At 37.7% G+C, this 41146-nt stretch carries 32 protein-coding genes; 12 read left to right on the top strand and 20 right to left on the bottom strand.

The features are described 5' to 3' along the window. Positions 1-256 precede the first annotated feature (256 nt). Positions 257-1180: a PDZ domain-containing protein gene (locus KKC46_15600; GenBank protein MBU1055227.1), complete on the top strand. Its 924-nt coding sequence runs from the start codon at positions 257-259 to the stop codon at positions 1178-1180. A gap of 101 nt (positions 1181-1281) precedes the next feature. Here the strand turns inward: KKC46_15600 and typA are convergent, their stop codons facing one another. From typA to KKC46_15555, 9 genes are all read right to left on the bottom strand, one after another. Then, positions 1282-3123, bottom strand: coding sequence for a translational GTPase TypA (typA, locus tag KKC46_15595; protein ID MBU1055226.1), 1842 nt, complete (start codon positions 3121-3123; stop codon positions 1282-1284). Between the two features lie 11 nt (positions 3124-3134). After that, positions 3135-5543: a PBP1A family penicillin-binding protein gene (locus KKC46_15590; protein MBU1055225.1), complete on the bottom strand. Its 2409-nt coding sequence runs from the start codon at positions 5541-5543 to the stop codon at positions 3135-3137. Between the two features lie 24 nt (positions 5544-5567). Further along, positions 5568-6281, bottom strand: a complete 714-nt coding sequence (locus tag KKC46_15585; GenBank protein ID MBU1055224.1) for a cytoplasmic protein — start codon at positions 6279-6281, stop codon at positions 5568-5570. A gap of 60 nt (positions 6282-6341) precedes the next feature. Then, the gene (gene fusA, locus KKC46_15580; protein MBU1055223.1) at positions 6342-8435 is read right to left on the bottom strand and encodes an elongation factor G; all 2094 of its coding nucleotides are present in this window, start codon (positions 8433-8435) and stop codon (positions 6342-6344) included. 17 nt (positions 8436-8452) lie between these two features. Then, complete coding sequence (locus KKC46_15575) at positions 8453-9382, bottom strand: universal stress protein (protein ID MBU1055222.1); 930 nt, start codon at positions 9380-9382, stop codon at positions 8453-8455. A gap of 159 nt (positions 9383-9541) precedes the next feature. Next, on the bottom strand, positions 9542-10561 hold the full coding sequence (gene moaA, locus KKC46_15570) for a GTP 3',8-cyclase MoaA (GenBank protein MBU1055221.1): 1020 nt from the start codon (positions 10559-10561) through the stop codon (positions 9542-9544). Positions 10562-10674: 113 nt separating this feature from the next. After that, entirely contained in the window at positions 10675-12207 is a 1533-nt protein-coding gene (gene cobA / locus KKC46_15565) for a uroporphyrinogen-III C-methyltransferase (GenBank protein ID MBU1055220.1), read from the bottom strand. Between the two features lie 8 nt (positions 12208-12215). Beyond that, positions 12216-13250, bottom strand: coding sequence for a hydroxymethylbilane synthase (gene hemC / locus KKC46_15560; GenBank protein ID MBU1055219.1), 1035 nt, complete (start codon positions 13248-13250; stop codon positions 12216-12218). Beyond that, positions 13142-13372 (bottom strand): zinc ribbon domain-containing protein, encoded by a 231-nt coding sequence (locus KKC46_15555; protein ID MBU1055218.1) that lies wholly within the window; start codon positions 13370-13372, stop codon positions 13142-13144. Before KKC46_15555 ends, hemC begins: the two co-directional genes overlap by 109 nt. 311 nt (positions 13373-13683) lie before the next feature. Here KKC46_15555 and KKC46_15550 point away from each other — a divergent pair, with 311 nt between their 5' ends. The 5 genes from KKC46_15550 to KKC46_15530 all read left to right on the top strand — a co-directional run bounded on the left by KKC46_15550 (position 13684) and on the right by KKC46_15530 (position 17801). After that, positions 13684-14628: a radical SAM protein gene (locus KKC46_15550; GenBank protein MBU1055217.1), complete on the top strand. Its 945-nt coding sequence runs from the start codon at positions 13684-13686 to the stop codon at positions 14626-14628. Positions 14629-14725: 97 nt separating this feature from the next. Continuing rightward, a complete protein-coding gene (locus tag KKC46_15545; protein MBU1055216.1) occupies positions 14726-15937 on the top strand; it encodes a type II secretion system F family protein in 1212 nt (403 codons plus the stop codon). A gap of 9 nt (positions 15938-15946) precedes the next feature. Next, on the top strand, positions 15947-16870 hold the full coding sequence (locus KKC46_15540) for a dihydroorotate dehydrogenase (GenBank protein MBU1055215.1): 924 nt from the start codon (positions 15947-15949) through the stop codon (positions 16868-16870). A 15-nt stretch (positions 16871-16885) separates the two neighbouring features. Next, complete coding sequence (locus KKC46_15535) at positions 16886-17371, top strand: hypothetical protein (GenBank protein ID MBU1055214.1); 486 nt, start codon at positions 16886-16888, stop codon at positions 17369-17371. Between the two features lie 157 nt (positions 17372-17528). Further along, the gene (locus KKC46_15530; GenBank protein ID MBU1055213.1) at positions 17529-17801 is read left to right on the top strand and encodes an HU family DNA-binding protein; all 273 of its coding nucleotides are present in this window, start codon (positions 17529-17531) and stop codon (positions 17799-17801) included. A gap of 41 nt (positions 17802-17842) precedes the next feature. Here KKC46_15530 and KKC46_15525 read toward each other — a convergent pair whose 3' ends face one another. The 7 genes from KKC46_15525 to proC all read right to left on the bottom strand — a co-directional run bounded on the left by KKC46_15525 (position 17843) and on the right by proC (position 27480). Then, positions 17843-19390 (bottom strand): 2-isopropylmalate synthase, encoded by a 1548-nt coding sequence (locus KKC46_15525; GenBank protein ID MBU1055212.1) that lies wholly within the window; start codon positions 19388-19390, stop codon positions 17843-17845. Between the two features lie 199 nt (positions 19391-19589). After that, on the bottom strand, positions 19590-21176 hold the full coding sequence (gene cimA, locus KKC46_15520) for a citramalate synthase (protein MBU1055211.1): 1587 nt from the start codon (positions 21174-21176) through the stop codon (positions 19590-19592). Positions 21177-21242: 66 nt separating this feature from the next. Then, positions 21243-22292, bottom strand: coding sequence for a ketol-acid reductoisomerase (gene ilvC / locus KKC46_15515; protein MBU1055210.1), 1050 nt, complete (start codon positions 22290-22292; stop codon positions 21243-21245). A 39-nt stretch (positions 22293-22331) separates the two neighbouring features. After that, positions 22332-22811 carry an acetolactate synthase small subunit gene (ilvN, locus tag KKC46_15510; GenBank protein MBU1055209.1) on the bottom strand — a complete coding sequence of 160 codons (480 nt, stop codon included), beginning with the start codon at positions 22809-22811 and terminating at the stop codon, positions 22332-22334. Positions 22812-22843: 32 nt separating this feature from the next. Beyond that, positions 22844-24526, bottom strand: coding sequence for a biosynthetic-type acetolactate synthase large subunit (ilvB, locus tag KKC46_15505; protein ID MBU1055208.1), 1683 nt, complete (start codon positions 24524-24526; stop codon positions 22844-22846). A 48-nt stretch (positions 24527-24574) separates the two neighbouring features. Further along, entirely contained in the window at positions 24575-26245 is a 1671-nt protein-coding gene (gene ilvD / locus KKC46_15500) for a dihydroxy-acid dehydratase (protein ID MBU1055207.1), read from the bottom strand. Between the two features lie 383 nt (positions 26246-26628). After that, a complete protein-coding gene (gene proC / locus KKC46_15495) occupies positions 26629-27480 on the bottom strand; it encodes a pyrroline-5-carboxylate reductase (protein MBU1055206.1) in 852 nt (283 codons plus the stop codon). A gap of 188 nt (positions 27481-27668) precedes the next feature. On the opposite strand from proC, the gene KKC46_15490 reads away from it, so the two are divergent. The 6 genes from KKC46_15490 to KKC46_15465 all read left to right on the top strand — a co-directional run bounded on the left by KKC46_15490 (position 27669) and on the right by KKC46_15465 (position 31979). Continuing rightward, positions 27669-27965, top strand: coding sequence for a YggT family protein (locus KKC46_15490; protein MBU1055205.1), 297 nt, complete (start codon positions 27669-27671; stop codon positions 27963-27965). 28 nt (positions 27966-27993) lie between these two features. Beyond that, a complete protein-coding gene (locus tag KKC46_15485; GenBank protein MBU1055204.1) occupies positions 27994-28497 on the top strand; it encodes a DivIVA domain-containing protein in 504 nt (167 codons plus the stop codon). A gap of 59 nt (positions 28498-28556) precedes the next feature. Next, on the top strand, positions 28557-29639 hold the full coding sequence (locus tag KKC46_15480; GenBank protein MBU1055203.1) for a type IV pilus twitching motility protein PilT: 1083 nt from the start codon (positions 28557-28559) through the stop codon (positions 29637-29639). 17 nt (positions 29640-29656) lie between these two features. Then, complete coding sequence (locus KKC46_15475) at positions 29657-30832, top strand: PilT/PilU family type 4a pilus ATPase (protein ID MBU1055202.1); 1176 nt, start codon at positions 29657-29659, stop codon at positions 30830-30832. A 176-nt stretch (positions 30833-31008) separates the two neighbouring features. Further along, positions 31009-31758: a zinc-ribbon domain-containing protein gene (locus tag KKC46_15470; protein MBU1055201.1), complete on the top strand. Its 750-nt coding sequence runs from the start codon at positions 31009-31011 to the stop codon at positions 31756-31758. Between the two features lie 56 nt (positions 31759-31814). After that, positions 31815-31979 (top strand): hypothetical protein, encoded by a 165-nt coding sequence (locus KKC46_15465; protein ID MBU1055200.1) that lies wholly within the window; start codon positions 31815-31817, stop codon positions 31977-31979. A gap of 1 nt (position 31980) precedes the next feature. Here KKC46_15465 and KKC46_15460 read toward each other — a convergent pair whose 3' ends face one another. The 4 genes from KKC46_15460 to KKC46_15445 are packed head-to-tail and all read right to left on the bottom strand — an operon-like array spanning position 31981 to position 40603. After that, a complete protein-coding gene (locus KKC46_15460) occupies positions 31981-35406 on the bottom strand; it encodes an AsmA-like C-terminal region-containing protein (GenBank protein ID MBU1055199.1) in 3426 nt (1141 codons plus the stop codon). Between the two features lie 47 nt (positions 35407-35453). Then, positions 35454-37478, bottom strand: a complete 2025-nt coding sequence (locus tag KKC46_15455) for a hypothetical protein (protein ID MBU1055198.1) — start codon at positions 37476-37478, stop codon at positions 35454-35456. 24 nt (positions 37479-37502) lie between these two features. Continuing rightward, complete coding sequence (locus KKC46_15450; GenBank protein ID MBU1055197.1) at positions 37503-39500, bottom strand: hypothetical protein; 1998 nt, start codon at positions 39498-39500, stop codon at positions 37503-37505. A 20-nt stretch (positions 39501-39520) separates the two neighbouring features. Next, positions 39521-40603: a hypothetical protein gene (locus KKC46_15445; protein ID MBU1055196.1), complete on the bottom strand. Its 1083-nt coding sequence runs from the start codon at positions 40601-40603 to the stop codon at positions 39521-39523. Positions 40604-41146: the final 543 nt, after the last annotated feature.

Genomic DNA, 41146 nt, shown 5'->3' with positions numbered 1-41146 from the left:
TTTTGTTAATTATCAATATGTTATAGTTTTTTGTGAAAATACCCGGATTTTAAATATTCCATTACTGATTGCGAAAAATAAATTCAAGATTTGTTCTGGGTGGTAATATTATGCATCTTCTTAACTTCACCGAGAATTGCTAAAGGGTATATTATTTATTCTCAGTGTGGAAGAAGAATTGGTTCGATTTGAGATTGGCTATGATCTTGAATGGATCTTTCCGGATAGCTTTGCAGGTTATATAGAAAGAGAACAAATGGCACCCTTTTTTAAAGCAGGCCGGGTTCAGGATGGAATTGCAGCAACGCTGGAAATGATCATTGCCAGGACAAATGAAAAAATCGATGAACAGGCATATGATCCTAATGTGAATAAAAATAATTTACCTACCAATTACTATTCCGGCGGTGGGGGAGCCAACCAAAAAGTTCAGATAAAAGAAATTACGATCCCCGACAAAGCCAATTACCCTGACGATATTAAATCTCTTTTTATTCCTCAGACAACACCCGAAGAAGCTTATTTGTTAGATATTGAAAAATGCAAACGGCACATCAGAGGATATGACTTTGATTTGTACACTGATGAAACTCGTGCAATAAGCAAAAAGTGGATGTTCACAAATGCACAGATGGACAATGAAGTAAGAGATACCCAGGGCAAGACATTTAAGGTTTTCACCAGGGGTGAATTAGCCATTATTGTTTTTGAACCAAAACACAAAAATTGTCCTCCTATTTATCTGGAAAGAAATAATAATGGATGGCAATTGGATATTGCAACTATGTCCAAGACAATCCATTTTGACATGCGAAACCGCGCACATATGGGAAAAAGCAAATATCTGCCACTTTTTAAGGAAAATGGATATACCTTTGGTGTAAATGGTTTTTTGTATTACAAGCAGCAGGCGCCGGCTTACCTTGGTATAAATTCGTGGTCCGGTTCGACAAAGACAGCGACAATAAATTCCCTTGTAGATGATGGCCCTGGCGATAAAGCCGGCTTAAAACCCGGTGATACTATTATCAAGGTAGGCGATACTGATATTATAAGCACTCGCGGGATTGTAAAAGCTGAAAACAAATATAAGATTGGCGATACGGTAGTCGTAAAAGTAAAACGTGGGGCCTGGACAAAAAAAATTAATGTCGTACTTGAAGCTTATGATCCATATTGAAAAACTCTTATGTAGTTTGACTGCCAGTTAGCCATAATACTTTTGAATGACAAATCCCCCTGAAGCAATAAAACACAATTACTTCAGGGGAGTTAATAAAATTATTGCCCGGCCTTAAGCTTTGCCGATCTCATAGAATGTCTTTTATGGGCGGAAAGCACTGCTTTTCTGATGCGGATTGAGATAGGGGTTACTTCCACCATTTCATCTTCGCGTATGAAATTTATTGCACCTTCAAGTGTCAGTGGTTTAACCGGAGCAAGAAGAATATGATCATCTTTTCCGGAAGCTCTCATGTTTGTTAATTTTTTCTCCTTGCATGCATTTACGTTGATATCGCCTTCCTTGTTATGCTCTCCCACAACCATTCCTTCGTATACCGGAGTAACTGGAACAATCAAAAGCCTGCCTCTTGGCTCAAGGTTAAACAGGGCGTATGCAACCGAATTGCCGGATCTGTCTGAAACTATAGAACCTGTGAATCTTACCGGAAAGTCACCTCTGTATTTTTCATAACCGGAAAAATATGAATTCATAATACCGGTTCCCTTCGTATCCGTTAAAAACTCATCCCTGTAACCGATAAGTGCTCTTGACGGAATGGAAAATTCGATTCTGACTCTTCCTCTTTCATTGTTTACAAGATTTAACATCCTTCCTTTTTTCGAAGAAAGCTTCTCGGAAACAATCCCAAGAAAATTTTCATTGCAATCGATAAAAAGATGCTCGATTGGTTCGAGTTTTTCACCGTCTTTGTATTTTAGAATTACTTCGGGACGGCCTACACACAACTCAAATCCCTCCCTGCGCATAGTTTCTATAAGTATGGCCAGTTGGAATTCCCCTCTTCCCTTTACAATAAAAGAATCCATCTCCTGCTCATCGCTTATCTGGATTGCAACATTTCTTAATGTCTCTTTGTAAAGCCGTTCGCGTATTTTACTGGATTGAACATATTTTCCTTCTTTTCCTGAAAAAGGCGAATTATTTATGGTAAATTTCATAGAAACAGTCGGCTCATCAACAGTAATTCTTTTTAAAGCTTTAGGGAAATTACTGGTGCAGATAGTATCTCCGATTTTAACATCTTCAATTCCTGAAAGTACTACTATATCACCCGGTTCGGCATTTTTGATTTCAATAATTTTCAAACCGGTATAAGTTTGCAGCTTGGAAACCTTAAGCGGAATGTAAGCGTTTTCGCTGTTAATGCATATAAGATTATCATGCTGCCCCATTTTTCCGTTAAATACTTTTCCTATTGCAAGCCTTCCAAGGTAGTCGGAATATCCAAGGTCCGAAACAAGCATTTGAAAAGGTTCTTCGGGATCATAAGATGGAGGAGGAATTTCTTTTAAAATGGTATCAATCAATAAATGAAGGTTTTCTCCTTTTTCATTCAGACTCTTTTGTGCTATTCCATCACGACCGATTGCATAAATAAGCGGAAAATCAAGCTGCTCATCATTTGCTCCAAGGTCTATGAGAAGATCGTATATCTCGTCTAACACCTCACCCGGCCTGGCATCTTTACGATCTATTTTGTTTATCACAACTATAATCTTCAAACCTGCGGCAAGCGCTTTTTTAAGCACAAAACGTGTCTGTGGAAGAGGCCCCTCGGATGCATCAACAAGTAAAATAGCACCATCAGACATTGAAATAGCTCTTTCAACTTCTCCGCCGAAATCCGCATGTCCCGGAGTGTCAATTATATTTATTTTAACATCCTTCCAGACCACGGAACAATTCTTGGCTGCAATAGTAATACCTCGTTCACGTTCCAGATCCATGGAATCCATTATTCTTTCATCGACCCGCTGGCCTGTTCTGAATAAACCACTTTGTTTAAACATTCCGTCAACAAGGGTTGTTTTACCATGATCAACATGGGCAATAATTGCAATATTTCTTATTTTTTCATTCTTAATTAATTCTGTCATATCATCTTTCTTTAAAAACCTGATTTAAAAAAGTCTTCCGTATCCGTAATATCACCCGGCTTAGGAGTAAATTCTGCTGGAGCTGTCCCTTCCTTAAAGCATTCAAGAATTGTTTTTTTGGATTCCGGTATCGCCAAAAGACCGGTTTCGGTATCAATTTCCGCAAATTCAATACCTTCTTCTGTTTCCGGAAAATCTACCACAGGTTTATCCGCAAGAATTTGCTGCATAAAATCAAGCCAGATCGGACCCGCAGCTCTGGAACCTGTTTCGGATTTGCCTAAAGTGGCCAATTCATCAGAGCCAACCCACACACCTGTAATATACTCCGGAGAGTATCCTATAAACCATGCATCATATAAATCATTTGTCGTACCTGTTTTCCCGACTACCGGCCTTTTAAGTTCAAGCATTCTTCTGCCGGTTCCGTTTTCTACAACACTTCTTAAAAGGCTTGTCATTATAAAGGCAGTATTTTTTTCAATTACCTGGTTTACTGATGGCATTGCTTCTTCAAGAATGTTTCCATCCCGGTCAACAATCTTTTCTATGAATACCGGTTCAATAAGACACCCCTGGTTTGCAAAAACCGAATAAGCCCCAACAAGTTCAATTAATGAAACACCTGAAGAACCTAATGCAAGTGACAGATTTCTGCTCAACGGGGAAGTAATCCCGAGTTTTTTCGCATATTCTATTGCATAATCTACACCAATGGCTCTTAATATCTTAACTGTAACAATGTTGCGTGAATGTGTCAGGGCATCGCGCAAAGATGTTCGTCCGTAGAATGTATCACTATAGTTTTTTGGTTTCCAGACAAAATTGCTTTCACTGTCTTCATAGGTAATGGGAGAATCGATTAACACACTTGCAGGAGTAAAATCATTGTCAATAGCTGCGGCATAAATTATCGGTTTAAAAGCTGAACCCGGTTGCCGTTTTGCCTGAATAGCCCGGTTGAACTGGTTTCTGGCAAAAGCATAACCTCCAACCATTGCTTTTACATGACCGTTTTTTGCTTCTACACAAAGCAGGGCCGATTCATTCTCCGGTTCCTGTTCAAGTGACACAGACCATAATTCTTTATCTAGTTTATCCTTTATTTGGTTTTTAATCTTAACAAGTATTAAATCATCGGGGTGAAAAATTATTTTTAAAGTTCCCGCAGGTGAATAACCTGGCGAATCGGCATATTGCTTCAAAGCCCAATTCATGTCTTCGAGTTGTATTATACCATAATTATCTCCGATATTTACAATGATATTATCATCATTTACAGATGTTACTATTGCTTTTACAGTCATTTCTTCTTTTAAAGGAGTTTCTGCCAGCATATTCTTTGTTTTATCAGAAACAATCTTTATTTCATCCGGATCAAGGTGTTTTATCGGACCTCTGTATTCATGCCTTTTGTCAAGAGCTTTCAATCCTTTTCTTATTGCTTCCTGAGCCGCTATCTGCATATCATAATTACAAGTGGTATATATCTTAAGCCCCTTCTCATAGAATACTTCCTGTCCGTATTTTTGCTGAACATACTGTCTGACATATTCGGAAAAATAGGGCGCGCTTTCAGCAAATAAGTTTTGTTTCTGCTTAAGCTCTATTTTTGTGTCAATAGCTTGCTTATACTGAGCTTCAAGTATATAACCTTCTTCCAGCATACGGTCTAAAACATATATCTGACGTTGCCTTGATTTCTCCCAGTTTCTGTAAGGCGAATATCTGCTTGGAGCCTGAGGAAGACCTGCAAGCAGAGCACACTCAGCCAAATCCAAATCAATTGCTGATTTACCAAAATATTTCTCTGACGCAGCTTCAACTCCATAGGCCCCATGACCAAAATAAATTTGATTTAAATACAGAAATAAAATTTCTTCCTTGGAGAAAGTTTTGTCTATTTTGTATGCAAGTATTGCTTCGGTTATTTTTCTTCTGTAACTTTTTTCAGGTGTCAGTAAAAATGATTTGGTAACCTGCTGAGTAATAGTGCTTCCACCCTGAACAATTGTTCCTGCTTTGATATTCTTCAAAAAAGCTCTTACAATACTTTGAAAATCTATCCCCTTGTGTTTATAAAATCTCGAATCCTCAGCAGCAATGAAGGCATCCTTTAACATGGGAGGAATCTTTTCCATAGGAAGTATTATTCTGTATTCCTTATAGAATTGAGCTATTTCCTGATTATTGTCAGAGTACACCGTTGTAATAGTGGGCGGACTATAATCGTTAAGTGCGGATATTTTAGGAATTTCCTGTGTAATATGCAAATAAAAGCTTATCAATATAATCAAAACGACAGAAACAGATATAAGAGATGTCCATAATCCCCATCTTAATACTTTCCTTGCTGTTGTTTCAACTTTTTGGTTTGAGCGTTCTTTAATGATTTTTGCAACTTTTTTACTTCTTCGCATATTGAACATTTCCTGATTGTTGCATCATCTTATGTGCTGTATCCAGTTGTTTTCTTTAATAAGCATAGTTGTCGGATCGATAAAAAGTTCGGATTCATCCGAATCAGGTTTTCCTCCTTTAAGAGCCTTAAGTTGAATATCTTTTCCTTCAGGCTGAATTAGTATTGTTTTTTCAAAAAGATACTCAATATCATTAAAATGTGCCGGAATTCCATGGGGTTTATCATCTCTGCTGATGCGAACCGTAAACCAGAGCTTAAGAGAGTGTTGTTGAGCAAAGCGTTGAAGCTCTATAAGAGATTCTTTCTGCGAAACATCAAAGGGAAGACCATCAATTAGAATAACACGCGGACGGAAAATATTTTGTTCCATAAGGTCGGTAAGCCTTTCTTCCAGTTTTGGAACACTAAAGCCCTCCACTTCAAATGTCATTATAAATCTGTGCGGCAGCAGGTTTTCAAATATCTGTTCCTGGTCGGCAATGCTGTGCTGAAATGCAATGTTGCGGTACACTTCCTTATACCACAGGCCGACTTTTTTTACCGGATCATTCAAGCTTATGTGTAGTACATTTCTCTCATTAAGCAGATTATATATTGCCAGTTGAATAAGAAGAGCCGTTTTACCTACACCCGCATATGCCAGGATAGCGCCAAAACCGCCATCCTGAATTATTTCCGTTTCGTTTTCTACCAGTCTTCCCAATGGATGGGTAAGATTAAAACTATTTTTTACCATTTCATATACTCCTTAAGCTTATATGCAAATAGGTTTGTTTTACAGGCAAACTGTAATAATTTATACCGTTTTTTGTAAATTCTTTTTTTCTTCCGCTGCTTTTTTTACTAAGTCTTCGGCAACTGATTGAGGCGCCTGCTTATAGGTTGCAAACTCCATTGTAAACTGAGCTTTGCCCTGAGTCGTTGACCTTAGCACCGTTGAATACCCAAACATTTCAGCAAGAGGAACCTGCGCTTCAACAACACATGAAGTTACTTCATCCTGAGTGCCGAAAATTATTCCACGACGCTGGTTCAATGATCCTAAAACAGCACCCTGAAATTCGGTTGGGGTTTCGACAACTACTTTCATTATCGGTTCGATAATCACAGACTTTGCTTTCGAATAACCTTCAAGAAAAGCACCACGGGCAGCTGACTGAAAAGCCATCTCAGAAGAATCGACTGCGTGCGAGGCACCGTCATTTATAACAATTTTTACCCCTGTAACAGGATATTCAAGTTTCGGGCCTTTTAGCAGGCAATTCTTAAAACCTTTTTCACATGCAGCAATATACTGAGTCGGAATAGCTCCGCCTTTAATCTGATTATCAAAGACAAATTCTTCATCAGCAGGCTCCATATAACCTGCCACACGTCCGTATTGCCCAGCACCTCCTGTTTGCTTTTTATGTGTATAATTGAATTCAGCTTTTCTTGTAATTGTTTCTCTGTATGCCACTTTAGGTACACCCGATATAACATGGGCATTATATTCTCTCCGCATCCTTTCCAGATAAACTTCAAGATGAAGCTCCCCCATTCCTGAAATTATCGTATCTCCTGTTTCATCACTGGTAAAAGTTTTAAAAGTAGGATCTTCTTTTGAAAACCTGTTTAATGCCTTGGACATATTTACTTCAGATTTATTATCCTTAGGTTTAATTGCAAGAGAGATAACAGGCTCCGGGACATACATTGATGTCATTGTATAACTAAGACCTTGTGATACGAAGGTATCTCCGGAGGCACAGTCAACACCGAACAAAGCGCCAATATAACCTGCCGGTATGGATTCTATCTCTTCCATCTGGCTGGCATGCATGCGGACAACTCTTCCGACTTTTACCTTTTTGCCGGTACGCACATTGTAAATATTATCACCTTTAGCAAGCAAGCCCTGATACACCCTGACATATGTCAGCTGGCCGTATTGTCCTTCTTCCAGTTTAAATGCTAGTGCTACAAGAGGTTTACTAATATCTGCCTTCAAAATGACAGGTTCTTCATTATTATCCATATCTAAAGCTATATTTTCAGTATCAAATGGGCACGGAAGAAATTTAATGACAGCATCAAGCAGAGGTTGAATACCTTTGTTTTTATAGGCGGACCCCAGCAAAACAGGTGTCAGTTTTCTTGACAAGGCCCCCTCCCGAAGTGCAGTAACTATCATTGCTTCACTTATCTCTTTTTCTTCAAGAATTGCATCTGTAAGCTCATCTGAAAAACTTGAAGCAGCATCGATTAGTTCTTCTCTCTTTTTATTCGCTTGATCCAAAAGATTGGCCGGAATATCATCTATGCGAATTACTTCCCCGTTATTTCCATCAAAATATATCGACTTCATTGACAGCAAATCAACAACACCGCTAAAATCTGCTTCAAGACCTATGGGCATTTGAATGGCAACTGCATTATGCCCCAGTTTTTCTCTAAGCTGTTTTACTACTTTATCAGGATTGGCGCCGCTTCTGTCACATTTATTTATGAAAGCAAGGCAGGGTACTTTATAACGTTTCATCTGCTGATCAACTGTAATTGACTGCGATTGAACGCCCCCAACAGAACAAAGGACAAGCACAGCTCCATCCAATACTCTTAAAGATCGTTCAACTTCTATTGTAAAGTCAACATGTCCCGGAGTATCTATAATGTTGATTTCATGACCGAGCCATTCACAGAAGGTAGCAGCGGAAGCAATTGTTATGCCCCTTTCCTTTTCAAGCTCCATTGAATCCATGGTAGCTCCCACACCATCTTTTCCTTTTACATCGTGGATTGCATGGATACGCTTTGTATAAAAAAGTATTCTTTCTGTAAGCGTGGTTTTACCGGAGTCTATATGTGCGCTTATTCCGATATTTCGAAATTTAGTGATATCTTGATTCATTCTATATTCCTTATAACTCAGGATACTATCCAAAGAGCGCGATTTGAGATATGATTTATTACATATCTTGATACGCTCCCAATAAAAATGGATTTACTGACACCGCTTCTTCCCACAATAACGGTTCCGTAATTCCCTTTTTCCGATTCATCAATTATGGCCTTGCCTGGATTTGAAAATCTTGACGATGCTTTAAAATGGATTTGATTTTCTTTTAATCCGGCTTTTTCAAACAGGATCTTCGCATTAGAAAAAACCTTTTCAACACTTTGTTTGCTTGACTCCGCAAGGATTTTATCAAGATCTTTTTTGTCTTTATCGCTATTTTTTGCCCCCATTAATTTAATTTTAGGAATAACATTAAACAGAGTGATATCTGCGGTTTTACTTTCTCCAATCATAAAACAAACATGATCAATAGCTCTCATTGAGCTTGCAGACCCATCTACTGTAACCATGATTTTTGAAGAATTAACAGTTCCATCTATTAACCAAAGCGGGATAGCCGTACTATGTTCTAAAATATTAGATGTAACACTGCCCATAAAGGTTTTTTGTAAGCGGGAAATCCCTCTTCTTCCAACAGCAATAGCATCATAAGGCAATTTTTGTCCAAAGTCTAAAATGTCCTTTGCCACAAATAACAATTTTGGCTTTGTGGCTATCTCTATTTTTTTTGCATCTATACCCATATTAATCATAAGTTCCTTGTACTTGCCAAGAAGATCATGCGAAGCTTTTTCATTTCTTTTTAAAATTTTAGACAGCTCACTTTGTACTTTCATGTTTTTTTTTGCTTCATCAACAAGAAATTGCGATACAGTGCATTGAACATTAAAAATAGTATACGAAATATCTTGTACCACATCGGAAATCCTAACCGCATACTTTACAGAATTTTTGGAATAAATGGAATCATCCACTGCTATAACAATTTTTTTCTGCATAATGCCTCTCTTTTTTAGTATCTTTTCTGTTGTATATTATTATTACTGTTAGGTAACAAGTAATAAAAATAACAGATATTAACTTATTAGTACAGATTATTTCCAAATAATAAGCAAGAGGTATAATATGTGTAGTCCGTCATAGGAGGATAATAATTGTCAGCCACCGATATTAGACATATGACCTGAAATAACACTTGCGAATTTTGAGGCAAGGGGATGTTCAAAAGGCTTATCATAAATCGCCCCAAGAATAATACCAGCCAGCTCATTGTCAGAACAGCCGTTTCTAAGCGGAGTTTTAAGATCTGTTTCAACATCCGATAGCAGGCAGGTTTTAAGTTTACCACTTGCCGTCAACCTGAGCCTGTTACAACTATCGCAAAAATGTTCGCTTATAGGTCTTATGAATCCTATTTCTCCTTTAGCATTTTCAAATTTAAAACGTTGCGCTGGGCCGTCAAACTGGTTTCTTTCAACAGGATTAAGGCGGCCGATGGAACTTATGATACTTTTTATTTCAGGAGCAAAAAGCTGTCTGGAGGTCAGCTGTGATGTACCTATAGGCATATATTCTATAAATCTGATATGAAAGGGATAAGTAAAAGTCAGCTTAGCAAAATCTACCAGCTCATCGTCATTTATTCCACTTAAAACAACCACGTTAAGTTTTATCGGATAAAAGCCCATAGCATGCGCTGTCATTATGCTTTCCCATACCCCATCGAAAGCATCAATACCGGTTATACTTTTGAATTTATATTTCTTTAAGGTATCCATGCTGATATTAAGCCGCTTAATACCGGCAGCTTTAATTTTTTCGATTTTTTCTTTTAATAAAATACCATTAGTTGTAATTGAAAGATCAGAAACTCCATCTAAACAGCCTATTTTCATTAAGAAATCACAAACCCCTTTTCTCACTAGCGGCTCGCCACCGGTTACACGTATTTTTGAAATCCCAAGTTTAACAAATATTTTTGCTATCTTCAGCATTTCCTCATAACTTAAAATTTCACTACATAGAAGTTTCTGAATCCTTTCATTGGGCATGCAATATATGCATTGCATATTACAGCGGTCGGTAACAGATATACGAAGATAGTCAAGTCTGCGTTTATATTTATCAACCAGTTTTATTTCAGGAAGTTTTACGGTATTTGCACCACTTGCTGTCATCTATTTGTTTCCATTACATTTTACCATATAAATCACCAATTTTATTTAACATCAATGTATTTTGTTTTGTTGGGTTGAAGATAAATATCATATACGGTATTGTCAATCCTGCTTTACTCGGATTTTGTATAATATTGAATAATAGCCTCATACAATCCGGGTATTGAGTAAGATTCTGCAACAATCTGAACACTGATACCCATATTTTTTGCCGTATCAGCGGTGATCGGACCGATTGCGGCAACCACAACATCCTTCATCAACTCTTGTATATTATCAGCAGGCAAAAGCGCTGCAAAATTTTTTACTGTCGATGAACTGGTAAAAGTCACCATATCGATAGTTCTGTTTGTTAACTCTCTGACAATATCCACCGACTCATCGCATACGGCTCTTGTTTTGTAAGCTGTTATTTCATCTACAAAAGCACCCATTTTTATAAGCTCTTCATAAAGTATGGCTCTTGCCTCTTTGGCCCGTGGAAGCAATACTTTTTTTCCTTTTATTTCTTCATTTTTAAAAGAGTCAACAATTGATTCAGCTATATAATTTTTAGGTACAATATCACTTTTAATTCCATATCCAAGCAGTTTTTTTTCAGTTGCAGGACCTATAACTGCTGTTTTAATGCTGCCTAAAGAACGTACATCACGCCCGCTTGAAAAAAGGCGCTCAAAAAAGAAACTTACTCCATTTACACTTGTAAATACAAGCCAGTCATATTCCGAAAGGTTTTCAAAAGCTTTATCAAGAAGAGTCCAATCATCCGGCGGTTCCACTTTTATGGTAGGAAGCTCAATACAATCCGCTCCGTTTTCGGATAGCAGGCTTAAAAGATCGCTTGCCTGCTCCCTGGCTCTTGTGACAACAATTCGTTTGCCGAGAAGCGGTTTTTTCTCATACCAGCAAAGAGTATCTTTTAATTTAACCACATCACCGACAACTATTATAGCCGGAGGCTTAAACCCAGCGGCTATAACACGTTCAATAATATTGGATAAATTGCCTGAAACACTAGCATGCTTTGGGGTTGTGCCCCACTGAATAAGAGCAATTGAGGTATCGGAAGACATGCCGTTATCTATCAGACTCTTTACTATGTTAGGCAGATTTTTCACTCCCATAAAAAATACAATGGTGCCGATTCCTTTTACAAGAGCTTGCCAGTTAATCCCGGATTTTTCTTTTTCAGGATTTTCATGACCTGTCACAAAAGCAACTGTTGAAGTAAACGATCTATGAGTTAAAGGAATCCCCGCATATGCCGCAGCTGCTATAGCAGAAGTAACTCCGGGAACTATTTCAAACAAGATATTGTTTTCGGCAAGCACTTCGGCCTCTTCGGCACCACGTCCGAATATAAAAGGATCTCCGCCTTTAAGTCTGGTAACAACATTTCCCTCTTTGGCTTTTTGTAAAATAAGAGCATTGATATTTTCCTGAGACATTGAATGGTTGCCACCCTGTTTTCCGGCATATAAAATTTCAGCTTCTTTTTTTGCATATTTTAAAAGGGTAAAAGATGCCAAAAAATCATATATTATAACATCAGCGCGCTTTATACAGTTTTTGCCTTTCACTGTAATAAGACCAGGATCTCCCGGACCCGCACCTACCAAATAAACTTTACCTTTTTTATTTTCCATTTTTCTATTTACATCTCAGTCAAATTTTCAAGCAATCTTTTGGCTCCCATAGAAATAAGCTTGTCTGCAAGAGCAACTCCGATTTTTTCCGATGATTCAAGAGGACCTTTTTGAATATCCGATATAATTGTTTTACCGTCAAGATCGGCAACAAGACCTTTTATAGTAAAAACATTATTTTCAGCTTTTCCATAACCTGCTACAGGGATTTGACAACTGCCCTCAAGCCTTTTCAAAAAAGCCCGCTCACCTGAAACAACAGCATGGGTTAAAAAATGATCCATAGCATTTATATAACGCGATATATCTTGATCTTCTTTTCTTATTTCTATGCATAAAGCCCCCTGCCCTACTGCAGGAAGCATAACATCTTCATTTAAATATTGGGTTATGATACTTTCAAGCCCAAGCCTTTTTACTCCAGCTGCCGCAAGAATTATGGCATCAATTTCACCTTCCTCAAGTTTTCTTATTCTTGTGTCTAAATTTCCTCTTAAAGGAGATATTTCAAAATCCGGCCTTACGCGTTTTATCTGAGCAATACGACGCAGACTACTTGTACCTATCCGCGCGTTTATGGGAAGCTGTGATAATAAAAGACCTTTATGGGAAATAAGAACATCGCAGGAATTTTCACGTTCCGGTATCGCTCCGATACAAAGGCCCTCATACAACTCGGCAGGCATATCTTTCATACTGTGAACAGCAATATCGATGCGTTTATCTACAAGAGCTTCTTCTATTTCTTTCACAAAAAGGCCTTTGCCACCTACTTTTGCAAGCGGAACATCAAGTATCTTGTCACCTTTGGTCTTAATAATTTTAAGCTCAATATCAAGATCGGCAAATTTTTGCACAAGATACGACTTTACCCACTGAGCCTGCCATAGTGCCAGCTTGCTCCCTCTTGTGCCTATAATTATTTTAGGTTTTTTCAATGTCCGCAACTCGAACAGCTTGAAGATGAACAGGACCCGCAGGAAGATGCTGATGCCGATTGTCCGGTGGTTTCCCCACCTGCTCCCTTGCTCACAAAACCACATGCTGACATAAGTTTTTTTACTTTTTTGCTCTCACAGGATGGGCAAAAAGGTTTTTCTTTTCCAAATACCAAAAACTCAAAATCATGATCGCATTTATCACAGTGAAATTCGTATATAGGCATATTTTAGCTCCTTACTATATTTTTAAATCAATACTGCACCGATTTTACCTTATGCAGATTAACTTTTTGTTTAATTTTTTCTTTTACCATTATAGAAAGTTACGGGCAAGCAGTTATTTAGATATCAAAAAGTTCTTTATATTTTGTTCTATCCATCCGATATTTTAATTAAATATATTGCATACTTTAGTTTGATTCAGTAATATTGATTCTGTGAAAATTCATAACCCGTATGAGTTATAATTTAAAACTATTGTCGTTTGCCCCATATTATGGTATAAACCCAAAGATTTGTATAGATTATTTTATATATGAAAAATAAATTAAATTCAGGGTATAGGTATATATTCGGACCGATACCGTCAAGAAGGCTGGGTGTATCCCTTGGAGTGGACCTTTTACCTTCAAAAACCTGTACTCTTGATTGTATATATTGCGAATGCGGCAAAACAAAAAATCTTACTATCAGCCAAAAAGAGTATGTGCCTGTTGAAAACGTCAAATATGAACTTAAGGATTTTTTACAATCTGCTCCTGATATAGATTATATTACATTTGCCGGCTCAGGTGAGCCGACTTTACACAGCGGTCTTGGAGATCTGATCCGATATATAAAATTTAGCTACCCGCGCTACCGGGTAGCTGTGTTGACTAACGGCACTCTTTTTTATGAACCGTCAATTTTAAAGCAGGTCATTGATGCCGATCTTGTCAAAATATCCGTAGATGCCGGAACTTTTGAAAATTTTGTACGAATAAACAGGCCGCATGAAACTCTTGAACTATCTAAGATAACGGACGGGCTGATCAATTTAAGAAAAAACTACGATAAAGAATTGTGGGTGGAAGTATTTATTGTTAAAAATTTAAATGATAACAGGGTAGAACTTAAAAAGATTAAAGAAGTTATTAATCTGATAAAGCCTGACCGCATTCATCTAAACACCCTCGACAGGCCCGGAACAGAAAGCTGGATTGAACCGGCCGAAGAATTTGTTTTAAAAGATATTGCATCTTACCTAAATGATGCAACACTAATCAATAAAGATGAAGTATCAGGACTTATCTTAAGCAATGAAATAGAAAAATTTATAATAGCTACTGTCAAACGGCGCCCTATCACAGCAAAAGATGTTTCTCGCATATTTAATTTAAGTGAGAATGATGCTGCGAGATATCTTAACACTCTGTATGAAAGCAAACGGGTTGACAAAAAGAAAATGCCGCGAGGGGAATTTTATTTTAATAGAAATTGATAATTAACACTTTATGTTTTTTTGTTCCACGATGAATTTTATATAGTTCTGGTTGATTTTTCACAATATGACCAAAATAGCAATGGGAGGGTCAAGTATGCCTGTTTATCAATGGAAAGGACGGAACAAAAGAGGCCAGATCCAAAAAGGAGAGATAGAAGCTTCCAGTATAGATATAGTAAAAAACAGACTTAATGCTCAAAAGCTTACACCCATCAAAATCAAAGAAAAACCTAAAGATATTTTCGAAAATGTTGCTTTTTTACAGCCTAAGGTAAAGGATTCGGATATAATTATTTTCGCCAGGCAATTTTCCACAATGATCGATGCGGGTCTTCCAATTGTCCAATGCCTGGATATTCTTTACTCCCAGCAAGAAAACAAGACCTTCAAACTTATGCTCAAGAAGATAAAAGAATCTGTTGAAGGGGGTCAAACTTTAGCCGATGCTTTGAAAAAATATCCTGATCAGTTTGACGATCTTTTTACAAACATGATTGCAGCAGGAGAAACAGGCGGTGTTCTCGATACTATTTTACAGCGGCTTGCTGCATATATAGAAAAAGCGGCAAAACTTAAAGGACAGGTAAAAGGCGCCATGGTTTATCCGGTAGTAACTCTTATTATCGCCTTTGTAGTGCTTATAGTAATTCTTGTTTTTGTTATTCCGGTATTCCAGCAGATGTTTTCAGATTTTGGAGGGGAACTTCCTATGCCAACCCAGATTGTTGTTGCTATGAGCGAATTTGTTAAACAAAAAATAATTTATCTTATAATAGCAATTATTCTTTTTGTAATAGTTTATAAGAGAATTGCCAAAACAGAAAAAGGCAGGTATGCACTTGATGGTTTTTTCCTTAAAGTTCCAGCATTTGGTATTTTATTGCGTAAAGTTGCCGTAGCTAAATTTACACGAACAATGTCAACCATGCTTTCAAGCGGAGTTTCAATATTAGAAGCTCTTGATATAGTTGCTAAAACATCGGGTAACAAGGTAATTGAAAAAGCCATATATGATGTGCGTTCCGGGATTTCGGAAGGTCGTACCATGTCAGAACCTTTAGTTGAAAGCGGCATTTTCCCTTCTATGGTATGTCAGATGATTGCTGTAGGCGAATCTACCGGAGCCCTTGATGCCATGCTTTCAAAGATTGCCGATTTCTATGATGAAGAAGTTGATCAGGCGGTTGCAAACCTCATGTCTCTTATTGAACCATTTATGCTGGTGTTTTTAGGTGTCACACTCGGAGGTCTTGTTATAGCAATGTATCTTCCGATATTTAAAATGGCCGGCGCAATAGGAGGATAACAGCTTTTCATGAGCAAACCCGATTTAAGTGTTGATATTGGCGGAATGCAACTTAAAAATCCGGTCATGACCGCCTCCGGCACTTTTGGTTATGCACAAGAGTTTAAGTCATTTATTGATTTAAACAGGATAGGAGCAATAATCGTAAAAGGGCTTTCCCTCAATTCTTCAAAAGGAAACAAGCCGCCACGCATTGTTGAAACACCATGCGGGATGTTAAATGCCATAGGCCTTGAAAATATCGGGCTTGACGATTTTATAAAAAATAAACTGCCATTTCTAAAAACTTTATCAACACCTGCTATCGTTAATATTTACGGTACAAGTATAGAGGAATACTCTATGCTTGCTGAAGCGATAGAGGATATTAATGAGATAGCAGGTATAGAAGTAAATATATCCTGTCCCAATGTAAAAAAAGGCGGAATAGCTTTTGGAGTTGATCCAAAGTCAGCATATAAAGTTACAAAAGCGGTTCGTAATAAAACATCCAAACCTCTTATGGTCAAACTTTCCCCAAATGTTACCGACATTACGGAAATAGCTTTAAGCGCAGCCGATGCAGGAGCAAATTCTGTGTCTCTTATTAATACAATTACAGGTATGTCAATAGACATCAAGACAAGACGTTCAAGGCTTGCTAATATAACGGGGGGACTTTCAGGCCCTGCAATCAAGCCGATAGCTCTTCGGATGGTATGGCAGGTAGCTCAAAAAGTGAAAATTCCCGTAGTAGGCGTCGGAGGAATACTTACCGCCGATGATGCTATTGAGTTTATCATAGCAGGTGCAACAGCCGTTCAGATCGGCACGGCAAATTTCATAAACCCAAGAGCAACTATCGAAATAATAAAAGGGATAGAAGATTTTCTTATAGAAAATAGAATTTCAAGTATTACAGAACTTGTAGGTACCTTGGATACGAACTGTTAATATTAAGGAGGAATAATGACTGATAAAAGCAATGTTGAATGCACACTTCACGATGGTTTCTCTTTAAAAGATAAGATCCTCATGCAGACCGGCTGGAATGGGTTCATGATTATAGGAACTTACGGTATCTATAAGCAAGACCCGCTCTGGGCCTTGGCATACATAGCATATGTGATAATAGGATACTCCATGATTGTTATTCCCTATCTATGCGCCCATTGTCCGTATCCCTACAAAATGATGGACTGCCTTTTTATGCCCTCGGGATTTCTACGGAAATTTTATACTTACAGGGGACCTCAACCACCTATGATAGGCAAAATAGCTGCCAATGCCATCATGGTGGGAACAGCTCTAATTCCGAATTTCTGGTTATATACAGATATCCCGCTGCTCATAGTTTTCTGGATCTTCGGGCTACCTACTTTGCTGGCTTTCCCCTTACACTATTGCAAACATTGCCGCCATTCCGGATGTTCCGCAAACAGAGCTAAACCATAGCCATTACCCGCTGATTGCGGCTTAATACATTGCAGCAGATATTAAAAAAGCGCCTGCAATGATAAAAACTAAAATTTGACTCTTATGCTATATTAAGATATTGTGCAAATGCGGCTTTTTTTGGTATAGTTATCCCCCCAAAAAAGGAGAATAGTACATGACAAAAGCAGAATTAGTTGATGCAATAGCTGCCGATACAAAAATCACAAAAACTGCTGCTGTTGCAGCGCTGGATTCATTTATGAAAAATGTCACAAAAGCTTTAAAATCAAAAGACGGCAAAGTTACTCTTGTTGGTTTTGGAACATTCTCTAAAACAAAACGCGCTGCTCGTAAGGGTAGAAATCCCCAAACCGGCGCAGCAATCAAAATCAAAGCATGTAATGTTGTAAAATTCAAAGCCGGTAAAAACCTAAAAAATGCAGTGTAGGACCTGAAACAGTTTTTCACCAAAAAAGCCGCAATTTCCAACTATCCATCTATAGCAGATTCGGAAATCCTTAACGGGTGAGCCTTAAGATATTCTAGCCTGTTCAAACCATTTATATAGGCTTTGGCGCTTGCAGTAATGATATCAGGGTCAGCTCCTCTGCCCATGGCTTCTAAGCCATTTTCTTTCAATCTGACAGTAACTTCACCCTGGGAATCGGTTCCTCCGGAAAGTGAACTGATTGAAAAACGCATTAACTCAGATGTAGTCCCGGTTAACCTGGCAATGGTATTGAAAGCCGCATCGATAGGCCCATTGCCATAACCTGCACCCTGAACCGGCCTTTCGTTTACAATAAGCCGTACGCTGGCCATCGGCATGACAGTAGTTCCGGCTATAACATTTAAGTAGTCAAGAGAGAACACATCTTTAGTCTGTAGCAATCCTTCTGCAACCAACACTTCAATATCTTCATCCATCACATGCTTTTTTCTGTCAGCAAGTTCTTTAAATTTTACAAACAAGGTATCTATTTCTTCCGGTGATAGTATATATCCCATATCATTAAGATGAGCCCGAAGTGCATGGCGGCCTGAATGCTTTCCTAATACCATCTTATTAGTATTTAATCCTATAGTTTCCGGTTTCATAATTTCATACGTCATGGGATTTTTTAATACCCCATCCTGATGAATACCGGATTCATGGGCAAAAGCATTGGCTCCTACAATAGCTTTGTTTGGTTGAACAAGTATACCTGTAATCATACTGACAAGACGGCTGGTCGGATAAAAATATTCCGTCTTAATCCCTGTGGTCATCGGAAAATAATTAGGCCTGGTATTAATTGCCATTACTACTTCTTCCATAGAAGCATTTCCGGCTCTTTCACCTATCCCGTTTATTGTAACTTCAGCCTGCCTTGCCCCTGCTACAATCGCCGCAAGAGTATTTGCCGTGGCAAGACCCAGATCATTATGGCAGTGAATGCTTAAAATAGCTTTATTAATATTTGGCGTATGCGCTATCACATATCTGATCAGTTCGGCAAATTCTTCAGGAATTGCGTATCCAACCGTATCCGGCAAATTAACTGTGCTGGCCCCTGCTTCAATTGCCGCTTCAAATACTTTGCACAAATAATCTCGGTCGCTTCGGGATGCATCTTCTGCTGAAAATTCAATATTATCTGTAAATTTTTTTGCATGTTTTACAGCTTCAACCGATCTTTGGAGTACTTCCTCTCTTGTCATATTAAGCTTGTATTTCAAATGCAGATCAGAAGTCGCAATAACAGTATGAATCCTTGGTTTTGCAGCATTTTTTATTGCTTCCCATGCACGGTCGATATCAGGGATGTTAGCTCTGGCTAAAGCAGCAACCTGTGCAACTTTTATCTTTTCGGATATTGCCGAAACCGCTTCAAAGTCTCCTTCGGAAGTTGCAGGAAAGCCGACTTCGAGTATATCTACTCCAAGCTTTTCAAGCTGTGTTGCAACTCTTAACTTTTCAGCGGTATTCATACTGGCTCCAGGCGATTGCTCGCCGTCTCTTAAAGTGGTATCAAAAATATATATGCGGTCACTCATACTTTCTCCTTTTAAAAAAACAACAAATTATCGAGCCACTTTCAAAACGTTTCAGTTTGGTCAAGCTCAAGGCGGGAGATAATTTCAACCACAGGAATACATTAAGTATTTCGAGGATTGAAATTTGAGCCCAACGCAGAGATCGGCCAAAATGGGGCGTTTTGAAACTGGCTCTATCTTTTACTCAGTAACAAATAATTTACAGCATTTTTGCTAATTTATATTGAAAACTGTCCGCAAGCGCATGCCAGCTTGCTTCTATAATGTCTTCTGAAACGCCTATAGTACTCCAAAGATCATCTTTATCCCGCGATTCTATCAAAACCCTGACTTTAGCAGCAGTGCCTTCGCGGCCATCCATAACTCTTACCTTAAAATCAATAAGACGCATTGAATCAAGATCGGGATAAAATTGTGCAAGAGCCTTACGTAATGCATTATCAAGAGCACTCACCGGGCCATGTCCTTCGGCAGCAGTTATTTCGCTTTTTTCATCAACTTTAATTTTAATTGTCGCATGAGCCGTACATGGCCTGTCTTTATCTTTTTCAACTGTAACACGAAACGACTCAAGCTCAAAAAGCGGCTTGAACTGATCGGTATATTTTTCTATTAATATCCGAAAAGATCCGTCGGCTGTATCGAATTGATAACCTTCCTGTTCAAGACGCTTTATCTCATTTACAATTTTGCGGCTGTCAAATCCTTTATTCCCAAGCTCGATGTCAAGTTCTTTTGCTTTATATTCTATATTACTTTTACCGGACAAATCCGAGATAAGAACACGACGTACATTTCCTACAAGCTCCGGATTCATATGTTCATAGGCTTTAGGCTCTTTCATGATGGCACTGACATGCACGCCGCCTTTATGTGCAAAAGCGCTTTTTCCTACAAAGGGCCTACTTTTCAATGGAATCATATTTGCGGTTTCACTGACAAAATGAGATAATTTAGTCAATTTGGCAAGATTCTCATAGGGAAAACACTGTCTGTTCATTTTATGGCAAAGTATGGGGATAACTGACGTCATATCAGTATTTCCACATCTTTCTCCATATCCGTTTACAGTTCCCTGTACCATTATCGCACCAGCTTTGACGGCTATTATTGAATTTGCCACAGCAAGGCCACAGTCGTTATGAGCATGGATTCCTATTCTGACAGCCTTTTTTCCAGCGTAATGCTTTTCGAGTTTTTTTCTCGCATCATTTGTTATTGTTTCAATATCAAAAGGAAGAGTGCCGCCGTTTGTATCACAAAGCACAATAATATCGGCACCGCTTTGTGCCGCAATGATTAAAGTTTTTAGTGCATATTCATTATTTTCTTTATATCCGTCAAAAAAATGCTCGGCATCGTAAATTACTTCACGATTATTATGCTTCAAATACTCTATAGTATCTTTTATCATTTCAAGATTTTCGTCTAAAGTATTTTCCATAATTTTGAGGATATGGAGCTCCCAGCTTTTACCGAAAACAGTTACAGCCGGCGTATCGCTTTCGATTAGTGCTTTCAAACTGGGATCATCATCCGGAGAAATACCGGATCTTCGTGTTGCGCCAAATGCAGAAAGCCGGCTGTTTTTAAACTGTATCCGTTTAGCAAGATCAAAGAACTGTTTATCTCTTGGATTGGAACCTGGCCACCCACCTTCGATATAGTGTATCCCAAGGTTATCTAGTCTTGTTGCGATATCAAGCTTTTCATCGGCGGTAAAACTGACATTCTCTCCTTGGGTTCCATCTCTTAAGGTTGTGTCATATAAAAGGATCGGTTCCATCATATTCTCCCGGAAATACTGATCTTTAAAAGATGTACAAAATACAAATAATTCTTTAGAAGATACTTATTTCCTGTTTTCAGGCCTAAGCGAGCGGACGGCTGCTCCAGCTTTCCACATTTCGGAATTTTTTATTTCATCCAGCTCTTTTCTTAATTTTACAAGATAATCGGGAGCGCTGTTTACCTCAAGAACTCTTTTTGTTTCTTTCCCTGATTTAACTCTATCGTATAGATCATCAAAAACCGGAACTACTGCATCGCGAAACTTTGGTGCCCAATCAAGAGCACCTCTTTGTGCGGTAGTACTGCAATTTGCAAACATCCAGTCCATTCCGTTTTCAGCTACCAGACGGATAAGGCTCTGAGTCAGTTCTTCAACGGTTTCGTTAAATGCTTCACTGGGAGAATGGCCATGCTTTCTTAACAGGTTATACTGAGCTTCCATAACACCTGCAAGGCAACCCATAAGCACACCTCTTTCACCTGTCAGGTCGCTATATACTTCTTGTTCAAATGTAGTTGGGAACAGATACCCGGACCCTATAGCAATTCCAAGGGCAAGTGTCCTTTCCTTTGCACGTCCGGTATAATCCTGAAAAACAGCATAACTGGAATTGATTCCGCTGCCATCCAAAAAATTTCTTCTCACATTTGTTCCCGAACCTTTCGGTGCAACAAGAATAACATCAATATTATTCGGCGGAATAATTCCTGTCTGATCTTTATATACAATGGCAAACCCATGCGAAAAATAAAGGGCGTCACCTTCCGAAAGGCACTTTTTTACAGTCGGCCAGGTAGCAACCTGTCCAGCATCGGAGAGGAGTTCTTTAATTATCGTTCCTCTTTTTGCTGCTTCTTCTATCGGAAAAAGCGTCTTGCCCGGAACAAAGCCATCAGCAATTGCTTTTTCCCAGTAAGCATCACCCTCCATCTGACCGATAATTGTCGAAAATCCGTTGTCTCTTAAATTAAGGGCCTGTGCCGGTCCCTGAACACCATAGCCAAGAATTGCTATAGTTTCATCTTTGAGCACTTCTCTTGCTTTATCAATAGTAAATTCTTCCGATGTTATAACTTCTTCTACTACTCCACCAAAATCAATTTTTGCCATGATTTTCTCCTTGTTAAATATATATTTATTGTCTCTAATTTATCTGAACAGGGCCAATGTCCCTGTCTTTGCCAGTTTTTTAATCCCCATGGGTCTTAGAAGATTTATTATAGCATTAAGTTTCTCTTCATTGCCTGTAACTTCTATAATAAAATGCTCAGGGCCGACATCTATGACCTTTCCTCTGAATATATCAACTATTCTTAAAACTTCGGACCGCTGGCCGTTTTTGGCTATAACATATATAAGGGCCATCTCTCTTTGAACAGACCGTGGCCCCGACACAGTGCGAAGTTTTATTACGTTTATCAGCTTGTTAAGCTGTTTTTCTATTTGTTCCATTTCCGCAAGGGATGATTTTGTTACAATGGTAATTCTGGAAACAAGTGGTTCCATAGTCTCTGCAACACATAAGCTGTCAATATTGAAACCTCTTCCACTAAATAATCCTACCACTCTGGAAAGAACCCCCGGCTTGTTATCAACAAGCATTGTCAGTACATGTTTTTCTTCTGCCATAATATTTTCCTTTTCGGCTCCTTTTATTTTAATCAGACCAGAAGCATTTCAGTAATAGGTGCTTCAGCCGGAACCATGGGATATACGTTTTCTTCTTTATCAACCAAAAATTCCATTATAACCGTTTTATTTGAATTAATGCCTTCAGTAAGAACCGGTATTACGTCTTCAGGCTTTGTTGCTCTTAAGCCTAGTGCACCATATGCCTCTGCAAGCTTAACAAAATCGGGCGAACATTCCATTGCAGTACAGGAGTACCGTTTACCGTAAAAAAGTTCCTGCCATTGCCTTACCATCCCAAGATATCCGTTATTTAATATAACAATCTTTACCGGAAGGCCGTACTGAATAGCAGTTGCCATTTCCTGGATATTCATCTGAATGCTTCCGTCCCCTGCAATATCTACAACCAATTTATCAGGACAGGCCACCTGGGCTCCTATGGCTGCCGGAAGTCCGAATCCCATACATCCAAGACCTCCTGATGTAATAAAATGCCCCGGCTTGTCAAAATGATAATACTGAGCTGTCCACATCTGATTCTGACCTACTTCAGTTGTTATTATCGCATCTCCTTTTGTAAGCTTAAAAAGAGTATCAATAACATATTGGGGTTTTATTATATCTTTCTGATCATAAGAAAGCGGCATTTTCTCCTTCCACTTATTTATTTTATTCAGCCAGTCTTCTCTTTTTTGAGCAAGATCCACCAAATTTGCTTCATCAAACATTCGATTAAGATGTTCCAAAGAAATACGGCAATCTCCGACAACGGGAACTGATACGGGAATATTTTTTCTTATTGAAGTCGGATCTATATCTATGTGTACGATTTTTGCATTTTTAGCAAATGAATCGGTCTTGCCTGTAACACGGTCATCGAAACGCACTCCTATTGCAAGAAGAAGATCGCAATCTCCAACTGACATATTAGCCCTGTATGTTCCATGCATACCTATCATTCCAAGCCATAAAGGATCGCTTGCAGGAAAAGAACCCAGACCCATTAATGATGTAGTAACCGGTATTACTGCTTTTTTTGCAAATTCTGTAAGTTCTTCAGAACCTTTTGACAAGATAACCCCGCCTCCTGCAAAAATAACAGGTTTTTTGGCTTTGCCTACAAGATCAATAATCTTTTGAAGCTGTCTTAAATTAGGACTATAAGTCGGTTTATATGATCTGAGATTTACTTCTACAGGCACTTTATATGCTGTCGTTGCTTTTATGACATCTTTCGGCAGGTCAACAAGCACCGGCCCGGGACGGCCGGATCTTGCCAGATAAAAAGCCTCTTTCAATGTTTCCGCAAGATCTTCTACTTTTGTTACAAGATAATTATGCTTGGTGCATGACCTTGTAATTCCAACTATATCTACTTCCTGAAAAGCATCATTTCCTATAAGATGAGTCGGAACCTGGCCTGTAAGTACTACAAGCGGTATGGAATCCATATATGCCGATGCTATGCCGGTTACGGTATTTGTAGCCCCCGGACCTGATGTAACAAGGCATACGCCGACCCGGCCGCTTGCCCTTGAATATCCGTCGGCAGCATGAACTGCTCCCTGCTCATGGCGAACAAGAAAATGGCGTATGTCTGTTTTTGCAAGCTCATCGTAAATATCTATAACAGCGCCTCCGGGATATCCGAATATGGTATCCACGCCTTCGCTCTTTAAGATTTCCATAAGTATCTGACCGCCAGTCAGCATATTCTCTTCTTTACTTGTTTTCATAAGTCCTCTTAGTGTGCCGTGATATTATTTAGTAATTGCTCCCTGGCTTGCTGAAGACACCATTTTTGAATATCTTGCCATATACCCATGAGAAATTTTTGGCGCAGGCTTTGTCCATAAGGATAATCTTTTTGCAATTTCTTCATCAGAAACTTTAAGAGTTATTTTTTGGCCCGGAATATCAATAGCTATTATATCATTATTTTCAACAATTGCTATAGGACCTCCCTGCATGGCTTCAGGAGATATATGTCCGATTGCAGCTCCCCTTGTTCCTCCTGAAAAACGCCCGTCTGTCAAAAGAGCAACATGAGCATCCAGTTTCATTCCGGCTATAGCCGAAGTCGGAGTAAGCATTTCACGCATACCGGGTCCTCCCATAGGTCCTTCATAACGCACTACTATAACATCTCCTTTTTGTATTTTTCCGGACATTATTGCACTGCTTGCTTCTTCCTCAGAATTAAAGACCCTTGCCGGTCCTTCATGCTTTAACATTTCATTAAGAACTGCGGATTGTTTGACCACACAGCCGTCAGGTGCAATGTTTCCGTAAAGTACTGCAAGACCGCCTACTTTATGGTATGGATCTCCAATAGGACGTATAACATTGTTGTCAATTACTTGTGCATTTTCAATATTTTCTATAACGCTTTTTCCGGTTACGGTTATACAACCTCCGTCAATAAGGTTTGCTCCAAAAAGTTCCTTTAACACAGCCTGAATACCGCCTGCTCTGTCAAGATCTTCAATATGATCTTTGCCGCCCGGACTTAGTGAGCAAAGGTGAGGAACAGCTTTGCTTATCTCATTTATCATATCAAGATCAAAATTAAAATTTGCTTCACTAGCAAGTGCCGCAAGATGCAAAACAGTATTAGTGGAACAACCAAGTGCCATATCAACTGCAAGAGCGTTTTTAAAAGCTTTTTCCGTTAATATCTTACTTGGTGTAATATTTTTTTCAAGAAGGCTCATAATTTGAATGCCGGCCTCTTTTGCCAGCCTTATTCTGGCCGACATTACAGCAGGAATTGTTCCATTGCCAGGCAAGCCCATTCCTATTGCTTCCGTTAAGCAGTTCATGGAATTTGCAGTAAACATACCGGCACATGATCCGCATGTAGGACAAGCGGCATCTTCAATCAAGGAAAGCTCGTCCTCGCTCATGCTTCCTGAAAGCACAGCACCTACGGATTCAAAAACACTGATTAAATCAATCTTTTCCGAACCCGTTGAATTGGGTTTTCTCCCGGCCAGCATCGGACCTCCGCTTATAACTATTGAAGGAATATCAAGACGTGCGGCAGCCATCAGCATGCCCGGAATTATTTTATCACAATTTGGCACAAGCACAAGAGCATCAAATGCATGCGCTGTAGCCATAACTTCTATAGAATCTGCTATAAGTTCTCTGCTTGCAAGTGAATATTTCATACCTTCATGGTTCATTGCAATACCGTCACAAACCCCGATAACACCAAATGCAATAGGAGTCCCTCCACCCATATAAACGCCAGCCTTCACAGCTTCTACAATTTTATCAAGATGGATATGGCCTGGTATAATATCATTTGCCGAATTTGCGATGCCGATAAGAGGTCTGTTAATTTCCATATCGGTATAGCCCATTGCTTTAAACAGGCTCCTGTGAGGCGCCCTTTCTATGCCTTTTTTTACAAGATCACTTTTCATGCAAACTCCCTCCAAAAAAAAACCGTTATCAGCTTTTTATGGTTGATAACGGTTTTTGTATTTTCTTTTTATATGGTGAAAAGCTAAGCCATTACCAACCCATTTCTTCCAAGGGGAAGAATTATCCCCACTAGGACTAGTAGTACTGTGACATTTGAAATAAGGTTGTTAATGGATAAGATCTTCATAATAAATATAATATTCAACTCCCTTTTCCTTAAGTTTATTAACAGCTATAAATTTTTGTGTCAAGAAATATTTTGCGCAATTATGCCAAATAATAAGAGAATGAATATCAAGTTGTTAAAAACCTTTGCATCTTCAAATATCATCTCAACAATTACCATAAATCTGTTTTGTTTTAACAAAAACCGGAATGATTCTTAGCGGCTGAGCTCAGCGGATCTTCTGGCAGCAGCAGCTATAGCCTCCGCTATTATTTCTTTCACCTTCTTTTTTTCCAGCACCTTAAATGCAGCTTCTGTTGTACCTCCAGGTGAAGTTACGCGTTTTCGCAATAATTCCGGAGCTTCATTCATTTCCTCCAAAAGGGCTACAGACCCTTTTATAGTTTCAATGGTAAGTTTTGTCGCATCATAAGGATCTAATCCTATATTTACACCCCCCTGAATCATGGATTCAACAAGATAAAAAATATACGCAGGTCCGGAACCTGATAGAGCCGTAACAGCATCAAGTTCTTTTTCCTCAAATTCAATAACTTTCCCCATTGCTTCAAGAATTGTTCTAATAACATTAATATCATCTGAAGTAGCATGCCTGTTTGGAGCCATTCCGGACATACCGGATAAAACAAGTGCAGGAGTGTTTGGCATAACTCTGATTATCGGAAGATTGATTATATTTTCTTTATTCAATGGAGAATATAATATGCTTTCTATTTTTTCCAAAGTGATCCCGGCAGCAATTGAAATAATAAGCTTTCTGCCATCAATGCCATAATCTTCATGACTTGTAATTTGTTTTAATACAGCTGGTATATGCTGCGGTTTTACAGCAAGTATCACTATATCGCACATGGAGAATACTTTAAAATTATCATTTATTGCTGATATGCCATATTTTTTTTTCAGCAAACTTAACCGCTCCGTGTTTACGTCACTTGCAAAAACCTTTGAAGAAGCGATAATGCCTGATCTGGTAATAGCTCCTATAAAAGCTTCAGCCATATTTCCGGCTCCGATAAAGCCGGTTTTTCTGTTAAGCAAAGCCATGTAACCTCCCAATCCTTCATGCAAATAATATAATGTTTATCCTGAATGAATATTTATAAATTTTGTTTATGTCAATGATTATTAACAAAATCTCTTGACTATTCTTTGAAAATATAATTAGTTATATATAAAATTGAATTTAATGAAAAGCAGATAATTCGTCAATAACATATTTTATGAGGTCATAGATGTCCATTCTTGGAAATTTTCTTGCTGCTACTGCTGTAGTAATCGCATATATATTAAAATTTTATATGTGGATTATAATTGCAAGGGCTATATTATCCTGGGTAAACCCTGATCCCTATAATCAAATAGTCAGATTTATTCATAACGTCACCGAACCTGTTCTTGATCCGATACGTTCAAGGATACCTCATATGGGCGGCTTAGATCTTGCACCTATCATAGTAATTCTTGCAATAGTTTTTCTGGAAAATTTTCTTGTAAGAAGCCTTCAGCAACTTGCTTTAACGCTTTCATGATTTTAAATTATAAAAGTAGGAGTATAAAATGAAATTGACGCCTCTTGATATTTTTCAACGTAAATTCAAGATAAGTTTCAGAGGATTCGATGTAGAGGAAGTGGATGGATATCTTGAAGATATTGCAGATGCTTACCAATTATTATTAAATGAAAGCGACCAGTTAAAAAATGAAACTGAAAGACTCAGGCAAGATATAAAAGAGTATATAAACCGCGAAGAAACTTTTAAAATGGCTCTTATAAATTCCCAGAATGTTATTGAACAGATGAAAGACAATGCACAAAAATCGGCTGAACTAATTGTTGCTGATGCCGAATTAAAAGCTGAAAAAATATTAAGCAGCGCAAACAACAAACTGGTTCAATTGCAAAATGATATTTCAGAGCTAAAAAGGCAGAGAATACAAATGGAGGCTCAGATTACATCTGTAATAGAAACCTACTCCAAACTGATAGAAATGAGCAGAGAAGAACATATAGCAATTGAGCAAGAAGAACAAATAGTTGAACCTTTCAAACAATCTATTTAGGCAAATATATGCATTGTTTTCTAAATTTATAAAAAGTTAATACTGCAACGGGAGTTCTTATGGCAAAAATTGATGCTTTTTTTAAATTGATGAATGAGCAGGGCGCTTCCGACCTTCACCTTGTTTCAGGGCAACCTCCTGCACTCAGGATAAGAGGGGATATAGAAAGAGTCAAATATAAAGAGCTGGATTCAGATACATTAAGAAGTATGTTATATGAAATAACACCAGAAGAAAAAATTAAAAAATTTGAAGAAACGGGAGATCTTGATTTCGGATATGAAATCCCCGGACTTGCCCGTTACCGTGCCAATTTTTTCATGCAGAAATACGGAATAGGGGCCGTTTTCAGGGAAATTCCGAATACTATAATGACGGCGGAACAACTTGGGCTACCTGCAGTAATATCAAAGCTTGCTCTACTCCCAAGAGGACTTGTTCTTGTTACAGGACCTACAGGAAGCGGTAAATCAACAACTCTTGCTGCAATTGTTGATGTTGCGAACAGACAGAGAAGAGATCATATTATCACTGTTGAAGATCCCATTGAGTTTGTTCATAAAAGTCAGGGGTGTATTGTAAACCACAGAGAAGTCGGCATACATACAAAATCATTTACTGCTGCCCTTCGAGGTGCTTTACGTGAAGACCCGGATATTATACTTGTAGGCGAAATGCGCGACCTTGAAACAATATCTCTTGCTATTGAAGCTGCATCTACCGGCCATCTCGTTTTTGCAACTTTGCATACTTCAAGCGCCGCAAAAACGGTTGACCGTATAATAGAAGTATTTCCATCAAACGAACAGGCGCAAATTCGCTCAACTTTATCCGATGGAATAAGAGCAATTGTCGCTCAGGTTCTTTTTAAAAGAGTCGATATTAAAGCTCGTTGTCCCGCACTTGAAATTATGATAGGAACTCCAGCCGTCCGTAACCTTATCAGAGAATCGAAAACACATCAGCTAGCATCTATGATACAAACAGGTAAAAAATACGGTATGCAGCTATTGGATGACGCTATAATGGAGCTGTATAACAAGGGCTGGATCAGCGCAGATGATGCATATGCAAAAGCAAATGAAAAAGCCAAATTCAGACCGCTATTGAAGAATCCGCCGGCAGATTTTACTGACGCATAAACTTACAGGATCAAGCCATGAGAAAACAAGAAATAGACCATATTTTGACAAGTATGATCGATGCTCAAAAAGATGTGTCCGACTTAAATTTCACGGTTGGAAAGCCAATGCAAGTTGAAAGCTCAGGAGAACTTATAAGCATTGATATTACACCTAAGTTTGAAGCATTGACACCCTTCCAGACTGAAATAATGGCATTAAATCTTATCAATCAGGAACATCGTCTAACCGAAACTCTTTTGCGGGAAGGTTCCTGCGATTTATCCTATAGCCTTCCCGGCAAAGCTCGCTTCAGGGTAAATATCTTTGCCAGATCAGGAAATTATTCAATAGTTTTGCGGCGTCTTGAAACAAAAGTCCCTACCATAGATGGCTTGGATCTTCCCGAAGTATTTTATAAAATAGCAATGGAAAGAAACGGCATCGTTCTTGTAACCGGAGCAACCGGTACCGGCAAATCAACATCTCTTGCCGCTATGCTTGAGTATATAAATGAAAACAAATCCGTTCATATTGTTACTCTTGAAGACCCAATTGAATACCAACATCCTCATAAAAAAGCCACCTTTAACCAGCGTGAGTTAGGTATTGACTTTGACTCATTCGTAAACGGTTTAAGAGCAGCTTTAAGGCAGGCTCCAAAAGTGATTCTTGTGGGTGAAATGAGAGACAGGGATAGTATTGAAATAGCTCTTAGTGCCGCTGAAACAGGGCATCTGGTAGTTTCAACTCTTCACACAATTGATGCCGGCTCAACGATAAACCGCATACTTGGCATGTTCCCCAAAGAAGAAGAAAACCAGATACGAATTCGTCTCGCTGATACAATTCGATGGATAGTATGCCAAAGGCTGCTGCCTAAAGCTGATGGTGGCCGTATAGCATCATTTGAAATTCTCGGCACCAATTTACGGGTCAGAGACATAATATTAAACGGAGAGTCTGACGATAAAACATTTTATGAAATTATGCAGGCAGGCAAGCCCTTCGGAATGATAACTTTTGATGACTTCATCGTAGACCTTTATAGCAAGAGCCTTATTTCTGAAGAAACTGCAATCTCTTATGCTTCACGTAAAGGAGTTGTAGGACGGGGAATCGATACAGTTAAAAGCTCAAGAGGAGAAAAAACAACCGATATTGAAGATCTTGAAATTGACCGCGGTTATGCAAGAAAAAGAAATAAAAGTTGAGCCAGTTTCAAAACGTCCCATTTTGACCGATCTCTGCGTTGGGCTCAAATTTCAATCCTCGAAATACTCAATGTATTCCTGTGGTTGAAATTTTCGCCCGCCTTGAGCTTGATCAAACTGAAACGTTTTGAAAGTGGCTCAGTTGACAGTTTCTAAAGTTTATCATAATTAGGGGGATGAAAAAAGACACCATGGATATAAACTGTGACAAATGCAACAGCAGGTTCAGGGTTGCCGATGAAAAAATTCCTTCGGAACTAAAATTTATTGCATGTCCAAAATGTAAAAATAAGATCCCGATAAATACTACTATTAAAACAGATAATGATGATTTAAAAACCCAGGACGAGCCTGCCCCCAATTCAATAAATGAAGCCCGCTTAGATGAAAGCTTTTCGTTTGATGAAGCAGTCTCGGATGAATCCGACACAGACAAATCTGCCTCATCAGAATCATATGATGCCGCTGACAAACCTTTTGATTTTATAGAAGAAGAAGGAAAAACAGCTCTTGTTTGCGAATCAGATCCTGCATTTAGAAAAACAATACAAGATACGCTTAATCTGATGGAATATACCATTACAGTGGCAAAAAACGGAAGAGATGTGATGAAAAAGATGCGTTATCATGTTTATGACGTAATTATATTAAACGAAAAATTCGAAAACCCCAATCCGGATGCCAACCCTGTATTGTTTAATCTCGAACGCCTGCCCATTTCAACACGACGTAATATATTTGTTACTCTATTAAGCGACAGGTTTCGCACTATGGATAATATGACTGCATTTCAAAAAAGCGTTAACCTCATAATAAATTTAAAAAATATTAACGATTTCGGTAAAATCTTCAGCCGCGGATTAACCGATCATGAATTTTTTTATAAAGTATTCAGGGATACTATGAAAAAAATCGGCCGTGTTTAATCAATGATGGTGGATATATTATGCTCTCTGTTTTTAATTTCAGAGTTTTATAGATTATGAAAGAAGATAAAAACAATAAATACACTTGTGAGCAATACAGAAATGAAATGATTCTTCTTGCCCTGAAAATACGCCTTAACAACGCAGACCTTTCCGAAAAAGAAAAAAATGATACATTAAATAACATCCGCGAAATTGAAACCGCTATTTGTATGGATTAATTTATTTTAACAAAACTTCTTTTTTCGGAGAGACAGGCTGCATTATTTTAACAGGAAGGGATATAGTTCTTTGCAGTATATTCATCAAGCCGGTTCCAACTGCCGTAGGCGAAAGCGGAATAACATCCGGATCTTCGAGTTTGCCAACTACTCTGAAAGGGATAGATAGTATATTCCCATCCAGAATCTGGCTTAACACAGGAATATATTTAATTATAAGATCAAAGGTTTTAAAAGGTGAAATCAAAACAATAAGATCTGCCCTGTCATTACTAATATCCATATTACCGGTACAAACTATTGCCATTGAAGCGCCGTCAATTACAAATTTACTTACAACAAAATTTCCTTTATCAAGTTTTCCATCTATAATCATTGTATTATAGGCAAAACCTTCTCCTATAAGATCAGGAAGCTTGCCTCGAAATATTTCTGTAACATTGAGCAGAGCAAAAATCTTTGAAAGAAATCCAAGCCTGTATATTCTTCCTTTTTTCGCATTAAATTCAAGAGTTCCGTAAAGCAGCTTTGAGACTTCTTTTCCTTCTCCTTTTGAATAAATATTGCTTTTAAGATTATAAGTCCCTGTCGCAAGATGCTTGCCTTCCCAGAAGCATTTGAGACAAGGTTCAATCTCTTGCTCTTTTGCAAATGGATTTATTGTAAATTCTACTTTTGTTGGGCATGATTCAATTTTCCCGGTCAATGAAATTCCACAAATATTTGCTTCAGAAACAACAATACTTATGTTCTTTTGTCCGAATAAGATGTCTGCATTAACAGGGCTTAGCACATAATCGTCATATATAAAACTATCTATATGCGCCCGGATAATGCCTTTTACAAATGGACTCAAAGATTTTTTTGCCGGACAGCTTTTAAAAGCGGGCTGATTTATCATCTCTTTTATATCCAACCAGTATAGAGATTTACAAAAAGCGCTAATATCCACTCGCGATTCTTTTTGCGATAAGCTGATATCACCTTTTATTGTCGCATGGCTTTTGCCTGATGAAATAGATCCATATTCAATATTATATTTACTTTCAAAACGCCCTTTAGCTGTTAAATTACGGGATGCGCTAAAATCTAAAGTTGCTATATTAAAAGGTTCTTTTAAAACAGACTCATAATCAACAAGCATATTTTCTATTTTGCCGGCAGTTGCAAAACGCCATTTATCAGTATTTAATAAAGGCCCTTTTAAGTCAAAGCTATATAATTTGGCAGTTCCTTTTTGAATATTGATTTCTTCCTGGGCAGTTTTTGGTAATTGAAAATACGGCGTAAACAAATTAATCTCTTTAACATCTATTAGCGCTTGTTTTGATTTAATTTTAAAGGGGTAGTTCTTTACAAGCCCAAATTCTGCAGAAAGATCCGGGATAAAAGTTTTTCTTAAGTTAGCGTCAATAACTTTTATATAAAGATAGCTGTTGTTTTGGGAAGCACTAAATTTAAGGTTTGTTATGTTAATTGCTTCTTTAAAAACTGATTTGCAATCAACGATCATATTTTCCATTATGCCGTCTGTTGTTAATACCCATTTGGCAGGAATGAAAAGGGGGCCCTTTAATTCAACATTATTTAAGGAAACCGTTCCTTTTTTGATATTAAGTTGTTTTCCCAAATTTTGATAAGTTATAAAAGGTAATAAAATCTGATTTACCTCTTTGGAGTCTATGGTTGTTTTCCCGGATAAAATTTTAAATGAATCATCTTTATCAAAACTAAACCCGGCAGACAGATTTGAAACAATAGTTTTTCCGGAAATAGCTTTGGCAGCAGTAAATTTAAGAACTGAATTATCCAAAAAGAACTTGTTTCCGCTAACAGAAATTGGATTTAAAAAACGGTTATAAACACCTTTTACATCAAATTTTGAAACATCCACTTTTAGAAAATATGACCCAGGTTTGTCATCTATAGTTAATTTACCTTCTGCTTTTCCTTCGCATTGTTTTATTAAGTAAAGCTCATTTAAAAAACTCTCATTTTTAACAACCTGCTTAAGAATGGATGGAAGTGGAGAAAGATCGGCATGCACTAAAGCATCAAGGTAAAGCAAATGATGGTCTTCTAAAAGACTAAGTTTAAAAGTTCCATTTTGAGCAATGGAATTTCCAAGCCTGCCTTCCGCATTTTTTGCCTCCAGGATTCCTCCCGAAACCATTACATCGGCCTTTATATCTTCAATCAGCAGCGATGGTTTGGGTACAGATAATTTAATGTTTAAAGCTTTTCCTTTTATAGATATGTTCTTTATATTTCCCAGCTCAGAAATATTGGGTACTTTGGCAGTTATGTTTATTGACGGAACTTTCCCCTCTTTTAAAACATTAAATATCGATTGGGGTGTAGGTGAGTTCCCTGTAAGAAAAAGAGCAATCTTGCCTGTATCTTTAATATCTATATCTTTTCCTTTAAGATCAAGCTGCACCGAAGAATCCGGCATATGTACAATATATTTTCCTGAAAAAATTGAGCCGGTGTTATCAAGAATCAGCTTTTCAATATTTATTGAAGTTCTCTCTCCATTTATATTTATATTTCCGGAAAGATGTCTGCTTTTTAGAATCAAATTTTCATTATTTCTTTTAAACGAAAGAACCGGGATTTCACCTTCGAAGTTTGAGTAATAATTCAAAACTCCTTTTTTCGAAAAATATAATCTTAAATCCGCTTTTGAATTATCAATCTTTAAATCAGAATCAGGATAAAGATAAGAAAAAAGCAGTTTGGGATTTAAGTTATTTAATCTGATATTTCCTTTAGTTTTTGTATTATCAGGGTAATATTGGCTTTTTATCGATATACTATCTGTAATATTTGATTTAGCATCTAATGCTATTTTGATATGTTTTGGTTTTAGTATAATGTGGGAAAATATACTGGTAAAATTGAAACGAAGATGCCTACCGTTATAAAGCCCTACATTACCGTTGCTGATTTCAACAACTATATCAGTTTTTTCAACAGTTCGGCTCCTGATAAAATCATACAACTTTTTTTCTACTTTTCGTAAAGCAGTATTTATCTGAAAATCGTTTTCATTAAGAAGTTTTTCAGGAATATTTATTTTTATGTTGAGGCTATCAATATACAGCTTATAAATATTAATATCCCCGGTAAGAAGTGGCCAGATTTTAGGGTATGCTTTGACACTGTTTATGTTTACTGAAAAATTACCGGGTACCGATATTGCTGCGTTTCTTATATCGGCGTGAAGTCGGGGAAATAGTAAAATATCGACATCGTGGAGCTTGAGCTTATAGCCTATCCTGAAAGAAACCTGCTCCACTATTTTGGTTTTAAGATCTTTAGTGCTTATAATATGTGGCAATAAAAGCGATATAAGCAGAGCAATTATTAAAAGAATCCCGCTCCAGAACGTTGTCCAGAACAACAATTTTTTAATCAATTTCATATATTCACGGATAAATAAATTGAAAAGTCATATAGCAAATACTTTACTTAATACTGCTCTTTGTTTGCTATCGGACTTGCCACAGGCTGAGTTTCCGCAGGATCACTTTCAAGACCGTCTTTATCTTCTGAAATAATTCTGTAACTGTAACTTCCTCCCGCTTTAAGGTCAAAGTCCTTATAATCAGTCTGACCCGGTTTTAACTGCTGTATCTCAGACCATAGTTGAACAGGTGATAACGCCTGCAAGTTAGACCATGACGCTTGATCATCTTTTCTATATAAATGATTTACTGCTATATCGGTTTCAAAATTTTCTTTCCAACTTATAACAATATGGTCCGATGCAGCTGATGCCGTCAGTACTTTAACTGATGCCGGTCTTGGTTTTGTCTCCGCCTTAATACATTTGCTCAGTTTTCCTTCGGTATCAAACAGGTTGAAACATGCTGCCGCATAGAAATAAATCTTGCCATCTTCAAAAGGTGTTAAGACATCTCCTTTGTCAAGATAAGTGTTTGATCTGTAATTTTTAATTGAAGCAATTTTTTGTAAATTATTACAATCAATGCCCCTGTAAATGTTGTAACCGCCAAGATCCGGGTCTTCTAAAGCAGTCCATGTTATTTTAACTGATTTAGCAAAAACACCTTGAGATTGCAAATTTTCAGGAAACGAGGGGAGGTCCTTTGTTTTTCCATTAACTTCGTTTGATGGGCCGGATTCCTTTTTATCGTCATATGCCGTGATATGATAAAAATACTGCTGCCCATCGGACATGTTTTGTACATCAGCAAAATTTGTTGTTAAGATTTCTTTGATATCGGTTATTTTTTCCCAGGACGTGTTATCAATTTTTCTGTATACATTATAACCAGATGCGCTTTCAATAAATTTCCAGGAAAGCGTTATTTTTCTTAATAGATTATCTTTCTCAAGAGTTAATACAGGAGTTTGTACTGTAGAAACCGAAACAGGGTCGGAACGGGGGCTTTCGATATTTGAATCATCCGTGCTTGAAAGTGCATAAGTATAATTTGTTCCATCTTTTAAATCTTTTTCATCAAACACTGTCAAGACCGGGTTGGTTTCTGTCCTGTTTTTCAAATCAATTGTTTTGATATGTTCCCAGTCATTTGGACTTTTCTGGCGGTATAAAGTATATTTTATTATATTAAAGTATTCCTGTTCATTTTTAAGAGATGGAACTAAATTGATACCCACTCTTTTGATATAACCTTTTATACCCATAACCAGAGGAGGATGCGGTATTCTTTGCCCTACATTTGAAATCTGTGCAGTGTGAGAGCTTTTTACCTCCGGTTCGATTCCATGAATTATTCCGATATTGTAGTAATATGACTGCCCTTTCTTAACCGTGGTGTCTTTAAAATATGTATCTGATGTTTTGCCCACAAACTGGTAAGGGCCTTTTCTGTTTTCCGAACGATAAATATTGCAGGATATTGGTGATTTTTGGGTAGTTATTTTCCATGATAAACCAACCGAATCGCCTTCATTTAGTACATTGAGATAATCGAGATCTAATGATGGGAGCGATTCTGTCTCAGTTACTGATATAGTTGATGCTTTTTTTCGATTTGAAAGAGAAGCGCCGATCTCTTTTGCAATTTCAGGGATTTTTTTTAGAATGGAATTGCTGTTCGGGAAAACAACACTCCAGTTGTTTATAATAGTTTTACCTTCAATATCCATCAAATTAAGACGTGCTATTATTAAAGATCCTTTTTTAGTTACTTCTCCAAAAACAACAAAATTTATTCCGAGTGCTTTTCCTGCCTCAATCACGGCTTTTTCAGAGTTATCCAAAACAATATCTGATATATAAAGCACCTCCTCAATTTCTCTTCTCGGCAACAGATCAATGCTCTTGTCGGTTTCAATAGATGAAATAAGCGCCTGAAGAATTTCTCCATTGCAACCCATGGCTTCGATATTTGTTGCGGAAAGGTTAAAAATTGCCAAAATCTTTTTCTGCGCAGCATAAGAATAATGAGCTAATATAAGCAATAAACAGGCTGATATTGACAGCAGGCAAGATAATCTTTTCATCAACAAATTTCTTACTCCTACCAATTAATTCTCTTTATAGTTACGAAAGATATTATCAAGATGCTCCATTGCTTTTTTTGTAAGAGGAGATCCTAAAATCATTTTCATTTTTTCATCGAAAATGGAGTTAACAAAACTCTCTGCAGCCAAAAGCCTTTCCCTTCTTTTTAAATACTGTTCACCATCCTGAAAATATGTTTTTTCAAGGTTACTTAAAGGTTTTAAGGCTTCTCTGCCAAGTTCCGCAACCACCTCATTCGTCATTTTTTGAAGAAGTTCGGTATCTGTCGGAATAACAAGAGGATCGTATTTAACCTTGGCTTCCGGAAGACCCGCGCTTGTATCATCCTCAACGGTTTCCTTACGTTCAATAGTTCTGACCTGAATATTTTCTCCTGTTTTAACATCAACAATCCTAAATGAAAGCTGAACAAAGCCCACCTTCTTATGATTGGATACGGAATAATCTTTTTCAGTATATTTAGGCGTTGTTATTTTTGCCGGAGGCGCAGATGCAAGCTGGCCCGGAGTAGGATTGGGATTTCTGGCCGACCAGTTTAGGTATTCAATATTGTCCTGAATTTCCGTTCCTATCTGGTATCTTGTGGTTTTTATTCCCTGAGAAACGGATGTTTCTACCTGGTATAGTAAAACACTTCCCATGACAGCGACATCTATTCCATATACTCTTCCCATCTCTTTTGCAGTTTGCTCGGAAACAACTCCAATTTGACCGAGCTTCATTTCTTCCAATATTGATTTTAAGTTTTCTCTTTCAAGAATCTTGATATCTCCGCTTGCATTCTTAAAAAGGTAGGTTATGAGGTTATTCGCTACTATGATCCCGGAATCTTTATGTTGTGAAGGGCTGGAAAAATCAAAAACAGCTATAGATTTTTGCACTCTTTGTCTTATCTTATCTTCCATTGCAAGATTATTTGAAAAAATTTCAGGATAATCCGGAGAAATACTTTTGAGCTTACTATACCAAAACCAGGCAGCTCCATATTTTTTCTGATCTTTGAACATAGTGCCCATTGAACTAGCTTTCGCTGCAAGTTCATTTCGAACACTTCTGAATTCTGCTGTATTGGGATCATCTACATTTTTTAATGCCAGGTTATAGGTTTCGAAAGCCTTAAAAAGCCATCCATCCATCACCTGGTCTCTGACTGTTTTGACATAATATGTGCCAAGTTTTTGTGAAACTGCGGCAATCAGTGATTTTAAAGTCCCGTCGTTTGGAGAATATTCCAAAGCTTTATTATATGCCTTAAGTGCTGTAGTCCAATCCTGTTCCGAAACGGCTTGTCTGCCTTTTTGAATAAAATAATTTTTATTATCCCTTTGTTTTATTACAGTAAGTAGTGTCAAAGAAGGCTCGTGATCAGGTTTCAAGGAAATTGCATCATAAAGATTTTTTGCTGCCCCCTTATAATTATCTTTGTCAAAAAGAACCTTGGCATTGTTATAAAAAGCTTGTGAGCCTTCTTCTGATGTTTGCTCTAAAAGCTGGGATGAATCTATATAATTGGGAAATATTTCCTGAATCTGTTTCAGGCCGGCATTTGCCTCAAGCCATTCTTCCGCTGCCAGCATAGTCTTGGCTTCTTCGTATAATTTTTTTGTTTTTGATATAATTTGTTCTTCATATTTATTAATCTCATCTGAAAGTTTTGTTACCGAAGGATGGTTTGAATCAATTTCTTTTGCTTTTGATATAATGGATTTGGCTGAATTTAAAGATTCAATTGTAACAGGGGATTTAGCGTTTAATGTTTTTGAAGCATTTGCAACATACCCGGATATAACGCTCTCCTTAAGTTCCGATAAAGCTTGTTTATAGTCTGCATTATCCGGTTCATTTTGAATAGCCTTTTCTAAATAGGAAATTGCATCCATAAATTTACCTGCCTGGCGTAATTGCATACCGACTTCATAATCCTTTTTTCCTGCAGCACAAGAAAACATGAAAACAGTCAGCAAAAAAATCAGCCCGACATATATTGCCCTTTTAATCATATTCAGCCTCCGATTGCATATTAATTCATTCTTATAATTATTTTGTTTCCTTCAACTTTTTCAACTGCTGGGTTAAAATATTTTCTTTTAAAATATGACAGTTGCATTTCATTTAACAGGTGTTCCGGCCAACCTTTGTATTTGATATTAAATTCAGCGGTTCCTTTTTTAAAGCCTGCAAGGCTTGCATCAAGAATCCCACTTACATCGGATTTAAAAGCATTGGATATTTCAAGAGCTTTATCATGAGAAGGGATATTTTTAATAATCATATTTATATCTCTTTCGCTGTAAAGCTCTTTTTCCCATATTTGTACAAGCTTGCTCCGAAGGTCGGTCCAGATCGAATCAATACAGTACTTTGCACCTTTATCGATAAGTATAAGCTTGTTTTCTCCGGGAAGAGATTTTACCGCACTGGACGTGCCTAATATTTCTCCATCATCAGGTCGGTAAATGTTTGCGCTTAAGCTGATTTCATTTACTGAAAGATCCATATCCTGATATGAAGACTGACTTGAGGAAAGCTCTATAGACAGGCTGACCAAAAGGCCCATCTGAGACTCACGGTCTTTAGAGTATTTAAATACTTTAAACCCGCCCTGTTTGAGTTTATCGGCAAGAATAGACGCTGATTTCCGGGCTGAAGGAAGATATTTTTTATCCATATCTTTATCGATTATGATACTTATACGGGGATTTTTTTGCCAGCTTAATACTTTTTTAAATCTGTCAAGATCTTCAAGTATTGCCGATGTTTCAACATCCGCTTCGATTTCAACTTCAAATGTCCCAATGTCGGTTTTTTTTTCTTTGATAACCTTTATGTTTTTAAGATATCCTGCTGTCCTGCTTAATATCTGGTCTTTTATCACAACAAAATTTTCAACCGTTGTACTTGATTCAACAGCAGAACCGATTGCCTGTTCCAGAGCAGCTCTTTTAGCTTCATCAATGGCTCTCTCTCTTGCTATAACTTCTCTTCCAGGTTCAAAAAAACTTATTCCTTTAGCTGTGACAATGATACCGGCTATAAGATTAGTTGGAAATAAAAACAAAACAGATATAAAAAGGAATAACTTATTTATTTTAATATTTTTCATATTCGAATTCCGCAAGTATCATTAAAACCACACTAAGTATTTTAAAAACGGATATTTAAGCCTGATAAAGTAAAAGGCAAAAGGGAGTATTAAAGAATGCAAATTCACGGCTATTCGTCTAACCCTCCCCCCGCAGTAAGATATGACGAATAAGAATCATTTAAGGTTTTTGTACCTGCTTTGTATATTTAAGATTTGCACCATGTTATAATATCGGCACAGCATACTAAATACTTAAGCATATAAAATATCCATAAATCTCTATAAATTCATACTATTTGTGCTGGTCTTATGTCAAGTTATAAAATGGGGAGCAGGGAAAAACATAAGGAGCTCGTAGATTGCTTCGCAAATTAACCAAAGGGATAAACTGAAGGCGTGGAAGGGAGAGATATGATACACCAAGAGAAAACGATGTGTTCTGAAAAGAAGACCGGTTTTCCATTGGTGTTTAATACCCGCAAAGGAGCATGGTCCGGGCAGGTGGCGGCAACCTCACTGGTGAAGCCCAACGCTATCCCGTTTGGGAGATTGCATTTTATC

The sequence above is a fragment of the Pseudomonadota bacterium genome, assembly GCA_018817425.1.
Classification (GTDB): Bacteria; Desulfobacterota; Desulfobacteria; order Desulfobacterales; family RPRI01; genus RPRI01.
This window is presented reverse-complemented; position numbering and strand designations above follow the sequence as displayed.

Bases quoted from the DNA above. Each gene is read 5' to 3' on its own strand.
- KKC46_15600 (MBU1055227.1), top strand. From the start codon at position 257: ATGGCACCCTTTTTTAAAGCAGGCCGGGTTCAGGATGGAATTGCAGCA.
- typA (MBU1055226.1), bottom strand. From the start codon at position 3,123: ATGACAGAATTAATTAAGAATGAAAAAATAAGAAATATTGCAATTATT.
- KKC46_15590 (MBU1055225.1), bottom strand. From the start codon at position 5,543: ATGCGAAGAAGTAAAAAAGTTGCAAAAATCATTAAAGAACGCTCAAAC.
- KKC46_15585 (MBU1055224.1), bottom strand. From the start codon at position 6,281: ATGGTAAAAAATAGTTTTAATCTTACCCATCCATTGGGAAGACTGGTA.
- fusA (MBU1055223.1), bottom strand. From the start codon at position 8,435: ATGAATCAAGATATCACTAAATTTCGAAATATCGGAATAAGCGCACAT.
- KKC46_15575 (MBU1055222.1), bottom strand. From the start codon at position 9,382: ATGCAGAAAAAAATTGTTATAGCAGTGGATGATTCCATTTATTCCAAA.
- moaA (MBU1055221.1), bottom strand. From the start codon at position 10,561: ATGACAGCAAGTGGTGCAAATACCGTAAAACTTCCTGAAATAAAACTG.
- cobA (MBU1055220.1), bottom strand. From the start codon at position 12,207: ATGGAAAATAAAAAAGGTAAAGTTTATTTGGTAGGTGCGGGTCCGGGA.
- hemC (MBU1055219.1), bottom strand. From the start codon at position 13,250: ATGTGGTTTTGTGAGCAAGGGAGCAGGTGGGGAAACCACCGGACAATC.
- KKC46_15555 (MBU1055218.1), bottom strand. From the start codon at position 13,372: ATGCCTATATACGAATTTCACTGTGATAAATGCGATCATGATTTTGAG.
- KKC46_15550 (MBU1055217.1), top strand. From the start codon at position 13,684: ATGAAAAATAAATTAAATTCAGGGTATAGGTATATATTCGGACCGATA.
- KKC46_15545 (MBU1055216.1), top strand. From the start codon at position 14,726: ATGCCTGTTTATCAATGGAAAGGACGGAACAAAAGAGGCCAGATCCAA.
- KKC46_15540 (MBU1055215.1), top strand. From the start codon at position 15,947: ATGAGCAAACCCGATTTAAGTGTTGATATTGGCGGAATGCAACTTAAA.
- KKC46_15535 (MBU1055214.1), top strand. From the start codon at position 16,886: ATGACTGATAAAAGCAATGTTGAATGCACACTTCACGATGGTTTCTCT.
- KKC46_15530 (MBU1055213.1), top strand. From the start codon at position 17,529: ATGACAAAAGCAGAATTAGTTGATGCAATAGCTGCCGATACAAAAATC.
- KKC46_15525 (MBU1055212.1), bottom strand. From the start codon at position 19,390: ATGAGTGACCGCATATATATTTTTGATACCACTTTAAGAGACGGCGAG.
- cimA (MBU1055211.1), bottom strand. From the start codon at position 21,176: ATGGAACCGATCCTTTTATATGACACAACCTTAAGAGATGGAACCCAA.
- ilvC (MBU1055210.1), bottom strand. From the start codon at position 22,292: ATGGCAAAAATTGATTTTGGTGGAGTAGTAGAAGAAGTTATAACATCG.
- ilvN (MBU1055209.1), bottom strand. From the start codon at position 22,811: ATGGCAGAAGAAAAACATGTACTGACAATGCTTGTTGATAACAAGCCG.
- ilvB (MBU1055208.1), bottom strand. From the start codon at position 24,526: ATGCTGACTGGCGGTCAGATACTTATGGAAATCTTAAAGAGCGAAGGC.
- ilvD (MBU1055207.1), bottom strand. From the start codon at position 26,245: ATGAAAAGTGATCTTGTAAAAAAAGGCATAGAAAGGGCGCCTCACAGG.
- proC (MBU1055206.1), bottom strand. From the start codon at position 27,480: ATGGCTTTGCTTAACAGAAAAACCGGCTTTATCGGAGCCGGAAATATG.
- KKC46_15490 (MBU1055205.1), top strand. From the start codon at position 27,669: ATGTCCATTCTTGGAAATTTTCTTGCTGCTACTGCTGTAGTAATCGCA.
- KKC46_15485 (MBU1055204.1), top strand. From the start codon at position 27,994: ATGAAATTGACGCCTCTTGATATTTTTCAACGTAAATTCAAGATAAGT.
- KKC46_15480 (MBU1055203.1), top strand. From the start codon at position 28,557: ATGGCAAAAATTGATGCTTTTTTTAAATTGATGAATGAGCAGGGCGCT.
- KKC46_15475 (MBU1055202.1), top strand. From the start codon at position 29,657: ATGAGAAAACAAGAAATAGACCATATTTTGACAAGTATGATCGATGCT.
- KKC46_15470 (MBU1055201.1), top strand. From the start codon at position 31,009: ATGAAAAAAGACACCATGGATATAAACTGTGACAAATGCAACAGCAGG.
- KKC46_15465 (MBU1055200.1), top strand. From the start codon at position 31,815: ATGAAAGAAGATAAAAACAATAAATACACTTGTGAGCAATACAGAAAT.
- KKC46_15460 (MBU1055199.1), bottom strand. From the start codon at position 35,406: ATGAAATTGATTAAAAAATTGTTGTTCTGGACAACGTTCTGGAGCGGG.
- KKC46_15455 (MBU1055198.1), bottom strand. From the start codon at position 37,478: ATGAAAAGATTATCTTGCCTGCTGTCAATATCAGCCTGTTTATTGCTT.
- KKC46_15450 (MBU1055197.1), bottom strand. From the start codon at position 39,500: ATGATTAAAAGGGCAATATATGTCGGGCTGATTTTTTTGCTGACTGTT.
- KKC46_15445 (MBU1055196.1), bottom strand. From the start codon at position 40,603: ATGAAAAATATTAAAATAAATAAGTTATTCCTTTTTATATCTGTTTTG.